Below are 56282 nucleotides of genomic sequence, written 5' to 3' on the forward strand. Positions count from 1 at the left end.
AACTGCTCGGTGATGATGGTCGCTGCCTCGCGCGGGACGGCGGCGAACACATGCTCTACGTTGCTGCGAACCGTTTCCGGTTCGGCAAAGAGGCCGTAGCTGAGGACAACCGCCCGAGCAACGGGACGATCGCCGCGAACGCGTAGAAAGCGATCCCTGCGGCGATCAGCCCGATATTGTCTTTGCCCGTCTCCTCCCAGGTTCGCCGCAGCACCGCCAGCCACCCTTCTTTGGGAATCGCGAACGGCGACCGCGCTCCTGCGCCCGCCCGATCGTTGCCGATCGTCATGCCGCATCTGCTGACATGCGGGGATGCAGGCGCTGCAGCGTCTCGGCCGAGCGATGGAGTGCGGCAAGCTCTCCATCATCGAGGTCAAGCTGGATGATCCGCTCGATCCCGTTCTTTCCCACAACACATGGCGTGCCGAGGCACACCCCGGTCAACCCGTATTCCCCGCCGAGAACGGTAGAGACCGCGAGCACCGCATGCTCGTTGCGCAACACGGCCTCGCAGATCCGCTGGACGCACAGGCCAATCGCATATTCGGTATGGCCTTTGCGCCGGACCACCTCGGGTGCGGCGCGACGAACGCCGTCGAGCATCCGCGCATAATCCTGCGGTTCTTGGGGAGCGCATCGGTTTAGCGGCACGCCGGCGATGCGGGCGCCGCTCCAGACGGCGACTTCAGAATCGCCATGCTCGCCGATGATGTAGGCATCGACCCCGCGCGTTCGATATCGAAGGCCTCGGCGAGCATCCCGCGCAGGCGGGCGGTATCGACCAGCGTCCCCGTTCCGATTACCCGCCCGGCGGAAGCCCGGATTCCTCGAGAGCGACCTGGACCAGAAGGTCCACGGGGTTCGATGCCATGACGAGCACCCCGTCGAACCCTTCATCCCTCAGCTTGCCAACAATCTCGCGGACTATCGGGGCATTGGCATCGAGAAGGTCGAGCCGCGATGTGTCGCTGCCCCCTGTCGCCTGCCCGGCCGCGATGACGACGATCGAGCTCGCAGCGGCGTCCGCATAGCTGCCGTTGATCACGTTGATCGGGGATTTCATCGGGACTGCGACGGCGTGCTCGAGATCCATCACCTCGCCCTCCGTTTTCTCGCGGTCGCGGCCGACCAGCACGATTTCACGGATGAAGCTGCTCTGGATCAAGGCGTAGGCGCTGGCCATGCCGACGCGTCCGCAGCCGACGATGCAGACCCGGTTTCGTGCGTTGCGGAGGCGAATGATCTTTCATGCATATGTTCTTTCGGTCGACCGGAACAAGCGCGACGTAACAGGTGAGAGTGTCAATGCAGCGGGCGCGGCGGTGGACCATGAGCTGCTTCAGGCCAAAGACGAGCACACCTGCGGCAAGGACGAAGCCTGCATCGACGGCCAACCGGGTCCCGCTGGCCGCCGCCAGATCAAGACGCCCCCATCGCAAGTGATATCCCTGCTACGGATGCCGCCTCGATCAGTCGCATGGCAACCAGTGCACCGGCGATAACGCTCCTTCGGTAGGAGGCCTGGATGAGCACCCCGGCGAACGCGCCGGCCAATGCGATTGTCAAGAGCTCGGGCGAGGGATGGATCGTGTGTTTGAGGACGTCGCCGTCGAGAAACGCCGACGCCTCGACACCGGCTACTCTGGACAGGACCAGCCAGGTCGCTCCAGCGGCCGCCGCCAGAACGGCATAGCCGACGATCGTCGCCAGCGCACCGGCGCGGATCACCTCGCCCCTCTTCAGGACGACGCCCAGTGGCAACTTCGCCAGCGGCTCGAATCCAGGGGCAATGATCGCAGACGCGACATATGCAACCGCCGCGATCGCGGGTTCGGTAAACGCTCCAGCCGCGCCGATAATGCCGCCCAGCGCCATCAGCAGCAGGAAATTGGCGGTAAGGCGGCCTTGATGCCGCAGCCCGGTTTCGAGTTCCTCCCACACCGCCTCATCGACGTCGGCGTCGATCCGCTTCTGATGTTCGGGATCGCTGATGCTGGCCACTTCCGCGGTCAGATGGTGTATGGGAAGGCTTGTAAGGCACTCGCCGCCGCGGACATAACCTGATCGGTTGCACGATTGAGTGCATGGACGGTGACGACGTCTCCCCTGGGCTTGACGGATCGCTGCGGTGCAATGTCAGGCCGACCACGTCCTCGATCGTGTCGAGCGCGGCTATCAATTGGTCGGAACGGTCCGAGGGAACGGTAATGTCGATTACACGATGCACGATTATTCCTTGTGCGGATCAAGGGTATGCGCGGCTTGCGGTCGCAGAGCGCACGCTTTCGTTCGTAGGCTGCGGCAAGTCGTCGGTGGGCAATCGCCGCTTCGACGCCGTCGCTTACCTCAGCGGCCTGCCTCTCGGCCTGTGCACGCTCGACGTAATAGCCCAGCTCTTCCTCGACAGTTGCAGGCTCAAGACCCTCCGGGTTTTCCATAATCGTGCAGCCATCGATCCGTAGGTAAGTGGTGCGAAAAGAAGGGGCCCGGGCACGCAACCGCACCAAGGCCCCGCCCAAAGTGCTACGCGCGACCTCTGCGGGCCTTTGGGACAGCCGCGGGCATGTCAGCCCACGAACCCTACTTGCCGCGAATGGCGTCGGCCCTGTCTTCGGCTACATCGGCCTTCTGCTCGGCATCGCGTCGAACCTGCCTGGCCTGCTCTTCAAGAGCGTCGGCCTTCTCGTCGGCCGTACTGGCGCAAGGCGTCCGCACGGTCCTCTGCAGCATCGGCACGCGCCTCGATCGCCGCATTGGCGCTTTCGGCGGCACGATCCTGTGCCTCGCCGGCCGTCTCGGCGGACCGCTCGCCAGCGTGTCCTCGCTCGACACGACGCCCGCGTTGGCGTCCGCCTGTTCGCCGGCGTTCTCCCGCGGCCCATCACAGCCCGCGAGCAGCAGGCTCGCAACCAATACCAGGCTACCGAGCCGCCGCGTCATGCCTGCGTATCCACGTCACGAGTAGCCCCTAGCGATGTCGGGGTGACCGTCGGGGTCTCAGCCGATGCCGGTTTGTTGGCCTCCTCTTCGGCCTTGCCAAGCAGTCGCTGCACGACCTGGCCCGCCTGCTCACGCCGCCAAGGCCGAACGCGAGGGCAAATGCCACCGCTATAGCGCCGAGGATCAGACCAAAAGCAGGTTGATGATGTCATCGGCAAGACCCATGAACCGCAATCCAATCGCCGTTCCCAGGACGATGATGGCGACCTTGGTAAGCGACGCGGTGAACTCTGCTCCGGCACCCCCGGTCGCTTTGATCGTAGTCGAGATCAGGCGTGCGATCGCGACGGCCGCGGCGATGATAATCGCGCCGAATACACCTGGCCGAAGAGTGTCAGCACTTCGGCCATGATCCGCGAACCATAGGCAAAGTTGAGCTGGCGGAATGCCTCCATCAGACCGAAAATGACGATCGCGATGAAGACACCTGACCCGATCAGCTTCGACGGCGTTAGCGACGCGGCCGTCGTCGCAGGCGAAGGTCGATCGGTCCCGGAAATCGGATCAGCGGCTCCCGACTGCGGGAACAGGCCGAGGGACTCAATTGCCTTGTCGACGCCGGTCGAGCCCAGGAACGAGGTAATGAGCTGCGAGGCAAATTTGCCGATGTAGTAAGCAAGCGTGATAATAATGCCTGCCGCGATCACATGCGGGATCGCATCAAGGATGATCCGCAGCATGGCAGTCGCTGGCTGCGAAATCGCCGCGATGTTGAGCGTGTCCAGGGCGGCAATCGCCACGGGGATGATGATCAGAGCGAAGACGACGCTACCCACCGCCCGCGGCAGCGCGCTGGGGTCGGTCGGGGGCGTGCTGCCCACGTGCGCCGACAAGCGCTCCACATGGCTCGCGGTGATTACCGCCTCGACGGCCTTCTTCGCTACGCTGGCGAGAATGTAACCGAGGAAGAGGATCAGGCCGGCACCGATAATCCGGGGGACCGCATTGCCGAAGCCGTTCAGCATGTCCGCCAGAGGGCCTGTCGCGCTGGCAAGGCCGAGCGGTTGTGCAGCGAGAAAGAACGCGACCAGTAGCACGACCCAGAAAGCCGCATCGCCGACCTGTGCGCCGATGGTAGACTTGTCGCGCGGCGGATGGTTGGGCTGATTTGCCCGCCGGGCGAGCGGTGTCTTGTTGAGGAGGTTTGCCACTCCCCACTTGACCGCGCGAGCAACCAGCCATCCGATCAGGAGGATAACCAGGGCGCCGATGATGCGAGGCCCCCACTCCTGCGCATAAAGCCAGGCCTGGTTGGTGAAATCGCGGGTCCCGTTGATGACGGTTCCTCCCGCATATTGGACATCGTTCATATCAACCTCCCTGAACCCCGACCGCTTCGCTCAACGCACCGCACGACGCAGCCGCCTTCGTCACTTCCAAGGGTATCTTCACGTCATCGATACGGGTGCCAGCCCGAATAAGATCGCTCCCGTTAGCCTTTGACCCCGCGTCTGCTGCACGCTCTGCGCGACACGGCCTAGCTGCCGGAGCTGGCCAGCGACAGGTTAGACTGCAGTCGATCACCCATGCATCGCGCCGGCCCTTCGCTCAGTCCGTAGCGGCCCAGTCCCTGGGCGATCCGCGCGGACGGGCTGGCACACGACGCGGTCAACGCCGAGGCGACAACGAGCAGCGCCATTCCGGCTAGCCTGCTTCGCCTCGTCTCAATCATGCATCGACACCCTGCTATGTATTCAACCGGTCTTAACGGCTGTTCAGCATCCGTGTTCCCACCGGATGCGTTTCTTTTGCCGCGATTGATCGAGGTGTAGAGCCGAGCGTTGAGCCTCGACATATGAAGGAGTTTTGCATTGCCTGACGACCGGGAAGATCGCGAGAACGGCGCCGCTCAGTCCAGCAGCAATCACCTTCTTGATCGGGTGCCGCCCGACGAGCGCGCTCGTATGGACAGCTGCCTTGAACCCGTCCTTCTTGTCGCAGGACAAGTGCTGTACGAGCCGGGCCAACCGCTGACCCACGTCTTTTTGCCTTTGACCGGCATGATATCGCTGGTCGCGGTCATGAGCGATGGTCGGACCGCAGAAGGGATGACGATCGGCCGCGAGGGCGCCGCTGCCCTCAGTGCAAGCGGCTATGTGGACGATGCTTTCAATCGCTACGTGGTGCAGCTGCCCGGCAGCGGTTACCGGGTCAAAGCCGAGGACTTCGAAGACCTGGTCGATGAAAGCGTCGAATTCTGTTCCGCGGTCACGCGCTGGCGCGAGGTCATGATCCGGATGTCGTTGCAATCGGTCGCCTGCAACGCGCTCCATACCGTTCGGCACGGCTTGCGCGTTGGATCCTGACCACTCACGATCGGACGAAACCGACAGACTGCCGCTAAAGCAGGAGTTTTGGCCGAAATGCTGGGGTGAAGCGTAACGCCGTCAATATCGTGGCTCGAGAGTTTCTTGCGATCGGCGCGATAGAATACAAGCGCGGAAAGATTTCGGTCATCAATCCCGAATTGCTCAGGGAAGAGTCCTGCGAATGCTATACGCTCATCCGTGGCGAGATATCGAAGCTGTTCACGCAGCCTCCGAGTAGTGAATGCGAGGGCTGACGTCCCGGTGACGGATCGGCGATATGCGGACGAAGGCGCTTGGGGTACGTCTTTCTAAAAATGCGTTTCACGTCGACAGTTGCTTCGCCGTCTCGCCGTCGATCGTCCGCAGAGCATTATGAATGGCGGTTGCTGCCTTAGCACCGTGCCCGGTTGCAACGCTGATCTGGTCGAGGCCGGCAACGACATCACCGGCAGCGTAACAACCCGTGATGTTGGTCAGCTGATCGTCGTCTACAGCGATGCACCGACAGTCACTTAACGCAACGCCGACCGCGACCGCCAGTTCGGTGTTGATGTCAGAACCGAGCGCCGGATAGACGGTATCCACTACGATGGTGCCGGCACCTTTTTCGAGAGTGATCGAAACTCGTCGCCCGAGCCGAAATCGATCGAAGCAGTGGGGCAGCAACAAGTGTGACCCCGGCCTTATCCAGCGCGCCGCGATCGTTGTCGTCAAGTTCGGCGGTCTCGTTCGCCACCAACGTGATGTCCTCGGAATATGTCCTAAGGAACAGTGCTTCGGCCACTCCATGCTTGTGGATCGGCGTGGAAAAGGGACCCCGGTAGCGGGGTGATCGGCGTCGAAAAGGGACCCCTCATCCCGGTGGTCTAGGCTGTTCGCTTGGCGTGTGTCAGGCGGCGAGATCGGGATGCTGGTATTGGAGACGGTGTTGAGGATCCGGCGCGAGCACGCGTCGGGGAAGGCCATCAAGGCGATAGCGCGGGACTTGCACCTGTCGCGCAAGGTGGTGCGCAAGGCGATCCGGGCGCCGGAGGCGGACATGGCTACCGGCGGGAGGTGCAGCCGCTGCCGAAGCTGGGGCCGTTTCAGGCGCGACTGGATGCGTTGCTGGAGGAAGACGAGGCACGACCGCGGCGCGAGAAGCTGCGCCTCACGCGCATCCACGACCTGCTGCTACGCGAGGGGTTCGACGGCTCGTACGACGCGGTGCGGCGTTATGCGGCTCGCTGGCGGCAGGCGCGGCGTCGCGATGTGATGGATGCGCCGGCGTTCATCCCGCTGCTGTTCCGGCCGGGCGAGGCGTATCAGTTCGACTGGAGCCATGAGGACGTCGAGATCTCGGGCAAGCCGATGCGTGTAAAGGTCGCGCATGTGCGGCTGTGCGCATCACGGGTGATGTATGTGCGCGCCTATCCCCGCGAGACACAGGAGATGCTGTTCGACGCGCATGCGCGGGCATTCGCCTTCTTCGGAGGCGTGCCGACGCGCGGCATCTACGACAACATGAAGACGGCGGTGACGAGCGTGTTCACGGGCAAGGAGCGGGTCTTCAACCGGCGCTTCCTGGTCATGGCCAACCATTACATGGTCGAGCCGACCGCCTGCTCACCGGCGTCGGGCTGGGAGAAGGGTCAGGTCGAGAACCAGGTGCAGACCGCGCGCGGCCGCTTCTTCCAGCCACGCCTGCGATTTACCAGCCTCGAGGAGCTGAACGGTTGGCTGGAGGCCGAGTGTCGGCGCTGGGCCGACATGCACCGGCATCCCGAGCGGAAGGAACTGACGGTCGCCCAGGCATGGGCAGCCGAACGGGCGGTGCTCCAGCCTGTTGTCGCGCCCTTCGACGGCTTCCACGAGAGCGAGCACGCGGTAAGCGGCACTTGCCTCATCAGCTTCGACCGCAACCGCTACTCCGTTTCTGCCCGGACGGTTCGGCGCGTTGTGCAGGTCCGTGCCTATGCCGACCGCATCCTCGTGCGCTGCGACGGTGAAGTCGTCGCCGACCATCCCCGGTTCTTTGGCCGGGACCGGACCATCTACGACCCGTGGCATTATCTGCCGGTGTTGGCGACCAAGCCGGGCGCCCTGCGCAACGGCGCACCGTTCCAGGGCTGGGAGTTGCCGCCTGCGCTGTCACGGCTGCGGCGCAAGCTCGGCGCCGGCGACGACGCCGACCGGCGGTTCGTGCGGGTGCTGGCGACAGTGCTCGATGACGGGCTCGAGGCGGTGGAAGCGGCCGTGCGCGAAGCATTGCTGGCCGGCACCGCCAGCGACGACGTCATCGTCAACATCCTGGCCCGCAGGCGAGAACCGCCACGACCGCTAACCATTGTCACCCCCGAGGACCTGGCGCTGCGCCATCCGCCCCGCGCCGACTGCAACCGCTATGACAGCCTGCGAGGTCTCCATGCAGCGGCATGAGATGATGACGGCCATGACCGAGTTGGGGCTGAAGGGCATGGCTGGCGCCTTCGACGAGGCGGTCACCACCGGTCTCCAGCGCAAGCGCACGACCATGGAGGTCCTGACCGACCTGCTGCGTGCCGAGGCGACGCACCGCCATGCAGCGTCGGTCCGTTACCGGATGTCGGCCGCCAGGTTGCCCGCGGTGAAGGACCTCGACGCCTTCGTCTTCGATGACACCCCCATCAACGAGGGACTGGTGCGCTCGCTATACAGCGGCTCGTTTCTTCCGGGCCGGCGCAACGTCGTGCTTGTCGGTGGGACGGGCACAGGCAAGACGCACCTCGCCACCGCCATCACCACCAATGTGGTACGGGCCGGCGCCCGGGGGCGCTACTTCAACACGGTGGACCTGGTGAACCGGCTTGAGGAGGAAACGCGTCTTGGCAAGGCCGGCACGCTGGCAGCCCAGCTCTCCCGGCTCGATCTGGTGGTGCTCGACGAGCTTGGCTACCTGCCGTTCGCCCGCTCGGGCGGCCAACTGCTCTTCCACCTCGTCAGCAAGCTCTACGAGCAGACCTCGGTCATCGTCACGACGAACCTCGCCTTTGGCGAGTGGCCGACCGTCTTTGGCGACCCCAAGATGACCACCGCGCTGCTCGACCGCATTACCCACCATTGCGACATCGTCGAAACGGGCAATGACAGCTGGCGCTTCAAGCACCGCAGTTGACGCCCAGGACCACCGGCAGAGAACGCTTCGCGCTGGTTGCGCCTCCGGTCGGGCTACGCCCGCCCTACGCCGCAACCAGCGCGAACAAAGCGCCCGTCATACCCGTCACGCTGCTCGACGAAGGGGGTCCCTTTTGCACGCCGATAGGGGGTCCTTTTTGGACGCCGATTGACACTCCATGCTCGTCGCCACCGATGACGGCGATACGTGATCCGGTCGCCTCGAACCCGTCGCAGATGGGGCAGTATCGCAACTTCCCGCTTACCAAAGCCTGTCGGTGCGTTTCCGGGTCGATCTCGGGGCTGCGATTGACCACGCCGGTGGCGAGCAACACCGTGCGCGCCTCCAACACGCGATCAGCCGTCGACACACGAAACGTGTCGCCATCCCGCTGCAGGGCTGTTGCTTGTTCGTAGTATATCGCCGCGCCATAGCGTTCGGCCTGCTCCCGCATGCGATCAAGCAACTCGTCGCCGCCGATGCCGTCGGGGAAACCCGGGTGGTTACGCGATCTGGGGATCCAACTTGCCCGGCTTTTGCGCTCGTCGACGACCACCACCTGACGATGGAAACGGGCAAGATAAATGGCTGCGGTCAATCCTGCCGGTCCGCCGCCGATAATCACGCAATCCGTCAGCATGGCTCGTCCTTGTCGATACGAACCGCTCCCTCAGCTTCTTACGGAGCGATTACCCTCGATATCACCGGCGCAAAGCGCCGCTGCCAGGCTCGATGGGATCGGCGCCCGCGACCAAGTGCCATCCTTTCCGGATCGCATACTGCACGCCCCAGCCAAGCGCGTAGGTCGCAACCAACGGTGCGATGCCGCGGATTGCTGTTTCGGCGATGGTGCCGATGATCGCTCCCTTGATCCCGCTATCGCCGTCACCGCGATCAATGGCGGCGCCGATCAGCGCGCCGAGTAGATTAGCCATTGTCTGTCCTTACTGATGTTCGCCCGGCCACGAGGCCGGGCGCACCGTTGGAGAATGGTTACGCAAGCGTCCGGACAGACGGCTCCCGGTCCCAGTAGCGCTTCTTCGCCGCCTCGACGAACATGGCGAGGTCGGTCACGCCGTCGTCGAGTTCGACACCTGCCTTGTCGAGCAACGGCTTGGCTTCATCGTTGAACCCGATGGCCTTGAGGTGACCGAAGGCGTCCATGACCCACTGCACGGCCGCGCCTTCTTTTACCAATTTGGCACAGGCCTCCTTCGACAGGGTGACGGCGCAGGCATCGACTGTGACCGAAGGCTGACCGAACAACTGTGCGTCCGCAGCGATCGCGGTCCCATCGGACAGCGGCACCTTGCCGACCTTGGGCGCGATCGTCAGCGGCGTGCCGCCGGCGGCCTTCACGGCGTCCTTCACCGAATTCAGATCATCGGCATCGGTGCCGTCGGCAATCAGGATACCGACCGTGCGGCCCTCCAGCGTGTGCTTTTCCAATGGCCCGCGGATGATGCGGAGTGCCGGCGACGGATCCATGTCGAGCACCGGCGCGGCGGTCGGTGACGCCTTCGGCAGGTCCATCGCAAGGCCGTCAGCAACGCGCTGCGCCAGGTCCTCATCGACGTTACGCAGGTTGGCCATCACCGCGATGCGGATATGCTCCAGGCTGACCTTCGACAGCTCGAACACCAGGGCGGACGCGATATGCGCCTGCTCGGCCGGGTCCATCGACCGGAAGAAGAGGCGCGCCTGGCTGTAGTGGTCGGCGAAGCTCTCCGGGCGGATGCGCAGCTTCTCGCCCTGCTCCTCCGAAGGGAAGGTCTTATAACCCTTGTTGGGGTCCTCGCGCGCACCGGCTTCCTCGCCGGCCTTGGCAAGGCTGTTCGGCTCGTAATTGGCGCGTCCCTTGGGGATCGCCATCTGCATGTGGCCGTCGCGCTGCTGGTTCAGGAACGGGCAGCCCGCCGCCTCGGCTCGGCCCTTGGCCGAGTTGATCGGGAGCTGGTGGAAATTGACCGAGCCCAGTCGCGACAACTGGGTGTCGGTATAGCTGAACAGCCGGCCCTGCAGCAGCGGGTCGTTGGAGAAGCCGATGCCGGGGACGACATGGCTCGGCACGAACGCCGCCTGTTCGGTCTCGGCGAAAAAATTGTCGGGATAGCGGTCGAGCACCATTTTGCCGACGATGCGGACCGGTAGCACCTCCTCGGGGATGATCTTGGTCGCGTCGAGCACGTCATAGGGCTGGCTGTTCGCGAAATCCTCGTCGAACAGCTGTACGCCCAACTCCCAGGTCGGGAAGTCGCCGCGGTCGATGCTCTCGAACAGGTTGCGGCGCTGGAAGTCGGGATCGGCGCCGGCAATCTTCACCGTCTCGTCCCAGATCGTCGAGGCGAGGCCAGCCTTCGGCTTCCAGTGGAATTTGACGAAGGTGCTCTTCCCTTCCTTGTTGATGAAGCGGAAGGTGTGGACGCCGAACCCTTCCATGTTGGCGAAGGTGCGAGGCAGCGTGCGGTCCGACATCGCCCACATGATCATGTGGGTGGACTCGGGCATCAGGCTGATGAAATCCCAGAAGGTATCGTGCGCGGTCGCCGCCTGCGGATATCCGCGATCGGCCTCCATCTTGGCGGCGTGCACGAGATCGGGGAACTTGATCGCGTCCTGAATGAAGAACACCGGGATGTTGTTGCCGACCAGGTCCCAGTTGCCCTCACGGGTATAGAATTTGACCGCGAAACCACGCACGTCACGGGGCGTGTCGATTGAACCGGCACCGCCCGCGACGGTCGAGAAGCGGGTGAACACCTCGGTCCGCTGTCCCTTCTTCTGGAACAGGTCGGCGCAGGTGATGTCGGCGAGGCTTTCTGTACACTCGAAATAGCCGTGCGCGGCAGACCCGCGCGCATGAACGATACGCTCGGGGATGCGCTCATGGTCGAAGTGGTTGATCTTTTCGCGAAAAATCTCGTCTTCGAGAAGAACGGGACCACGCGCACCGGCCTTTAGCTGGTTCTGGTTATCGGCGATCGGCGTGCCGTGATTGGTCGTCAGCACCCGATGATCTTCGTCAGTGGTCTGATGGGTTTCGCCGCCTGCGTAGCCTTGCTGCTGCGATTTGCGTTCTGATGCCATGCTCTAAGCCCCTTTGTCGTCACGCAGCCAGGCGTGCGCGGTGCGATGCCAATATGATTGCTCAACAGGCAAAGGGGGCGCCCATCAAAGGCACCCCCTTCTCTGCTACGATCCGGTTGTCCGCGCCGGGTTAGATCTTGTCGCCGAGCGCACCCTTTATGCTGCCCTTGAGCTTCTGCCCCTTACCCGTCGCCTGCTGCGCGGCGCCATCTGCCGCCATGTCGGGATTGTCGGTGCGAGTGCCGACTTCCTGCTTGGCATCACCGACCATGTCGTTGATCGCGCCCTTCACCTTGTCCACGAACTCGCCCATCAGATGCCTCCTATGTTGACCGAACCTAAACGACCCGAATGACCATTGGCTCCCGTTATGCCCGGAAAAATGCATAAGGCTGGAACGGTTGGCGGTTGAACCTGTTCGGACGTTGACAGGGGAATGCCGATGCACCGTTTGCTGATCGCCGAAGATATTCCGGCCATCGCCGCTTATATCGAGAACATCGCACACGACGTCGGCATCGACGCGATCAAGCTGGTCGATAGTATCGAAAGTGCCCGGGCGGCGATCACCTTCGCACCAGATGTTGCGGTCATCGATCTCAACCTCGCCGACGGCTTCACCGGTCCTCTCATCGCCGACGAGCTGCACCGACGGTGCGACACGCGAGTTGTCTATCTTACCGCCAATCCGGACCTTCTGCCGGAAGCGCATCACATCAGCCACAAGGTCCTGCGAAAGCCGCTGATCGCACGGGAATTGCATGATGCCTTGCTCGGCACGTTCCCTGAGGTGGTCGCATGACGGAAGATCGAGAGATCATCAGACTTTCTGGCGATCAACCCGAAACAGGCAGCGCCCGCATCGCGGCGGCCAACGCGCAGGGTGTCGAAGGCTTGCTCGGTCTGGCGGTCGCGGTGGTCGTCGTCGCCGGACTGTTCTTCGCCAAGGATGTACTGATCCCGATCACACTCGCGATTCTGTTGTCCTTCGTACTGTCGCCGATCGTGAGCCTCCTCCGGCGGCTTAGATTGCCCAAGGCTCTCGCGGTGCTCACGACGGTCATTGCCGCCTTGGGAATGATCGGCGGACTCGGAACTTTGGTCGGGTTCCAGGCGGCGTCGCTCTCGGCTGACGCCCCGAAATATGCTCAGACGATCGAAGCGAAGATTGATGGCGTGAAGGTCTATGCCGCCGAGAAAATGGCATTCCTGACAAAAACGCCTGCCCGCGCCACCCCCGCCGCTCCAACCCTGACTCCGGGCACCAGGGCCGCCGTTCCGGTCAGGGTTCTGGAAAACGAGCCATCGGTACTGGATACGGCCCTCGGCGTCCTGAAGCCCGTGCTGGCGCCGTTCGAGACGTTCGTCATCGTCCTGGTCGTCGCAATCTTCATTCTGATGCAGAAGGAGGATCTGCGCGACCGGCTGATCCGATTGTTCGGGTCGTCCGATCTCCATCGCACGACGGTTGCGATGGACGATGCGGCCAGTCGTCTTGGCCGCTATTTTCTTTCCCAGCTCGCCGTGAACGCGAGCTTCGGCATCGTCGTGGGTCTCGGCCTGTGGTGGATCGGCCTGCCGGTTCCGGCGCTATGGGGGATCCTTGCCGGCATTCTGCGCTTCGTCCCCTATATCGGCTCATTGCTGGCCGCAGCGCTCCCGCTGGCCCTGGCAGCAGGCATCGATCCAGGTTGGTCGATGGTGATCATGGTCGCCGCTTTGTTCGTCATCAGCGAGCCGATCATCGGCTACGGGATCGAACCGCTGCTATACGGGCATTCCACCGGCCTTTCGCCGCTGTCGGTAATCGTTGCGGCGGTGTTCTGGACCTGGATCTGGGGGCCGGTCGGACTTGTCCTGTCGATGCCGCTGACCCTGTGTCTCGTCGTACTTGGACGACACGTGCCGAGTCTCGAATTCATCGACGTCCTCTTGGGAGACAGGCCGGCGCTGACCCCCGTGGAGAGCTTCTATCAGCGTATGGTCGCTGGCGATCCTGACGAGGCTATCGAACAGGCTGAAACGCTCCTGAAGGAGCGATCGCTGACCGCCTATTACGATGAGGTCGCCCTTGGCGGCCTCAAACTGGCGGCCGAGGATGCCCGACGCGGTCTCGTCGACCATCAAGCGGCCACCCGGATCGTCGCTGCGATGATCGATGTGGTGCACGAGCTGGATGGACAGGACGAGACATCGGCGAGCAACATCGTCATCGATCGCGACAAGCCACTCAACCCCGTCGCATCCTCGACGATCGCACGCATTCCCGAGACAGCGCCGGTCGTCCTTCCGAACGCGCCCGAGACGTGGCGTGCGGACGGCACGATCAGCTGTATCGCCGGCAGGGGCATTCTCGACGATGCGGTGACGGCGATGCTCGAGCAGCTCCTTCAGAAGCGTCAATTCGGCGTGCGGCGTGTCCGCAATGCGGCCGTGGCGCGCGACGCGGTGGCTAAGCTCGACCTGTCAGGCTCGCGCCTCATCTGCCTCTCGTACCTCGAGATCGGCGGCAATCCGACCCATCTAAGATTGTTGATCCGGCGCCTCCGGCGCGCCGCGCCTGCCGCACGCATACTCGTCGGGCTCTGGCCCGAGGGGGAAAAAGCCCTGACCGACCGCGAGATCCAGCTTCTGATCGGAGCGGACGATTATGTCGCGAGCTTCGGGCAGGCGGTCGAGCAATGTCTGCGCATCGCTCACGATCAAGCCGGAGAGGAGGCTCGTGCCACCGCCTGAGGTGGCTAGCGTAGAGCGATAACGTCGGATTGAAGCGCCGTGGCGTACAGGGCTTCCGTCTCGCGCTGAACACGCTCGCGCAGGCGGGGAAGGATCGTTTCGGCTTCGGCACGAAACTGCGCAAGGTCGGCAACAATGGCCTCGCCGTTCCACTCGCCCAGAAACGTCCTCCAGTCGGCCTTCAGGATTTCCAGGGCAGGAAGGCAGTCTTCGAATGCTTGCTGCCACGGGGACGCCAGCGCCTTGCTCCGGAGATCTTCCAGTATGGTTGCTTCGATCGAAAGGTGCTCGCTGACCAGCGACGACAGTCCGAGCGCGACGAGCGGAATGATCCGGAAGCCGATGCCTTCGATGGCGAGGACATGGAGGCCGACGAACTGGCGTGAACGGATGCGGGGGGCGGTGATAATCGCCCCCCTTCCCCTCGACCGACCCGCCCAGCAGCAGCCCCATCGCCGGCGCGACAGCCATGCCCCGCATGGCCGTCGCGCCCGCTGCCCTTTCAGGCCCGCGGGCGCCGCCCGCCCAAAAGGGACGGGCGGCGCCGAGGCGACTTCACGACAACGTGAACGGGTGCGCGCCGGAATTACCGACAGCGCGTGCGAGGATCGGCTACACTGTCCTCGATCGGCAGCGGAAGGATGTAGCAGCTCCCCCGCAATCTCGCCGGTCGAAGGAGGTGACGCACATTGACGATTTATGAGACAGCAATGGTCGTGATCGCGGGCTTTTCGCTCGTGGTCGCGATCGTAAAGTTGGGCCGCGACAAGTAGCCTGACGGGGGGCGGGGGCCTAGCAGGGCTCTCGTCCCTTTTCCTTTCAGGATGGCCGGAAAAGTTTGAGCCCGCCGAGTAGCAGCTCGACGGGCTCAGGTAGGTTCCGCAATCGACAATCACGAAACAGCAGGACCTATATACGCCTCCCCGGCTTAACATCCAATACCCAGCCCGCGCGCCATCCTGAAAATCGCGCTGCGGATCTAGCTCACTAGAACCGCCGCGGGTGGACGTGCACCACCTGCGAAGGTGGGCCGATGCTTCTCTTGATGAAGGCCGCTTGCCTGGAACGGCTGATGGAGCTGAACACGCTTGGTGCGGCTGATAGTCTGACCCGCTTCCTGGAGGCGCAGCTCGTCATCAACGCTGCCCATCTCGACAGCATCTACGATGCGATCGGCCGCGCTACCACGGCGCAGGTCCGGCGCAACTTCGAGGCGATCTATGCCGCCGGCGTCGACGAATATTATCCCGGCGTGACCGGCGAGCTGATCGAGCAACTACATGTGGCGCTCGGCCCCCAGCTCCCCAGCATCGCCGCTCGTTCCGCAGGGGATTCCTACTGCTATCGCGCAGGATGGCCGGATATTACCGCCGTGCATGGGGGAGCCGTTCTGTTCCGCGAGATCAAGACCACCGACAAGCTGCACCGCTCCCAGCTTGAGACGATCGGTAACGTGCTGCTGCCCGAAGGGCTCACCGTCGACGTCCTGCAAATCGCCGCGCCTAAGGCGCGATAGCATCGACAGCCGGCGCGGGCTCGCGGACGAGCTGCGCCAGCCAAGGGAACGCCAAGGGCGCCGCCCTTTCGTTCCCGAACGACAATCGACCGCCCGTGTAATCCGCCAAGCGCAGCACCCGGCGCCGAGGCACCGGCCGCGCTAGGCGGCTCGCCCGCGCCAGCGGTAGATTCTCGCTCCCCCTCCCCATCCCGTCCTCGCCGGACAGGCAGGGCCGTGAGGCCGAGCGGCCTTGCGGCCCATGCCAGAAGGAAGGATCAGCAATGTATAGCCCCGAACACCTCGACACCATCCGTTGCCTCAACGACACGGCCCGGAGCCAGCCCGGCACCGCCTCCATCGCCAACGTCACACTTGGGTTTCAGTCTCTTCCCGACGCGGATCGCTTCGCGGCGCTGGCGGCAATCGTCAGCTTCTCGCGGTTCGACGGCGACAATCATCCTTATGGGGAACACGATTTCGGTGCGGTCTATCAGCTCGGGACGGGAGCGTGGACGCAGGAACGGCCGAGCGACCATAAGGCCATTGCCGAGACGGTTTTCTGGAAGGTGGATTGCTACGACAACACGCTTACCTATGACAGCGAAGCGCCGTGGGATGAGCAGCAGACCAAGCGCGTGCTAACGATCATGCTGGCAGGCGAGTATTGATCCCGTCCCCTCCGACCCGCGTTCGGCGAGCGCGGATCAGGACGCGCTGACCGGCTCTAGCCACACGTGATTTGTTGAGGAATCGCCTTGGAAGGCGTAGGGTTTAGAGCAGAAAGGATGACGCGATGGCCCAGATCGAACTTGAGACGCTGCGCGAGCGCATCCGCCAGATGGACTTCGAGCGCGGCAATACCGAACAAATCGCTCTTTGGCGCGAGGACGTGGCGGAGTCCCGCGCCAACCTCGCCATCGAGGACATGACGCCGACCATCGACGAGGACGCGATGTTCGCGATGATGCTGGATGAGGGCGTTCCGCCCTCGCTCATGCCCTCGATCATCCTCAGTCTCTATCAGCCCGGAACACGCCAGATCGCTGCCTGACCTTGGCAAGCGATCCTTACACGTATCCCGGCACCGAGACGCTTCGGAACCGGCTTGGAATCACTGGCGACAAGACGCTCACCGAGGCCGAGCGGAGACTGACGCAGGCGCGCGGCGCGGAGGCCGCGCGCCTGCCCTTTCCAGCGACGGCCGACGGCTATCGGGCGCTTCACAAGCACCTGTTCCAAGACCTCTACGATTGGGCGGGCCAGGACCGCACCGTCAACATCGCCAAGGGTGGATCGAGCTTCGCAGCCGTCCCCTACCTCGCGCGCGAACTCGACAAGCGGTTTGCCGAGGTAGGAGCGCAGAGCGGCTTCCGGGGGCTTCCCCGAGAAGAGTTTTTCGATCGGCTCGGCAACCACATCAACGAAATCAACGCCATTCATCCCTTCCGTGAAGGGAACGGGCGCACCATGCGCCACCATGCCGCCCAGTTCGCCCGCGAAGCCGGCCATCCGATCCGCATCGCCGCGATCGACAAGGACCGATGGATGGAGGCTTCCCGCCACGGTTTTCTGACCGGCGATCATCGCGGCATGGCCGCGGTCCTCTCCGCAGCGGCGATCAAGCGCGACCTCGCGCCGGAGGCGCGGATCGGCCCCGCCGGGATCGCCATGCTCCCCAAGCGCGCCCCGCCCGAGGGGCAACGCTATCGCGTGACGCTGACCAAGGCGCGCGAGGAATTGGAACGCTATCTGCCGGCCGCCCGCCAACAGGCGGCCGACCGGCTGCGCGGTTTGATAAAGGAGGGTGCCCCCTCCCCCGCCATCGCCAACGCGCGCACCGAACTCGCCTATGTCCGCCACGTCAAGGGGCCGATCTACCAATCGCACCTTCTCACCTATCTAGGCGTCCGTCAGGTCGATGCCGTCGTAACGCCCCAGCAGACGCCGTTGGAGCGCGTGCGAGAGATCGGCGCGGCGCTCGGCGTCCAGATCAACAACCAGCAGCCGGCGCCGCTCCAGCGCGCCGTGCGGTCGCTGGAGCGGCCGATCCTGCCTCCCGGTCACTCGCCGGGGCAGGAGCGCCTTGCCGAACTGTTCTTGAAGAGCACGCCGGAGAAGAACCAAGCCGATCCCCGCCTCGCGCCCGCCCAGGCGATCGTTGACGCCGCTATCAAGACGGCCCGCGATCGGGGAGAGAGCGCGCGCATGATCGCGGCTATCGGCGAGTCGACGCGCCAGCTCGTCGCGGATCGGATCAAGGCGGGCGGTATGTTGGACGGCGAGATCGGGCATACGGCGCCGGCGTCCGCGCCCGCGTCACGCGACAAGGATCGGAGCCGTTGATGCATCGAAGCGTAAGAGGCAGATCTTGGGATACCCAGTCTGCCCACTGCCTCTTTGCACCATTTATATCTCACGGAGAAAAAGTTGAGAGACGAGACTGACGAGATGTTCTTCGCGCGCCGAGCGCAGGAAGAATTGGATAGGGCTGCTGCGGCAACGGATGCTGCTGTCAAGGCGATCCATCTCGACCTCGCCTCGCGCTATTCGGCAGAGCGCGAGCGGGCCGCACGTGGTGAGCGCTATGAGCCAAAATTTGCAGGGAACACCTAGCCAACTAATTCAACCTGTCGAGCGGTCGACGCTACAACCGTCTATCGAATTCGTCGAGCAGCTTGACCGAGAACGAGCAGAACATCGTTCATCTTCGCGCTCTTGTGGTCCCGCTCCAGCGTGGTCCGCCAAGGACCGTATTACCTAAGCCCGTTCTCAGATCGACGGCTTACGGACGCGAGAGCGACTCATCCTCTTCCGCGCTGATCGCATCCTGCACCGGCGCCGGAAAATGCCGGTAGAGCGTGGGGACCGAGACCCCGATCACCGGCGCCACTTCGCGGACCGTCATTCCCCCCGCGAGCAGCTTGCGGGCCGCCGTGATCCGCTTGGGCGTCATCACCGTCTTTCGGCCGCCTACCCTGCCCTGGCGCTTCGCTACCATCAGGGCGGCCGTCGTGCGCTCGCGGATGAGATCGCGTTCCATTTCCGCCAGCGCGGCGAGGATGCGGAAGACGAACTTGCCCGCGGCCCCCGATGTGTCGATCCCGTCGGTTATCGAGCGCAGGCCGATGTTGCGGGCTTCCAGCTCCGTCGCGAGATCGATTAGGCCCTTGGAGGTCCGGCCAAGCCGATCCAGCTTCCAGATCACCAGCACGTCGCCGGCGCGGGCGTGCGACAGAGCTTCAGCCAGGCCGGCGCGGTTGGCCTTGGCTCCGCTCGCCTTGTCGGTGAAGGACCGCTCGCAGCCCGCCTCGCGCAGTGCGTCGAGCTGGGGCGTCAAATCCTGTTCGGGCGTCGATACCCGCGCGTAACCGATCAGCATGAACCGTTCTCAAAACTCAACTTCCGCGCCTATCACGAGCCCACCCAATCGAGAAAGTGTTTTGATACGTGCTGTGCGCCTGCTACACGTTGTGGCTTTCAGCGGTAAATGTCACGAATGTCAGCACTAGGTGACGCCGATGACGAGGGTGCTGCGGGCGGCTTCCACGACATCCTCGCTGATGGTTGCGAGGCCGTTGATCTTCAGCACGCGCTCGATCTGCACGAACAGGCGGTGCAGTAGCCGGAAATTGCCACCTGTGATCCGAACGATGGCCGCGACCGCTTGCGCGTCGGTGAAATCGGCGTCGTCGAGGGCAAGGCCGAGGTCGCGCCAGCGGCGGGTCAGCACGAAGGTCAGCTCCGCATCCTGCAACGGCCGATATTGGTGGGCGAAGCCGACCCGGCTGAAGAGCTGGGGATAGCGCGCCATGCGCTTTTCGATACCGGGCATCCCGATCAGGATGAGCCCGATCCCCTGCCGATCGAACACGTCACGCATGTATTCCAGCGCCGTCGTCGACAGGCGCTCGGCTTCATCGACGATCACCATTTCGACGTAGCGGGTATGACGACTGACATAACGGACCTGTCCGACTTTCTGAGGCCGGACGTGTTCGTCGATGCAATGGTCCACTCGGTCGAGCAGCCGGGGCAGATCCTGCCGCAGTTCGCGCAACGTGCTGCCGACCGAAGGTGTGTAGAAAACCGCACGTGCCTGAGCGAGGTGGGCATAGATTTCCAGGTCGGATGGATCGCGTGGTCCCCAAACGGTGAGCAGGGGCGCAGCCTTGTGCCATCGGGCATACCGGCAGGCCGAGAGCGTTTTGCCGACGCCCGCTGGGCCATGACACAGGCCGATGTAGCGATGCTTCCGAACGGCGTCGGCGAACTCGATGAAGCGGCGGTGCTCTTGGGTCGAGATGAAGCTGGTCGCGCGCGTACTGCCGGCGGTCATCAGTCGCCCTCATAATAGGTGCGTAGCTTCGGCCGGCTTGGTGGCGGCGCCGGAGTCGCTGCGGAGACCGGCGCCAATTCAGGCAATCGCGCCGGTTTCGCGATCGGAGCCGGAGTGCGCAGGATCGCTGGAAGATAGTCTATAACGCTCGATTGCTTCTCCCTGATCTCCTGCCGCAGGCGACGCCGATGCGCGATCCGCGCCGCCTGGATGTCCTTTAGGGTGACACTGTTCGCGGCATGATCCGCATCGATCGCCCGGCACAGGAACACGTTGCGATGGAACACGCGGACTTCGCCCATGTCGCGGGGGTCGTAGCGGATCGTCACCGGCTCGCCGACGTAGGCTGCCAGCGTCGGATCGAAGTAGCGCAATCCCTCGAAGCGGATGCCGTCGCGGTGAACGGTGCGGGGCTTGGCGACCATGACCAGCAGCATGTCCAGTTCGGCAAGCGTCTCCGGCATCCGGGGCAACCAGCCATCGCCCCGCCATGCGGCTATCGGTGCCGCCCCGATCGAACGGTGGGGACGCGCATTATAGGTCGAGATGATCCAGGCGCCGATCGCCGCGTCCAGTTCGGCCAGTGAAAGGGCCGGTGGGGATACCGTCTTGCCGGCGCGCAGGTTGCCGGGGAGTTCGGCCAGCAGTTCGGTGTTGATGGTCCGGAACAGCCGCTCGATCTTGCCACGCCCCTGCGGACGGGCGACGGCTGAGTAGATCAGCCTGATACGCAGATCGGCCGCGGCCTGTTCGAGGTGGAGGCTGGTGAAGTCCGATCCGTGATCGACGTGCAGCACATCGGGAATGCCGCACACCGGCCATGCCGGATCGGCCTTGCGCCAGATGGCCTGGCGCAGCGCGAGCGACGTATTGAGCGCGGATGGCGCGCCGAGAAACACCATGTAGCCTGCGATCACGCGGGAATGATCGTCCACCACCGTCGTCAGCCACGGCCGTGTCGGCCTGCCACGAGCATCGAGGATGAGGATGTCGAGTTCGGTGTGGTCGGCCTGCCAGATCGCGTTCGGGCGATCGGCGCGATGACGATGGACCATCTCGTATTTGTCGCGGAAAGCGGCAGCGCCCTCATGCGCGAGCGTCAGCATCGCAGGATCGATCCGGCGCACGATATCGCGAACGCTGCCGTAGGACGGCGTGTGCCATCCATATTCGCTAGCGACATGCACAACGCGACGATGGATGGTTGCGATCGAGGCCGGCGGCTTCGTCAGCGCCATGCCCTGGATCAGTTGGACCAGACCCTCCGGGAACGTCCGTGTGCCAGCTTCCGGACGAAGCGGCCGCGCGAGGCCCATTGGACCGTTGGCGGTATAGCGAGCGAGCCATCGCTGGACGGTGCGCAGCGAAACACCGGCATCGGCCGCGACTTTGGCCAGCGACGCGCCACCATGCAGATGGGCGCGAAGTGCCGCCATTCGCCGCGCCACCTCCGCGCCTCCTGTCTCCGATCTTCGACCATCCGCCATGGTGATCGCCCCCTGTCCGATAGAGGATCGTTCAGCGGACTCGGCCGGTCGATCTCCAACAGCACGGAAAGCGGCCGAAAGCCGAGTCTCACATAGATGGTACCATATGTTTTGCGGTGATGGGGCCTTATACGTTACACTCCGGCTATGACGCACACGCTGATCGGCTATGCCCGCTGCTCGACCGACAAACAGGACCTTGCCGCCCAGCATGACGCGCTGCTCAAGCTCGGGGTGGCGGCCGATCGCATCTACACCGACAAGGGGCTCACCGGCACGAACCGGGATCGCCCCGGCCTCGACCAAGCACTAGCCGCAGTACGAAGCGGCGACACGCTGGTAGTGCCCAAGCTTGACCGGCTCGCGCGATCAGTTCCGGACGCGCGCGCGATCGGGGACGGCCTTGCTGCCCGTGGGGTGAAGCTACAGCTTGGTGCCAGCGTCCACGATCCGGCTGACCCGATGGGTAAGCTGTTCTTCAACATCCTTGCCACCTTTGCCGAGTTCGAGGCGGACCTCATCAAGCTCCGCACCCGCGAGGGCATGGCGGTCGCCCGCGCTAAGGGGAAGCTGCGTGGGAAGAAGCCCAAGCTGTCCGATCGGCAGCAGAAGGAGCTTCGTCGCATGTACGATACCGACGACTACTCGATCAGCGACCTCGCCGAGCTGTTCTCGATTTCCCGGCCGACCGTTTATCGAACGCTCGGCAGGCATGCTGCCACAGCGGCGGCAGCGGCATGAATCTCACCGAACAACAAGATGCGAGTAGTGCTCGCCGCTTCGACTTCATCCTTCGCCAAGGGCTGTGGCTGGTTTCACTTCTAGCATCCATCACGCTGCCCGTTGTTTACTTTTCACGTCCGTTTGCGCCGGTTACACCCGGCCTCACCAGTATTCTCGGTTGGGGTAGCCTCTTAGGCGTGATAGCTGGCTTGGGGTCTGCGGCTTTTTATGTTCCTCTGATGCGGCGTCAGTCTACCATTGGCCGCATCGGTTATTGGCTTACCTCGGCCATGATGGGTGCTTTCGCCGGTTGGGCAGCACTGGGTCTGCTGAATGACCGTGGTGGCACCCCTCTCGGAGATGTCGAACTGCCGATCGCCCGCGTCGAGCAGGCAGGTGATCAGTTCAGCATTTATACTATGCTACCTTCCTCACCCTCAAATATTATGCGGATATCATCGACCGAAATCATTGGCCTTCCTGTTGCCGGCCAATGCCTGTTCGGCAGATTGCGACGTGGTCTGTTCGCGGCTTCCTGGCTGTCGCGCCTTTCGGTTACGTCATGTTCGGCAAAGCGAGGTGAAGCAGGAACGAACGTGCTGATGCCGATAAATCGATGGATGGACTGGCGCTGGCACAAACCACGATCCTTCAGGCTGGACGGATCTCACCAAGCCTATGATGAGGCCCTTCCTCAGAGCGCAACGTGCCGGACCGAGCGGGAAAGCTGGCTTTATCAGTGCTTCCCCAAAGGAGCAGGCCGCAGGAGGCGACAATCAGTGATGTCACTTCGTGACATTTACCGCTGAAAGCTACAACTTTGGCGACACGACCCCAGTCCCATAACCCCGTCGCCAGGTGTCCATTTCGAGAAAGCGCAATCGGGAACAGGTTTTGGGAAATGGTGCCGCCCGAGAGGTGAAGTGCCCTCCCTCACCTTCTGTGATCCTGGCTGGGGTTCGCAATCGGGAACGGCACGGGGGCCTCCCGCTCGCCGCATTAGATGGTCAGGGCGGGTTGCTTGGTGGCCGATACCGCGCTGCCTGAAGACGCTGCCATGATGAGCAGAATAGCGAACCATTGAAGTGGCGTCAGCACCTCCCCCAGAACGACAAAGCCGGCCAGCGCCGCAACAGCTGGTGCAGCGCTGAGCAGAATGCCGAAGACGTGGGACGGCAACCGGCGCATCGCCTCCATTTCCAGCGAGTAGGGCAAGGCGCTCGACAGGATCGCCACGGCGAAACCGACAGCTAGGACCAACGGTGCCAGTAAGGCAGAGCCTGCCGTTGCCGCGCCAATCGGCACGGAAATGGCGGCTGCGACTATCATTCCCCAAGCGACCGCATCCCCACCGAGTGCGCCGGAAACGCGCTTCCCATAAACAATGTAGAGCGCCCAGCAGGTCGCCGCGCCGCCTGCAAAAACCAATCCAATCGGATCGAGCGCCGCGCCCGAGCGAAGCGGCAACAGCAGCACAAGGCCGATCACCGCCGCGACGAACCAGACAATGTCTCGCCGCGATCGTGACCCGCAGAGCACCACCATCAGCGGTCCAAGCACCTCGATTCCGGTCGCGATGCCAATGGGGAGGCGAGCGAAGGCCTGATAGATCAGCAGGTTCATCGACCCGAGCATCGCCCCATAGGCAATGAGCGCCGACAGCATGGCGCGAGAGGGCCGCCTCCGCCACGGTCGCCGCAGTGCAAAAAGCAGCAACGCCGCCAGAGCGATGCGCAGGCCTGTGGTGCCGTAAGCGCCGACCAGCGGGAACAGGTGCTTGGCAAAGGCAGCGCCAACATTCTGCGCGACCAAGGACACCAAGACGGCGCTTGCGCCGATCATTGGGGCAGACGGACGATTGGAGGTGGCGGGTGCTGCATCAATCATCTTGTGGGTTATAGTCTCATTTGGGTGAGGCGAGCGCTTAACTTCGGCTTACCGCACGAGACATCCACTCACGGGGGGCTTGATGAGCGAGACAAATTATCGGACTAATCCACTCGACCGCTTCGATCGGGCGATCCTCGACATCCTTCGGCGTGACAATCGCACGCCTCAAAGAACGATTGCCGAGCGGGTGAACCTCTCGCCGGCCGCAGTGCAGCGGCGCATCGCCGCAATGGAAGCTAATGGCACGATCATCGCTAACGTGGCGATTGTTTCGCCGACGCTTGAAGGACCTCGGATCGCCATCGTGGTCGAAGTTCATCTCGTAAATGATCGCTCCGAGCTGGTCGAACCAATCAAGGCGCTGTTCCGCCAGACCGTCGAAGTACAGCAATGCTATTACGTCACTGGCAATGGCGGGTTCGTCCTGATTGTCAGCGTGCCGGACATGGCGAGCTATGAAGTGCTCGCACGTTCCTTATTCGCCGACAACGATGCGGTATCGACCTACCGGACGCTTGTCGTCCTTGATGCGGTAAAGGCACCTGCCGCTCCATGAACCGCGACCGGCCTAAGCTGAGCCTGAGCTTTCCCAATTAGCCATCCCATGCGAGACGGGATCGCTACGCGTTGGGGTGTCATTCCGCCCCCAACCGGACCCAGCCACCAGCGGCGCATTTTTCAACAGCCCCGGTCGTTTTTCTGATTACTTTGTAGCGTGCCACAAGCCTGATGGACGCCTTTCCCGGAACGGCCTCCTCACAGGTCATTTTGGTTGCGGCAACTCGTCGGCAAGTTTTGGGGCTGCCGCTATATACTCATGCGTGGGCGGGCCTTAATAGCGCGCCGCTTCCTCGCCTATCGAGAAAGCGGCGCCAGTCTCCGCCTGTTTAATCTTTCAACGACGGCTCAATTTGGAGCGTCAGCAGTAGCAGGTAACACCGACCGTCACGTTGTTCGGTGCCCAAGCCGTCAGCGGGGTGAAATACATGTTAGTGACAGGGCCGGGCGTCGGATTTCCCCCGTCACGTCCGTGAACCTGTCCGAGCGCAATCGACCCGGTGAAGACCGGGCCACCACTATCGCCTTCAAGGCTCTGCCGCGGATAGGTCGAGTTACTGTTCATTCTATAGAAGGCACCGTAACTATCCGTATAGGTGTATGGGTCGGTGTAACCGCATGTCTGACCTGTCGATCGGCCATACTTGCAAATATACTGCCCTTGCGCGACACCTTGCGCTCCAGTGACGGTAACGACCCCAGCACCGTTATAGAACTTCGGAACAACCAGATAGTTGTTTCCGCCGGAGAATGTGTGCCACTGGCTATCCACGCCGTTTGACACCCATTCTTGGCGAAATGCGAGTGAAACCCCGGTGGTTTCATCCCTGCCATTATTCTCGCAGTGGCCTGCGGTCGTCACGCCATAGAGCGAGCCGTTGGTTTGTTTGACGTTAAAGCCTCGCGTACATTCATTGATGTCGCCGTTAGAGAACGTGCCGCGATAGTTCTGGCCGCCCGGAACCTCCGTTGCCGTGAGAGCAATGCCGTCGAATTGCTCTATCTGCGTTCCAGGCGCCGCACGAAATCGCCCGCCAACAATCGCCGCGAGGGCGGAAGTGGGATCTTTCACCAATAATTTGATTTGCCCCGTTCGCGCATTGGTGGCGATCGTAGCGTTTGAGCCGAGCGATGAGAGATATCCCCGCGCCTGCGCCCCTATCTCAGACTCTGATACTGGTGCAGTGCGAACATCGAGAACGCTGGCGAGTTCACCTTTGCCGGCGAACTGACGTGCGGCGTTACCGATCGCTTCGAGGTCCGCAGCTACACCATAGATAGCAACACGGAAGTCGGATCCCGTAGTCGCTTCGGCCCCAGCGAAGCCTTTGGGAAAACGTGCCGAGAGCGCGGGCGCCAGACGCCCCAACTCTCCCATGATCCGCAAACGTCGCGACGCCTCTGCAACAGTAAGGCCCTCCGTCTTCGAGAGCTGTTTGGCAGTCGCATCGTCAGGATCGTTGAACGGTTCGTCAAACGTTGCAAGTCGAATGGTTTTCGTGTTCGATACGGCATGCGCTGCCGAAATCGCGACCGAGGCGAGGACGCAGGCTGCGCCAAGCCGAAAAGCACGCTTCTTCATCACCCTTCTCCTTCAACATAGCTACTGGTTACGTACGGACCTCCACATGCTTGGAGCTGCTGATATGCCTCTGGATCGCCTTGCAGGAACTCGATCGACCCATCACCGCCGCGGATCGTAACCTGCATTCCACTTTTGAAGAGGCGGCCATCGGGTGCCTTCACTGCCTTCGCGGTGCTGTCCCACACATGACCATGAGGCCAGATCAGCGTCCGCTTTGATCCAGAAACCATAAGGTAGGTACAGTTGCCGCGGTACGACAGCCGGCCATTTAAATGTTCCGGGATCACGATATCGGTAGGTGGAGATGCCGCTACGTACGGCGCTACAGCTGAGCATGCAGAAAGTTGAATGCAGCCGGTAAATACAAACAATCCCTTGAGAGCCACGGATCGTATGATAAAGCGAAACGGCATCTCTTATCGCTCCACCTGAGCGATATCACGCGAGACGACTCTGCTAAACGATACCCTCACCGGGTCGTTTGAAATAATGCTGTATGTTGGACTTTTGTCTGGCGTCAAGCCGCTTGCGCGCAAAGCTTTGTTGACTGGTTCGCCAGCGATCCGATTTAACACTTGCGGCAAGTTTGAGCTGCTAAGGCCCGAAAGCTCACCCTTGATTTCGCATCCGGCTGATCGACAATCTACGGAAATTTGCGTGGGAGCGCCAGCCGAGGCAAATACTTCTCTGATCTTGCCTTCGGTACCCGGTGCCCATGCGAGATCGCGGCTTTGGCTGTGAAGGGAACGCCGGACCCGTTCCGGATCGCCTGAAATATCGAATGCGCTACTCTTCTCCTCTGTGGTATCGGCCACGCGTGAGGAGATAGCGCTGGGGGTCAGGGAAGGCAATGCAGAGGAGCCGGTGACCACCTGGACCTCGCCGCGCTTATCGCTATAGGATCCAGATTGACGAAGAACCAGGGAACTGACAACGCCAAGCGCCGCCAAGGCAATAGCCAAAACGCCTAGTAGCCGAGGTGACTTGCGCCTTTCCATCACCGCAGGCTCCGATTAGCTTTGATATTAATTCCAGGCTTTAACATGCGATGTGTACAGCACGTTTGCTTCAAATTGATGTCACAGCAGTTGAAGATCGCTGAAAAAGGCCTTGGTGGAGGTTGACCCGATTTGGTTTACACCAAGCTCGCCGAGCTCCGAAAGCTGCTGCATGGTGGCCTCGACCCGGTGCGGACCCGTGAACTCACCGACGAGATGAGGGCGGCAGGGTTGCCGCTGTGATGGCGCCAAACCGGCATCCTGCGTCAGCGTATCAGCATTGTGCGTCCGTCTCACCGATCGTGCGCTGCGTCTCACGCAATGTGCGTCGAGCAACGCCATCCGTCTCAACTAATCTGCGCCGAAAACTCCCCTCTATTGCGCGTTTGGTCGAGCATCATTGCAGGCCGCTATAGATAGCGTTCTGCCAGCGTGCCTCCGAGGGAAAGGGCGTCATCCCATAGCCGGCTGGCATTGCCGGAAGAGACGGCAGGAGTATCGGTATAGCTGAAATGGTCGCGAATGGGCACGCGTCGGAGTTCACGCAGAACGTCTTCCCGGTCGCATCCGGCGAAGCAGGTCACTAGAATTCCGCGATTGCCCTGGCGGATCGACAGGCTTGGGGTGCTGTCGGAATGCGCCGGGCAAAGGCACATGGCGGTTCTGCCGTGCCATGTGCCGCCAAGTGCGCCAACAAGATCGATGAGTTGCTGCGAAGGTCGTTCGGCTGTGAGGGCCATGATCGGCTCCTTTCACAACCTCGGCCCCCCTCCCCTTCTCCACGAACACCGTTTTAGTGGTTATCGGAGAAGCAAGACGGAACAGATCGCGCGATGGGTCGTGCGAGACGCGACTCTTTTCATGTCTCGAAAGCAGTTGTTGGAGCGAATAGTCCCGGCTCGAGCCGAATCGCCGTGGACTGAGAGGTTCCATCTCTGACGCTGTGCCCGCCAATCATCTTTGAGATGATTCGCGTTGCTGTGAATGCCCGTTGTCTGAGCTTCAAAGTCGGACAAGACTTGAGGATAAGTCCTCAAGCGGCGCGTGCTGGCGAGTGACTCATCTTGATTTTCGTCCGGGTTTATAGGCGAAATGATACACACGCGGATGGTCCGGGACTCGGGGGCAATAAGAGGGCTTGTCCCTGCGCACGCCGGGTCAGGTCACCCTATTTGACTAACCACCCTGCATTTGGCATATCTGTCCGGGATTAGGGGCCATTATGCGGTGCTTTTCACGAACCGTGGCCGGTTTGGGTTCAAAAAGGGGACATGCCCATGCTGTCGGGTCAGATTCTCGATGCGATGATTACCTCGTGCGAGAATGCCAAGACCGTGCTGCGACAGGCGGCCATTGATCCATCCGATCGCAAAACGCTGAACATTTCAATGGGGGCGACAGTCGCCGCTGAATTGCTCGGCCGAACGCCGGAAGCGCTTTCCAAGGCTGAGGCGCGCGGACGCTTGCCCGCCCCCAAGACGGCCACCAACGGACGCCGATTCTACACGGTCGAAGATTTGATCGCCATTCGCGAGAAGCTCGGCATCAAGATGGGTAAATTGCCCTCCGAGCGCGCGGTCGTCATCGCCGTGCAGAACTTCAAGGGCGGCGTCAGCAAATCGACGACGGGCAAGCATCTTGCAGATTACCTTGCGCTGCGGGGATATCGCGTTCTTGTTGTCGATTGCGATCCCCAGGCGTCGATGAGTGTTATGTTCGACGTCAATCTAGAGGCATTGGTGGACGAGACGCACACGCTCTCGAACTTCCTCTCCCCCAGAATCGACGAAGCCGATTCGCTGCGAAAGACGATCCAAAAGACCGCGTGGCCGAATATCGATATCTGCCCCGCCAACCTGGGCCTCCAGGACACCGAGTGGGAACTGACAGCAACCATCGAGGAGGGCCCTACCGCCATTGCCGGCGCGTTCCGCATGCTGAGAATTGGCCTGGAAGAGGTCCGGCACGACTATGACGTCGTTATCCTCGATCCTCCCCCTGCCATGGGCTTTTTGGGCGTGAACACGTTGACGGCCGCGGACGGCTTGCTGATCCCCGTGCCGGCTCGGCAACTCGATTATCTTTCGACAATCCACTTCATGCAGACCTGTCGCGAAGCGATGGACCTCGTCTCGAAGTTCGACACTTCGATCGACTACGGGTTCATTCGCGTCGTCTGCACCATGTTCCAGCCCAACAGGACCAACGAGGCTCAAATGCTTCAGGTCATGGAGAAGACCTACGCTGGCCAGATGCTGTCGACGCCGATACTCCTGTCGGAAGAGATCAAGAATGCCGGGTTGTCGATGTCGTCGATCTACGAAATCAACAAACCATATGGGTCGCACCAGACGTACACGCGGTGCCGTGACAACCTCAACATGGTGTTTCGCGAGATCGAAAAGGATATTTGCAAGCAGTGGCCGTCGCGTATGGCGCAGGTCGGCACCGACAGACTGACGGAGGCGGCATGAGCAGCGCAGGGGGCCGGCGTCGCAGCCTACTGGCGAATGCCATCGAAAGCATCGGCACGACCCCTGCCCCCACGTCCGTGGCCGAAGTCGCGGATGCCGAGGCGCTGGTCGATCGCGATAAGCCGGTCGACGAACCTTCGACGCCCTCATTCCTGGAGCGGCGTGGTATTGCGTTCGATGAAATCGCCCGCACGGTCAAACGTCCGACTATCCGTCTGAAGCCCTCGGAATGCTCCATCTGGCCGGGCAATGCTCGCGATCATGCGGCGCTGAGCCACGAACGCTGTGCCTCGCTCATTGATTCCATCCGCGAGGAGGGGACGAACCGCGAGCCGGTTGTGGTGCGGCGGACGCCGAACGCCGAGACCCCCTACGAGTTGATCGTCGGCACCCGCCGGCATTTCTCGGTTTCCTGGCTGAATGCCAACAACCATAGCGAAATCGAGCTCGTAGCGCGTATCGAGACGCTCGATGACGAGGCCGCTTTCCGGCTCGCCGATTTGGAAAATCGAGAGCGCGAGGACGTCACCGATTTGGAGCGTGCGCGCAATTACAGGCACGCTGTCGACGCATATTACAACGGGGTTCGCACGCAGATGGCCGATCGCTTGGCCATCGCCAAGCAGAACCTCCACAACCTCCTCCAGCTCGCGGAGTTGCCGGACGAGGTCGTGGCAGCGTTCGCCGAGCCCGGAGACCTCAAGGTCCGACACGGCATGCGGCTCTCGCCCCTGCTGAAGAACGAACAGCACCGCGACGCGATCATCGCCGCAGCTATAGCCCTCGGTGCCGAGCAACAGGCGCTGAAGGACGCTGGAAGCGACAAGATTGAGGGTATCAAGGTCTGTGAGCGCCTGGCCGCAGCCGCAGTGGCTCCCGCGGCGTCGAAGAAGCCTGTACCCCGTGCCAAGCCGGCCCTCACCGCCGCCTCGGGTCGCGAGATCGGACAGGTTCTTGCTGATACACGGGCCAAGGGAATTACGATCAACATCAACCCCAAGGGCACAGCGTCGGTCGACGAGATCCTCGAAGCGCTCCGCCCTGCCCTTGAGAGTGCGAAGTTCAGTCGAAATTGAGTAAAATCTAGTTTAACGCTTTATTTTCAATTAGTTGGCTCCCGGTAAAATGCGTTTTACCGATGCCACGGGACACGAGATGCAACAGGATCACCGCGAAGACGGTCAAGTAGACCTCTTTCTCCCTCAGCTGACTGCGCTTCCTCTTCGGGATCAGCGCGAAACGATGGAGCGGCCCTTTTTCTCGCTGTCGAAGCGCAAGCGACTCAAGCCGATCGACTATGTCAGTCCGGATCGTAAGATCACCGTCCATGTCTCCGCTAATTCGGAATATGGTCTGGCGACTATCTACGACCTCGACATACTGATTTACTGCGCGTCAGTTTTGATCGAGCACAAGCGGCGAGGTGCCAACGACATCCCGCAGACGCTCCACGTCGTCCCATACGACATGCTGAAGACTCTGAAGCGCGAGGTTGGTGGACGCGCTTACGATCTTCTGGGCAATGCCCTCGACAGGCTCCAATCGACCACGGTGAAGACGAACATCCGCTCAGGAGATGCCGTCGAGACCACCTTCTCCTGGATCGACAGTCACAGCCAGCTTAAGGATCGGTCCGGAAACGTGCGGGGAATGAGAATTACCCTCGCGAAATGGTTCTACGACGGGGTGTTGATGGACGGCGGCGTGCTCGCCATCGATCCGGCTTATTTCTCGCTCACAGGCGGGCGCGAACGCTGGCTCTATCGGGTCGCGCGCAAACATGCGGGTGGGGCCGGAAGCGACGGTTTCGCCATCTCGATGCCAACGCTCTTCGAGAAATCCGGCGCGGAAGGCGATTATCGGCGCTTCAAGTTCGAGATGACCAAGATCGCTCGGGAGAACGATCTGCCAGGCTACTCCCTGGACATCGAACAGCGTGACGATGCCGAACCGCTGCTGCGCATGACCAGGCGCGATCGCGAGCCGTCCGAGGAGGGCAAGCCCTCCCCTGCCCTCGCCCAAGCCTCGCCTGCGGCCGTCAAGGAAAAGGCGCCCGAGGAACCGGCTATCTCCTTCCCCTCGAGCGGGCATATCTCGCATTCGGCATTCGGTGCGATCGCCCGCGCCAACCTGCCCAGCCCCCAACGCGACCACGGTCTCGTTGGAGACGATTTCCGGAACTTCCTCCGGCAGCGCGAGATAGCGTTCGACGCGAAGAACATCACACAGATATTCGCGACCTTTTGCGCGAAGCAGCGTCCGGTCAACTGATCGACGCCGTAGGCGCAATCCGCCAAAACGGTCTTTCAGGAACAGGGTCGAGAATGGCTCGCGCGCGCACGTCAACTTATCCGTGTGGACCGTTCCCGAAGTAGCGAGCCGGGCCCCGGACCCGTCTGTATGGCGCCCCATCAAATGTGCGTGGGCTGCGAAGATCCAACCACGCGCGATCCTTTGCCAGCCTTCTTCTCGGATGAGCTTTGCCGGGCACAGCTGCGCCAGCGGGAGGATCGCCCGTTCCACCTCTCCAGGCAGCCGTCACGGTACTTAGAGAACGGCGCTTATAGGGTGGGATTTGTGATCAGATTGCCCGGATCTGATAGCTGAATCACTGACCGGCTGACGCCGGTAGGATCAAGCGGTGGGGCTGAAGCCGTCCTTGTGGGTATGTCGGTCGAGGTAACGCATGATGATGTCATCGGTGATGTTGCCGGATGTGGTCGAGAAGTAGCCGCGCTGCCAGAAGCGTTGGCCCCAATATCGTTTGCGGATGTGCTCGAATTCCTGTTGGATCTTGCGGGATGAGCGCCCCTTGGCCCGGCGCACGAAGTCGCTGACCGAGACGTGCGGCGGGATTTCGACGAACATGTGTACGTGGTCCTTCGACAGCGCGCCGTTGATGATCTTCACGCCCATCTCGGCACAGACCTGACGGATGATCTCGCGCACCCGTAGCCGAACATCGCCGATCAGCACCTTGTACCGATACTTCGGCGCCCAAACGAGATGGTAGCGATGATGGAATGTGGTGTGACAACCGGACCGATACGCCATAGCCTGTAACCTCGGGAAAAGCGGAAGCTTCACGCCTTCGGCGGCTTCCGCTTTTCCCGAGGTTACAGGCTAGCACGCGAGTCTGTGGCTGAAGCCAGTATCCGACTGAAGTCGGAGGGGTTCCTCCTTGCTAGAGGACTCTAAAGGTCAAACTGTCGACGCTCCAAAGAGGCTGGGGAGGGGAGGGGGAGTCATCCTCGCTGCTTCGATGCCGTTCCTGAAATACCGTGAATGCTTCGACTGCAAACGCCTCCGGGAGCGCTAGACATCCACAATCGGCGCCCATCGCCTGGCCAAGCCCCGTTCTCAATGTACCGTCGAGATCACTGGCCGGCTCCCGAGAAACCTCGAAACTTCGCGGTCCAGGCAGCCGAGCGGGATGCGCTCAAGGCAACAAAACGTCGAGATCATCGCCGTTTTAGGTCAGTTCCGCAGGGTCCCGTTCCTAAAAGACCGTCAATGATTCGCCCAAGGACTCGGGAGGGCCGCGGAAATGCCGCTCGACTCCTCCGAACACAGGGCGGCCTCGCCTGACGCCTATAGTTCGACAACGAGCGCTGCCGGGTGTAACATGCCTGAAAGGCACGGAAAACAGCCACTTTGCGGACGAGTAAAACGCGTTTTACTCCCTTGGAGACGTCCTGTGGCCCGCGCCGTGCCCACGGTATTTCAGGAACGGGGCACGGTACATGAGGAACCGAATCACGGTTCAATGGGAACGCCCCGCAGGGTATTTCAGGAACGGCCAAACGGTATAATGGGAACGGCGCTGAACTCCCGACTCGCGCTGAATCGGCGAGTCGCGAAAGATCCATCCACAGCTTAACTTTTTATCCTATTCTCTAAAGAGATTAACACGCCTGCGGCGCTCCCTTCTTTTGAAGAATTGATTGGAAAGAAGGGGAAGGGACGATCGCCGCGCACTAAGCACGTCGTCCACCCAAAAAGCTCCGTCGCGTGCGTCGCCTCACACACCCGACCGCAGATCGACGTCGATTATCGCGGCGCCTAGACTCCTTGCAAGCCAGCCATCGCGGAGCACCTCACTACGCTCAGGTCGCCGAGGGCACCGTGACAGGAGCCATTTTCCAAGACCCGAACGAAGTCCGACCTGCACTGAGCGCCGCCAGCAGCCCGCACAGCGTGTTTCCGCTCTCGGCTATCCCCACGGCAAGCAAAGCGCCCAGAAGGCCGCTGTGGGGCCTTCCTGCCAAGCCTGATCACGAGAAGCATGCCGTTGTGGGTCAGAGAACCCGTGGACTGGACATTGCAGCTACCGCCTTCAACTATCGATAGACGATAGCCGCCGACTGCAGAGCTCGTGTTTCACCACTGGGACAAGGGGAACGAGACCGCGCTCGCCGGCAAATCAGTTCTTGCTGCATCCAGCGCTATGAATTGCGAACAGGGGAGGGGAGGCAGCTACCCCTTTGGTGAAAGGTTTGCCGGCGCACCTCGGTAGAGAGGCCCCGGCCAGCCGACGACATTCCAATCGTTCGACAGAAGGATGCTCCGGTTGATAGACCGGTTCATCAGACCGGGCGGCAAGCGAAAGATCCTCCTGCGGACTGTCGTTCACAAACTCTCGGCGCGATGCTGGAGAAGCTTGTCGATGTTCTCCATCTCGCGATCGAAGGCATCGAAGACCTCCGACAGCTCGCGGCTCGCTGGCGGGGGAGGGACCACGTTGCGCGGCCGTCCACGCTTGGGCGCTGCAAAGCCAAACTCGATGGCAAGGTCCGTGCTCAGGAACACGCGCCAGGTCCGCCGCTGGGTGATCTCCACGAGCAAGCCGCAGTCGACGGCACGGCCCAGCAGTTTGCTCGCGCCGGCAACGCTCATGCTGAGCAGCTCCGCCAGCGACTGAGGCGAGAGCAGTGGCCGGTGATGGAGGAGGGCCGCGAGCCCCGGGAGGTGGCCAGGTCGATATTCCGCGACGATCGCATGCTGGGCCGCGCGATGGAGCTTTTCCAGCTCGTGCAACCGTGCGAGGTTTGCGGTGGCGCTTGCCTCAAGGCTGCGCATGGCCGCATACCAGTCCTCGTCTCCGACAGTTCGCTTCAGCCTAAACGCCTTCACGCCGCCCACGAGGCAGGGCAGGGGAGTGGTCACCATCCCCTTGTCGCGCAGAGCGAAGGGCAGCGAGAGCCAGGGCAGGGCGGTGCTGTCGAGACGCGCATGCTGGCGGACCCGATCGAGCGCGCGGATCAGCGGCGAATGGTCCGCGGCTATCTCGATCTCGCCGATCGCGGTCGGGAGCGCGTCGCGCCAGGCGAGGGGGTCGGGATCGCGCAGCGCCGCTTCCCAGGCGGGAAAGCGATCGAACAGGTCGAGGTTGGTCGACCGCAGCGGCCGGCCGGGGATTTGCAGCCCGCAGCCCCAGGAAAATACGTCAATTTCGTCGATCTCGGCCGATTGCAGTTGCAGGGCCCGGGTGTAGCCACTCCAGGCGGCGCGGCGTGCCCAGGCCGATGCCACCGAACTAACGCAAAACCGGGCATCGAGACGCGTAATGGCGGCCGTGCAGGAGGCGATCGCGGAGACCATCTTCGCGCTGTAGGCGGGGCCGTAGCGGCTGTTCGAGAGAGGCGCGTCCACGCCGTCTTTTAACCCAGAGCTGCTCTCAGTCAAATTGGCTCGTATGCGTAGTCGTGATAATGGGAGATTATCACGACCCTATTATTATGAGAAGGACCGGGCTATGTCTCGCCGTCATGGCGAAAACGGCCCTCACCCGCAGGCAAAGCACGCCGCCCGCCGGCGCCGACGACGTCGTGGGCGAGGTCCGCGCGCTGGCTATCGACAAGGCGGCGGTCGATCCGCAGGTCATCGCGGCCGCGGCGCGGGCCTGGTCGCCGAACACGATCCGCGCGTTCCTTTCCGACATGAAGCTCTGGGATGCTTGGTGCCGGCGCACCCGAGTGCGGGCAGGGGAGGCGACCGCCGAGACCGTCGCGGCCTATGTCCGCGCGCTGTCGGGTCAGGATCATGATGAGGCGACGCGGGCGACGCCGCAGAGGGCGGCCGCGACGATCGCGCGCTATCTCGTCAATATCGGCTGGGCCTATCGCATGGCGGGGCTGGACGATCCGACCGCAGCCCCGCTCGTGCAGCTCGAGCACAAGGCGGCGCGCAAGCTTCTCGGCACCCGCCAGACGCAGGCGCGGGGTATCCGCTACAAGGGCGATGTCAGCGATCTCGACGCGCCGGCGAGCGGCGTGAGCCTCGCGGTCCTCCTCAAGGCCACGCGCCGCGATCTCCTGGGCGCGCGCGATCGCGCGCTACTGCAGGTCAACTATGATACCGGCTGCCGGCGCTCCGAACTCGCGGCGATGCGTATCGAGCATATCGACGGGCCCGACGTCGACGGGGCAGGGGTGGTCGAGATCGGCCGCAGCAAGACCGATCAGGAAGGGCAGGGGGCTCTCGCCTATCTCTCGCCCGCGACCATGCGCGCGATCGCTGAATGGTGCGACAAGGCCGGGATTGCGCGCGGGGCCCTGTTCCGGCGCGTCGAAACCTGGTTCGATGGCTCGATCCGCGGTGTGGGAGAGGAGGCGCTCAACCCCGGCACGATCACGCTCATCTACAAGCGGTTGATCCGCCAGGCATTCGACAAGAAACTGCTGGGGGCGATGAGCGAGGCCGAGCTCGAGCGCTGGGTCGCGGCCGTGTCGAGCCATTCGATCCGGGTTGGCGTGGCGCAAGACAATTTTGCGGCAGGAGAGAGCCTGCCCGCCATCATGCAGGCCTATCGCTGGCGCGATCCCAAGACGGTCATGCGCTATGGCGCGAAGCTGGCGGCCAAGAGCGGAGCGAGTGCGCGTCTCGCGAAGCGTTTCGGCGGTGAATGACAGGTTTTAGCTGTCCGCGTTTGGACAGTCGCAAACCGATGACCTGGCGCGGTTGGGCAGTGAGCGACACCGACATGCCTCAACGACCGAAGAAGCGAGCTCGCCGTCGGGCCGGCCCTAGCGCGCACCGATGGGGGCGAAGCCGCCGACCGGCGGGAACGCCTGTGCGCACTGCGACGTTCTTCTCGTCAGCGCGAGCATGCGTGACTGAACCTCTCCGGCTCGAAACCAAATCCCAAAGTGGAGGGCGGCATGGCCCGCATGTCGAGCGATTTCTTCGTCCAGCGCCTCAAGGATTGGGGCGTGAGCCGAATCTACGGCTATTCTGGCGATGGCATCAATGGCGTGCTGGGGGCGCTCCAGCGCGCCGAGAAGGAAGGCTCGGGCATCGAGTTCATCCAGGTCCGCCACGAGGAGATGGCGGCCTTCATGGCGACGGCGCATGCGAAATTCACCGGTGAGCTCGGCGTCTGCCTGTCGACCGGCGGTCCGGGCGCGACCCACCTGATCACCGGGCTCTATGACGCCAAGCTCGACCATGTCCCGGTCCTCGCGATCGCGGGCCAGGCCGAGAGCACCGTGCGCGGTGCAAGCTATCAGCAGGAGCTCAATCTCGACCGACTGTTTGCCGACGTCGCCGCCTATGTGCAGGAGGCGAGCGCGCCGGCGCAGGTCCGCCATGTGACCGATCGCGCGATCCGGATCGCGGTCGCGGGCAACGCGGTCTCAACCATCGTGCTGCCCAAGGACATACAGGATACGAAATATGAGGAGCCGGGCCAGGCGCACGGCTTCACCCGCTCGGGCACCGGCTATGCACATCCGATCGTCGTCCCGCAGCCCGCCGATCTCGCGCGCGCGGCGGAGGTACTGAATGCAGGCGCCAAGGTCGCTATCCTGATTGGGGCGAGAGCCCGCGGCGCGTCGGCCGTGGTGACCGAGGTCGCCGACCTGCTTGGCGCCGGCGTCGCCAAAGCGTTGCTCGGCAAGGATGTCCTGCCTGACGATCTGCCGTTCGTGACCGGGGCGATCGGCTTGCTCGGGACCAAGCCATCGTCCGACCTCATGCGCGAGTGCGACACGCTTCTGCTGATCGGCACGGGCTTTCCCTGGGCCGAGTTCCTGCCGAAAGACGGGCAGGCGAGGGCCGTGCAGGTCGACATCGACGCATCGATGCTGGGGCTGCGCTACCCCGTCGAGGTCAACCTGCATGGAGATGCGGCCGAAACGCTGAAAGCGCTGATCCCGCTGCTCCAGCGCAAGGATGATCGCAGTTGGCGCGAAGGCATCGAGAAGGCGACTGCGCAGTGGTGGCAGACGCTCGAGGAACGCGCCATGGCGGAAGCAAAGCCCGTCAATCCCCAGCGCGTGGTCTGGGAAATGTCGCCGCGTCTGCCCGCCGACGCGATCGTCACCTCGGATTCGGGCTCATGCGCCAACTGGTACGCGCGCGACTATCGCGTGAAGGTCGGGCAGCGTGCCTCTCTCTCGGGCGGTTTAGCCTCTATGGGCGCTGCGGTTCCCTATGCGATCGCGGCCAAGTTTGCTTATCCTGATCGGCCCGTCGTGGCGCTGGTCGGCGACGGCGCAATGCAGATGAACAATCTGGCCGAACTCATCACCGTCCAGAAATATTGGAAGCAGTGGCGCGATCCGCGCTTCATCGTCTGCGTCTTCAACAACGGCGATCTCAACGAGGTCACGTGGGAACAGCGGGTGATGGAAGGCAATCCGCGTTTCCCGACGACGCAGGATATTCCGGACGTCCCCTACGCGCGCTTCGCGGAATTGCTGGGGCTTGGCGGCATCTACGTCGATGATCCATCCGCGCTTGGGCCGGCGTGGGAAGTTGCGCTCTCCGCCGATCGCCCGACGCTCATCGAGGTGAAGACCGATCCCGAGGTCGTGCCGTTTCCACCGCAACTGACGCTCGAGCAGGCCAAGGGTCTGATGAGTTCGATGGTGATGGGAGACAAGGGCCTGGGCACGATGATCGCCGACACGGCGCGCCAGCTCCTGGTAACTAATGCGCGATTCAGCGGTTAATGGACCGTCAGCATCTTGCTGCTAGGTGGTCGGCATGCCCCAAGCGACACTTCAGGCCTGGCTTTCACTCTATGTGAGAACGGCAGAGGAATATTCGGCCACGCTAGCGGCGGGATAGTCCCGCTGCGGGCGGCGTAAAAGTCGTCCACCTTGAAGCCTTTCTGCCGAGTCAGGGAGGTGTGGGGATCTACAGCGTGGAACTTTATCTTCAGGTCCGTTTGGCTTGCGCGGATGGCATGAGCCAACGGGCGGCGGCGAAGCGTTTCAATGTGTCGCGCGATACGGTGCGCAAGATGCTGTCGTTTTCATCGCCGCCGGGTTATCGGCGACAGTCTGCGCCGCGGCGCCCAAAGCTGGACGGGTTTGTGGCGATCATCGATGGATGGCTTGAGGGGGACCGCGGTGTCCCGCGCAAGCAGCGCCATACGGCGAAGCGGGTATTCGACCGTTTGCGCACCGAACATGGTTTTACCGGCGGCTATACGATCATCAAGGATTACATCCGGGAGCGCGAGCAGCGCAGCCGGGAGATGTTCGTGCCGCTGGCGCACCCGGCGGGAGATGCACAGGCCGATTTCGGGGAAGCTCTGGTGGAGATCGGCGGGGTGGAGCAAAAAGCCTACTTCTTTGCGCTCGATTTGCCGCACAGTGACGCCTGCTATGTGCGGGCCTATCCGGCGGCGGTGGCGGAGGCTTGGGTTGACGGACACGTTCATGCCTTCGCGTTCTTCGGCGCGGTGCCGCGTTCGATCGTTTACGACAACGATCGCTGCCTTGTGGCGAAAATCCTGCCAGACGGCACGCGCAAGCGTGCCACGCTGTTCAGCGCTTTCCTGTCGCATTATGTGATCCGCGACCGCTATGCCCGCCCGGGCAAGGGGAACGAGAAAGGCAATGTGGAAGGGCTGGTAGGTTACTGCCGCCGCAATTTCATGGTGCCGATCCCGAAGTTCCCGACCTGGGAGGCCTTCAACCTGTGGCTGGAGGAGCAATGCCGCAAGCGCCAGCAGGACAAGGTGCGCGGGGAGAGCGAGACTATCGGTGAGCGCTTGCAGCGCGATCTGGCGGTCATGCAGCCTCTGCCCGCTACACCCTTCGAGGCCTGCGATCAGACGAGCGGGCGGGTCTCCTCGCAATCTCTGGTGCGCTACAGGACCAACGATTATTCGGTTCCGGTAGTCTGGGGCCATCAGGAGGTCTGGATCAGGGCCTATGTCGATGAAGTGGTGATCGGATGCCGCAGCGAAGTTATCGCCCGTCATCCTCGTTGCTATGCCCGCGAGGAGGTTATCTTCGCCCCGCTCCACTATCTCCCGCTGATCGAGCAGAAGATCAACGCATTCGACCAGGCCGCCCCTTTGCAGGGCTGGGATTTGCCCGAAGCGTTCGGGACGCTGCAGCGGTTGATGGAAGGGCGCATGCACAAACATGGCAGGCGCGAATATGTACAGGTGCTGCGCCTGCTGGAAACGTTCACCATCGCCGATCTCCAGGCGGCGGTGGAACAGGCCATCGACCTTGGCGCCATCGGCTTCGATGCCGTCAAGCACCTCGTCCTGTGCCAGGTCGAACGCGTACCGCCGAGGCTTGACCTGGACGTCTATCCCTTCCTGCCACGCACGACGGTCGAGAAGACCGTTGCCAGAGTCTATATGAGCCTGCTGTCCGACAGGCAGGAGGCCGCATGAGCGATCAAGCACCGGAAATCCTTCTCGCTCACCATCTCAAGGCGCTCAAGCTGCCTACGTGCCTGCGAGAGCATCACAAGCTCGCCCGGCAATGTGCCGCTGAAGGCGTCGATCATATCCGCTTCCTCGCCCGTCTCGTCGAGATGGAGATGATCGACAGGGAGCGTCGTATGGTCGAGCGGCGCATCAAGGCCGCGCGCTTCCCCGCCGTCAAAAGCCTCGACAGCTTCGACTTCGCCGTCATCCCCAGGCTCAACAAGATGCAGGTGCTCGAGATGGCGCGCTGCGAGTGGATCGAGCGGCGTGAGAACGCCATCGCTCTGGGGCCATCGGGCACCGGGAAGACGCACATAGCTTTGGGGCTCGGACTGGCAGCATGCCAGAAAGGACTGTCGGTGGGCTTCACCACTGCGGCGGCGCTGGTCAGCGAGATGATGGAGGCGCGCGACGAGCGGCGTCTCCTGCGCTTCCAGAAGCAGATGGCCGGATACAAGCTGCTCATCATTGACGAACTGGGCTTCGTACCGCTCTCCAAGACCGGTGCCGAACTGCTGTTCGAGCTGATCTCCCAGCGTTACGAACGCGGCTCCACCTTGATCACCAGCAACCTGCCCTTCGACGAATGGACCGAAACCTTCGGATCCGAGCGTCTCACAGGTGCGCTCCTTGATCGCCTGACCCATCACGTCAGCATCCTCGAGATGAACGGCGAAAGCTATCGCCTCGCTCACAGCCGGGCCCGCAAGGCCAAAACCAGACCCTAAAAATCAAGCCAATGCCGGGGGGAGTGGCCCTCGGGCTACGCCCTCACGCCACTCCCCCCGGCGTGTAACTCGATGGCCTGGTTTTACGCCGCCCCATGGCCGACTTTTGCTCCGCCGTTGACAACGTCTGAGGAAGGGGAAGGCGGACCGGCTGTTGTGAACCGGGAGGATCATCCGACCCGGTGACAACCGGAGTTAACCCAATGCGCAGCATCCTCGCCTTCTACGAAATCGACCGTGAGTGGGGTGGCCCCGAGGAGGGGGGCTGGTGGTACGATACCGGCACCTTCGTCCGCGTGATCGCCCTCCATTACCATGACAAGGCCGCGGTCGCGGCGATGCGCCGCGCCAATCGCCTGCTCGACCGCCTGCAGCGGCATCGCCCGCCGGTGGATTCGGCCGCCTACACCGGCGGACGCTTCCGCGCCTTCAGCTTCTCCGGCCTCCCGCCCGCGCGGTTTCCCGCGCGTCGCCCGCAATATTCCTGATCCCAGCGAGAAAGGACCAGCGCATGTACCGCGTCCATTATTTCGACACCAGCGAAGCCGCGCATGACGCCTGTCTCGATGACGGTCCCTGCATCGAGGAAGGCGACGTTCTCGCCATCCTGTCGGAGGGCGTCATCGGTCTCGCCTCGACCGATCCGATCGCCGTCACCCTCGACCCCGGCGCACTGCGCATCGTCCGCCCGATGGCGATGGACGTGCTGCTAGCAGAACTCGTCCACGGCGCCTCCCAGATCCGCCGCGCGGTCGCGACCGCCCTCCTGCACCATTTGCCCGTGCAGCCCCATTTCCTCGCCTTCGTCGCGCCGGCGCTGCCCTATCCCTATCCGCAGACCGTCGTCGCGCTCTCGTTCGACGACATCATGCTGACGATCGACGCGATCGACCACCGCATCAAGACGCTCGAAAACCGGTTGGGCTCACTCGAATCCGACAGCGCGCACGCCTTCTTCCTGCAACGCTCGATCGATCACCTGTCGAGCGCCAGGAAGCGCCTCATGCGACATCCGCGACCGCCTCGCTGAACGACACGGCATCGCCCCGCGACGATGCCGGCACCGGCTGCGCCGGAAGGAGAGAGGGACCGGATCGGCATCCTGGACATGGGGTCCGGGCATTTTGCCGAAAGGTCACGATCATGTGCATCGATCCCAACGCCGAGCCCGTCGCCTTCGCGCTCGACACCAAACTCTGCCACCTCCTGCCGACGCTGACCGAGCCGCACCGCGAAGCCATCGCCCAGGATCTCGCGCGCACCGCCATCTTCATGGCGACCGCAATGGCGGCCGACATGGCGCAGGACGCGGTGAACGGCCTCGTGCCGATCCCGAAGATGCCGACGCTCGGCAAGCCGCCCGCACCCGCGCTCGTGCCACAGGCCCAAACGCCGCGCGATACCGTGCTGCTGACCTCCGCGGTCGCGCCCGTCGTCACGATCAAGGCGAAGACCACCGACGTCACCGTCGCCGGCTTCGACCAGCGTCAAGGCTACACGTTCGGGATCGACAACAAGTCCGACCGGCTGATCGACATCCGCCACGCCGGCAAATGCTGGTGCATCGATCCGACCGACGAGGCGACCGACGTCGTCAGCCGCGCGATCGGCGCGCTCGCCGCGGCGCACGCCGATATCGGCACCGCGCTCACCGACCAGCTCGCCCACTGAGCACCGACATCGTCCGCCTGCCGCACGATCCACCGTCCGCGTGAAGACGCGGTCGGTGAGGGGCGCTCATCGCGCCCTGCCCGGCCGAAGGGCCGGGGAGGGGAGGAGGATTGAAGATCGGTGTCGAGGACATGGGGTCCAGCACGACATCACAGGAGACACGTCATGAACATCGGTCAGATCAAGCAGAACGACGCGGGCATTTTCATGGGCCGCATTTCCACCCTCGCCGTCGCGATGACGATCGCGCTCAAGCCGGTCCAGTCGTCCAACCCGCGCGCGCCGCGCTACGAGATCCACGCGCTCACCCCGGGCCGGACGTGGGTGCAGGTCGGGGCGTTCTTCGAACTCACCTCGAACAACACCGGCGAGGCGTTCCTGAACGGCCGCATCGACGATCCGTCGCTCGCCGCGCCGCTGCAGGTCTCGGCCTTCCGCCAGGACGACGGCTCGTACAACGTCGTGTGGCAGCGCGCCCAGAAGCGCCGCGATGTCGGTGCCGCGCTCGGCGTCAAGGCGGATGACGATCTGTCGCCGCCGTTCGGCGCCGATGGCGGCCCGGTCGGCAACGGCCCCGATCACGATGCGGGCGCCACCGACAACGGCCTGGGCGAAACCACCGCCCCGGTCGAGGAGCCGGTCGGCAAGGGCCGCGGTCGCCGCCAGCGCGTCGCCGAGGACGCCTGATCCACCCCCGGTGCCGTGCACTCCCTCACGGCACCGCATGGCGCACGGGCGCGCCCCCTTTCGCTCCCGCACGCCGAAACTCGGGGCGACGCCGGCATACGGCGTCGCCTTTCTTTTTGCCTTATGGGCTTCAGTCTCAATTCAACACCGTATCGGAACGACAGTGTAACAATAGTTTCGCTTTATCGCCCTATAAGCACAGGTTATCGCAGTTCGAACCTGGGCCACGCTCAAGGGAAGGGGGTGCTGAATGGATAGCCGGGCGAATGGTGATGACACCGCTCGCGGGACCGGCTCGTCCACTTCATCCCGAGGTCCCGACATGGCCGACCGCGTTTCCGTCTCCATTACGATCGGAGGGAAACTTCCCGCCGATCGACTGCCCGAACTGTACAAACTCGCCGATTTCTACGGCCTCTCGACCGAATGGGGGGGAGAACCGCTTGAATCCGTTACATCCGGCGAACCCCTGCGCCTCCATGCTCACGAGGTCCAGGACGGCAATATCGAGGATATCGAGGACTTCTGCTGCACCAACGACCTTCCGTTCAGGACGTGGTCGGGAGGCTCGCCCGGGTCGTTCTCGCCCGAAGTTCGGGTCTGGCCAGGTCATGGTCCGCGCGCGATATTCTCGGCCGACGACAACGAAAGCGTCGTGCTGACGCTTCAGGAATACAATGCTCTAGGTGACCTCGCCGCGATCGGTGAGCACTTCCGGTTGGGTGGCTTCAAACCGCCTGCGCTCTCCATCGTCCCGGGAAAGCCAGAGACCGATAGCTAACAGCGCCATCGGCGCATCCTCCTGACCTAGCCCGATCCGCGTCCCGCACGCACCACCGTCCGCGTGAAGAACGCGGTCGGTGAGGGGCGCTCATCGCGCCCTGCCCGGCCGAAGGGCCGGGGAGGGGAGGAGGATTGAAGATCGGTGTCGAGGACATGGGGTCCAGCACGACATCAGGAGACACGTCATGAACATCGGTCAGATCAAGCAGAACGACGCGGGCATCTTCATGGGCCGCATTTCCACCCTCGCGGTCGCGATGACGATCGCGCTGAAGCCGGTCCAGTCGTCCAATCCGCGCGCCCCGCGCTACGAGATCCATGCGCTCACCCCGGGCCGGACGTGGGTGCAGGTCGGCGCGTTCTTTGAACTCACCTCCAACAACACCGGCGAGGCGTTCCTCAACGGCCGCATCGACGATCCGTCGCTCGCCGCGCCGCTCCAGGTCTCGGCCTTCCGCCAGGACGACGGCTCGTACAACGTCGTGTGGCAGCGCGCCCAGAAGCGCCGCGACGTCGGTGCCGCGCTCGGGGTCAAGGCGGACGATGGCGAACCCGCGCTGCCCTTCACCGCCGATGGCCGTGACGTGGCGACCTCGGGCGCAGGCGATGACACCGGAGACGGGCTGGGTGCCAGCACCGCGCCGGTCGACGAGAGGGTCTGACCGGCATCGGGCGGCGCTGACGCGTCGCCCGTATCGCCACCTCGACGGGGATCGCTTCATCGCCGAAGCGGTCCCTGTTGCCGTTAGTGCCTGTTGCAGCCGCGCGGTCCGTGGTGTACGGATTGTCTTCCGTTTTACGGAAGATACGGATTCCCATGTAACAGAAAGATGGCCGTTACAACATTGGCAGGACCAGATGAGGGTCCCATCCTGGACGGACGCAGGGCTTAATCGATCCCCGGCCGCGTAACGAAAGATGAGGGAAACCATGACCCCTACAATCGAAAAGGCCAGATCGACCGACGTGTCGAAGCGGTTCGGCTTCTATTACGACGAGGCGATGACGCATCCGATCGCGATCGAGCGCAACGGCGCTGCCCGCGTGGTCATGCTACCCGCCTCCGAGTTCGAACGCTTGTCCCGCCTCGATCACCTCGCGCTCTCGCCGCAGGAGTTGAGCGATGAAGCCATCCACGCCATCAGGACCGCGACGCCCAGCGCCGGGTCCGTCCAGAACGATCAGTACGTCGATTGAACCGCAAGCCGGTGACCTGATCTGGTATTTCTACCTCTGGCGGCATGAACATAACCGGGGCGACGAGGACGGCTCGAAACTCCGCCCCTGCATGGTGGTTGGCAGCTATCGCTCAGCCGGAAGGCTCCGTGTCCTGATGGTGCCACTGACGACGCGCGATTATTCACCGGCTGCATCCGTCCCTCTGCCGCCGCGATTCATTGAGGCCTTCGGCCTCGATGACCGATCACGCATCGTGTGGGACGACGTGAACGATTTCGCATGGGTCGGACCCGACGTTCGCGCCGGTAACGACGGTAGCACCATCATCGCCGAGGTGCCGAGCCGCATCGTACAACGTGTCGCGGCGCTGATCGTCGAGCATCGGATCACCCCCACCCGGCGAACCGAGTAGGCGATCGATCCTCGCCAACCCGAAGGGCGGCGCCCGCAGACACAGCCCGGTTCGCTGGCCGAGTGGAAAGATCATCACGATCGGCGATGATCCCGCAGCCGGGCGGCGCGTAAAGCCGTCGCTGTTCTGCCAGCGGGTATCGGCAGGCGTTTGCCCCCTATGGCGATGAGGACGCCCCTGTCCGATGCGGTCGCCGGCGATCGCCCTGGCGAGGATCGGCCGTCGGGCGACCTTGCGGCATCCGGTCTCCTTGCCGGTGCGTCGTCGCCCGGGCGCGGCCGTCCTTGTCGAGCTTCGGAGCGGCACCACGTCGGTCAGCGAGCGACGCTGGCGGCACGCCTGCCTTCGCGCCGGGTCGTTCGGGGGTACGGGTCAGGCGACCGACATGAGCGGTTCACGAGGTTTGTCCATGGCAATGCCTGCGGGAACCTTGGGCTGATCGACGGCCCATCCGCCGTTTCGTGTCACCTGCGCCGCGCCCCGGGGCCTCGCAACCCCTTTGGCAGGGCCGTGTTGCCGCGCTTCGCGCGGCTGCCCGCACCACCCCTGCAAAAGGGGTTCCCCTCCGGTCGACCAGGCCCGCCGCCTGCGCGCCGGCCCAGCTCGCCCTCCGGTGCGACGCCCCGAACCGCGACGCCCTTCAGGTGACACCGGCGGACGGACCGCCGACCAACCCAAGGAGGCAATGCCATGAACAACGTGAACCTCGTCGGCCGCCTGACCCGCACCCCCGAACTGCGCGAAGTCAATCGCGCCACCAGCGTCGCGACCATCTTCGTGGCGACCGATCGCCCGAAGCTCAACAAGGACGGCCACACCTACAAAGGCGACGACGGCTTCACCGTCAAGGAGACCGAATACCACAAGGTCACCTGCTTCAACGGCCTCGCCAAGGCGATCGCCGGCAACCGCAAGAAGGGCGACCTCATCGCCATCGAGGGACGCCTGCACTACACCCGCTGGCAGGACAGCGACGGCAACGACCGCTACGGCTGCGAGATCATCGCCGATCGCGCCGAGTTCTACTGACCGGCCAGCGAACCGGGCGGCGCCTGCGGGCGTCGCCCTTCGCGCATGCTTCATCATCGCCCGCGCAGGACGCCTCGCCCACGGTGCTTCGCACCGCGGCCTTGCGCCAGCGCGCGCTCACCTGAAAGGTCCGGCACCATGACCGTCCAGCGCGACATGTTCGACGGCGACCCGTTCGCGCCCGAGCCGATACCTGCGGCACCGGACCCGGTCGCTCGGGTCGACGAGCCGGCACCCGCCGGCGGCGACCACGACGGCAATGCCGTCGCGCTCGCCCCGCTGGCGGTGCCGTGCGGCTTCCGCAACCGTCGCAATGAACCCTGCCGGCGTCTCGCCGAGCTACCCATCCTGATGAACGGCCAGCCCTTCGTCCATCGTGGTCACCAGCTGCTCCAGTGTCCGCGTTCCTGCTGGCTAGACGATGACAGCGCGGTCGAGCCGGACATTGCTGACCGGATCGGTGAAGATATCCGGTTCGCAACCGAACCGGATATCCAGACCGACCCGCACGGCGAGGACCCCGATGCCAACCGCGATCCAGACGACCCGGGAATCCAGGAGATGCCGGATTACGATGCCGGGGATGACGGTGGCGAGTATGAATGGGACTGATCCTGCTGATCCTGCTGTGCTGGCTGTGGGACGGCCGTAGAGGGGCAGGGCGGGGCGTCCCGCCTTGTGGGCGGGACCGGGCTCTATTCGGCCCTGGCGGGCCTCACGGAGCCCCCTGGCGGGGTCTCCGCCCTGCGGGTGCCGATCCCTATGCCGGCGCCGGGCGTCCTGCGCGCGGGCGGCGGCAGCTGGCTCGCCCTCCCGGGCTCACTGGCGCTGCCTTTGCGGCGCTGCGCCTGGCGGCGCATCACCGCCGCCCGTGCTCGGTCCGACCCGGCGTGCCCACCACAACATAATATTTTCTCTCTCTGTGATGAGGAAGTCTGGCATGCGGGGTTGGCGGGCCGTCAAGGACGCGCGGTCCCCCCAATTTTCACGCACCCTTCCGCCTCCGCTTCGCTCCGCCTCCAGGGCACGAGAAAATCGGCTCCCCCGCGCGCGAGCGTTAACCGGGGTCCGCGACCCTGCGGGCCGCGGCTTCCCGGTTAACGTCCCTGACCGCCCTGACCGCCGCATGCCGGATGAGATTCCTCACCGAGAGAAGGTGAGATTTTCAACTCATGGAGGCTATCATGACCAAGTACAGCAACTTCAACGACATGGGCCGCGCGATCAACGAGCGCCGCGCCGACGAGGACACCACCGAGACCTATCAGGGGGCGTTCATCGAGGCGAGCGAGATGGCCAAGCTTTCCATCGTCAGCGAAGCCGAAAAGCTGGACATGCCCGACCCGGAGCAGGCCGCGCACGCCGTCGAGCAGATGCTGGCGACGATGTTCGACGTGTTCCGCGACACCCGCATGGAAGAATTCGCCGCCGATCTCGCATGGGGTTTCGTCAACAGCTTCCACATGGTGGCCAAGCGCATCGAGGGGCGGGAGGATGACGCCGCCAAGAAGCTGGGCGACCTGGTGCGCAGCTACGACCCCTCGGAGATCTACGCGGTGGAGCTCGAAGAGACCCAGCTGCTCTGCCAGACCCTCGAGAATTGCGCCGAGGCGATGCGCTGCATGCGGGACCACGCCGGGAACGTGTATCGCGTCGAGACCGGACGGCCCTTCTCGACCGTCCGCGGCAGCAGGGTGTCGTCCAAGCTGACCGCCTCGATGATCGACGGTGCCGACTATCTGGCGGCACGCGCGGCAAAGCGTCGGGACGAGCACAACCCGAGCGGCCCGATTGTCGCCTTCTCGGGCGGCATGGAATGGCACGACCACGAGCAGCTCTTCGAACGCCTCGACCAGATCAAGCGTCGCATCCCGTCGATGGTCCTGATGACCACCGCCATGAACAAGGGTGCCGACGCCATCGCAGCGTCGTGGGCGGCCTCGCGCGAGGTCAAGCTGGTGCGCATGTTCCTCGACAAGCGCCACGGCAACCGGGGCGGGTTCCTGCGCAACGACCGCATCGCCTCGCTGCGTCCCGTCGAAGCGATCGTCTGCGAAGGATCGGGCGTCCAGATCGACTTCGCGCGCAAGCTGCGAACCGCCGGCGTACCGCTCCACGTCTTCCGCAAGGACGGACAGGCGCCGGTGCAGCCCAGCCAGCGCGGCCGTCGCGCCTGACGCACTCACGGAAGGGCTCCGGGAAACCGGAGTCCTTCCCCTTTTTTACGTCGCCCTGGGCGGCGCTCCGAGGCATCGAGCCCCATCGCGCCGCGTGGGACTGACCTTGCGGTCGATCACGCCACGTTGCCCGCTCGGCACGGCTCGCTCGCGGCAGGGCAATGCCGTCGCATTGCCACTGCCAGCTACGCCTCGCCGGTGCCGGGGTCGATACCGACACCCGTCGCATCGCCTCGCTCGCTTTGCGGTCATCGCTGAATGCGATGACCAGCGCGCTACGCCTCGGCCGATACGACTGGCGATCGTCGTTGAACACCAATCGGCACGCCTCGCTTGCTTCACGGCGATCCCTTCGGATCGCCGGTTCGCTACGCATCGCCGTGCCGATCGCGTTGGCTTATCGACCGCGCCGTCTCGCTCGCATCGCGGCCACGCCTGCGCGTGTCACGCTCGCTACGCATCGACCGGCGCGGTTCAACCGGCGTCACGCTTGCGGCATCAGCACGGCTCGCTGGCGGGCGCGGCGATGCCGTCGCATCGCCTGCACTGCCGCTGCGCATCGCGCCGTGCCGATCGCACCCATTGATCGGCCACGCCGTCTCGCTCGCATCGCGGCCACGCCTGCGCATGTCGCGCTCGCTACGCATCGACCGGCGCGTCTCACCCGGCATGTCGCTTGCCGCATCGGCACGGCTCGCTGGCGGGCGCGGCGATGCCGTCGCATCGCCTGCGCTGCCGCTGCGCATCGCACCGTGCCGATGCCATCGGGCAGGAGCTGACCGGCACGGCTCGCTCGCTTCACGGCGATCCCTTCGGATCGCCGGTTCGCTACGCATCGCGGTGGCGATCGCGCTAGCTTATCGACCGCGCCCGTCTCGCTCGCATCGCGGCCACGCCTCCGCGTGTCGCGCTCGCTACGCATCGACCGGCGCGGTCCGACCGAAGCCCGGCTCGCTCGCGGTGCCGCAATGCCTGCGCATTGCGAGCACCAGCTACGCATCGCTCGGGCACCCGGTCCTGCGGACCGACCCCGTGGCAGGATGATCGACCATGCCGATCCTGACGGATCGGAAGGGGGAGGGGAACCGGAGATGATGGTTCCAATGGGAGACAGACCATGTCGATCACCTTCTTCCTCAGCGTCGATCGGGAAGCCGATGCCGCACCCGCCGTCATCACCGCCCGCCAGCTTGCCGCGTTCCGCGCCTTCGCCCGCGAGCGCGGCCACCTGCTCGAATACGAGGACGATGACCCCCTCGTGTCCTGCTCGTTCGAAGCCCGCGTGTGCCCCTGGTCACTTGCGTCGATCTGCGCGATCTTCGATCATGATGTGGGTGTCATCGCCGTGGTCGAGGAAGCCCAGTTCCGTGGCCTCAACGTGCGTTTCTGGCGCGATGACGCGACCCGCACGATTACCATGCGCGTCGCCAGCACCCCGGACGGCGCAGCGGAGATCAATCTCGCGAACGGCAACGCCTTCCACGTCCTCGATGCGCTACGACTTTCGGACGATAATTGCGGGAGCATGCCCATCGGGCAACTACGCGAGACACTCGGCCAGCCCTATGTTCGCCGCGACCTTGGTCGCCTCGATGGTCGTTACCTCGAACGCTTCGACACACTCGCTGCTCAGGCCGACACGAGTGACGGGATACGCATGGTCTGGGGATAGCCTCCCTCCAGTCGCCATCGCGTCGGGGGGCATCGGGCTTCGCCTCGATGCTCCCCATTCTTTTGCCTGAATGGACCGAAGCGTCGCCAGCTCAGCTCAAGCATTGAAAAGGGGAGCGCCTAACGGCAGCTCCCCTTCTATTTGCATGATGGGCTTGAGCCCGCTTTCGCGCTGACCCGCTTACGCGGTCAGGCGCTTCACGGTCTCGGCGATCCCGATTTTCTTGATCGCTCCAATGATCGCGCTGAACTGGGCAGGATCGGCCTTCATCAACCCCGACCGTTCCACCTCCTTCAGCAGCTCCGAACGCTCACGATCGGCCAGTTGCTTGCGGCGTTCGTTGAGCCGCTGTTCGTCCGCCTCAAGCTGTGCCCGTTCCTGCTCGATACTCCGTGCCATATGACCTGCCTTTTCTGATCGTGGATCGGCCTCCATTTCCCACGATGCCAGCACCGCTCCACCGGCACAATAGCGACACTCATAATCGCTCGCTGGTCCGGCTTTACCGGACCAGCATGAGGCGACGGACACTGACCTTCGGCCAGGTCCGTCGTGGGGCGGGATTGCTCCGCCCAATACCCTTCGGTCCAGTCCGGTGGTCGCCTGCCTGCGGCGCTTACTCTCCCGGAACCCAGTCCAATGATCGGACATCCAGCCATGATGCCACCACCACCGCGACAGTCCCTAAGGATTTGCACACCGTACGCGGCACGCCGCAGGTTAAGTGTCTGTAATTTCCGGTGTTTGCAGGGGCAAACATGTTTGCCCCTGCAAACGCCTTGGTGGTTCTCCCCTAAGCGCTTGAGAACGCGCGAAAATCCCTGTTTGCAGAGTGAATGCGTTTTCACTCTATACCTCGGGACCAGGCTGTAGTATTTTCCACTCTCCGAAAACCCCACCAGCCACTTTCAAGTGGGTGGTGAATGTCTAACTCGACGATAGCCTTCAGACTTTCGTCTGAAGAGATTGCGGCACTTGATCGTGTAGCCGCGAAACGGTCGTGCTCCCGGTCTGAGGCCGCGCGCACTGCGCTTATGTTCGGTATCCGTTTCGCTGAGGCCGAGCATACTTTCAACATCACCCGTGCGGTCCTCGTTCTCGAGTACATGCAGGCGGCGATCGACGTGATTATCACACGCGATCACGGCGACGTCGTACCCCAGCTTCGCGAAGCCGCGAAGGAGCGCCTGGCGACGTTCCATGCGTAGCGGCGACATCCGGTTCAACGGTCAGGCGGCGACCGTAAAGCACCATTCCGCGCGGGGGCGAATCACCCGCAACTCGGGCAATTTCACCCGCGGTTCGCAGCTTCTCGCCAGTCAGTACAAGATGACCTGGGCGGGCCTCCAGGTGCCCATCTGGATATGGCTGGGGACGTTCATCGTCCTGTTCAATATCTTCGTCTGGCTGGGCCTCGCCGAGCATGAGTTCCAGCTCGACCTGATGAAGCTCTATTCCGCCATCTGGACGTGGGTCGGCGGGGACAAATTCCACCTCATCAACCTGACCTTGCGAAACGGCATCGTGACCAAGGTTCCGATCGGCTACGTCCCCTACGAACCCCATGTCGTTCATGCCTGGGCGAAGACGGTCAAGATCTTCCTGACGACACTCGTCATGTCGGCCTTCATCGCAGCACCGATCATCATGTGGTTCATCATGTGGGCAAACAAGCGCGGCAGCGACATGCTCCAGGAACGCCACAACCGCGGCGCCCTGTTGGTCGAGCGTGACGTGCTCGTCAAAACTGTCAGCGGCCACAACCGGCGCAAGTTCCGCACCGAGTGCGCCGAACACGATCCGCCGTACGTCCCCGAACTCGTCGCCAAGGCTCCGATCCTCGATCGGATCGACCGGGGCATCCACGTTCCATACACGATCGCCGGCATCCCCTATCCGTGGCGGCTCGAACAGAGCCATACCATGCTCATCGGCACCACCGGCACCGGCAAGACGACCCAGCTGCGCAGCCACGTCTCGCAGCTTCGCGCGCGCGGTCATCGCGCGGTCATCTTTGACCTGACCGGCGTGTTCGTGGAGACGTTCTACAACCCAGAAACCGACGTCATTCTCAACCCTATGGACGAGCGTTGCGCGCCGTGGACGCTGTTCGACGAATGCCGCAACTATGCCGACTTCGTTTCGGCCGCATCGGCCCTCATTCCCTCGCATCCCGACGACAAGGAACCGTTCTGGCAGAACGCCGCGCGGATGCTCTTCATCGAGATGTGCCTGAAGCTTCAAGAGATGGGTGAGGCGAACAACGCCGCGATCGCGCACCACCTGATGCAGGCCGATCTGAAGTCGATCAACGCCAAGCTCGATGACACCATCGCCGCCCCGCTGACGACCGAGAAAGCCGCCCGCATGGCGGAATCGATCCGCTCGGTTCTGAACGTCAACGGACAGGCGCTACGCTTCATGCCGGACCCTGTCCCGGGCGGCCCGCCCGCCTTCTCGATCCGCGACTGGATCGCGACCGACAATCGCGACGGCTCGATCATGTTCATCACCGGCTCGTACAACGACCTCGAGATGACCCGCGGTCTGTTCACGCTGTGGATCGATCTGGCCGTCAACAACCTCATGCGCCTGCCCAAGACCCGTGACCTGCGGACCTGGTATCTGTTTGACGAAGTCCATGCGCTTCACGCGCTTCCTGGTATCGAGCATGGCCTCCAGTCGGCCCGCAACTTCGGCGGTGCGTTCGTCCTTGGGATCCACTCGTTCGACAAGCTGGTCGCGACCTATGGCTTGCAGAACGCGACCGCGCTCACCGGACTTGCGCGCACCAAGCTGATCCTCGCCACCGCCGATCGAACCACAGCCGAAAAGTGCTCCGAGTTCATCGGCAGCCGCGAGGTCCGCCAGATGGATGAGGCCTACAGCTACGGCTACAACAACACCCGCGACGCCTCGACCCTCACGCCTCGCACGGCGATCGAGCCGCTGGTCATCCCCGACGACATCAACAACCTGCCGTCGCTCCACGGCTTCGTGAAGTTTCCCGATGGATTTCCTGCTGCGCGGATCGAACTCAAATACCGCTCCTATGCCGAGGTCGCGCCGGGGGCGGTGCCCCGCAAGAACTTCAAGCCTACCGAATACGTCTCGCCGGAAGACCGGCGTCGTCAGAACACCCGGAACAATGGCGCGGATGAGGGGGGTGAGGGTGGCCGCGAGCATACCCCCACACGGCCTGTGGGGGGCGTGGAGGCGAAGGAAAGGCAAGAGCCGGACCTGACCGCCTCGCAGCCCGAGAAGGCGCGTAGCGAGGCTGAAAAGGCGGCTGCGGCGATGGAGGTCACCGGGTCGCTGCCGGTGGTGATCGATCAGATAACCGGCAAGGGCGTCGCCAGCAGCCCGACCGGCGTCGATGCCGTCCGCGCGTCGGATGCCGCAACGAGGGTCGGGGGCGAACCTTCCAAGCCTGTGACGGGAGGTTCATCCAGTCTGGATGCCCAACTCGGCGGCATGGGCATGTCCCCGATCGAGAACCGTGCGGGTCCGCAGAGCGGGGTGGATCCGACGCGCGGCGAGGCGTCACGCCATGCCCCGGAAAGCCGGTCCGATCGCGGTGATGCCGATCGCCACGAGGACCAGGCGACCCGCGAATTGCGCGATGGGTTTGCGACGCAGCGCGACCCCGATCACCACCATCGTCATCACGGCCCGGATCATTCGCCGGAGATCGATGACGACATGGACATGGGGATGTAGCCGATGCTGTCGGTCGCTTCCGTCAAGTCCGCCTCCGGCGCGGCGCAGTATTTCGCCAAGGACGATTACTACACCGCCGAGCATTCGTCCGAGGCGACCGCCTGGGGCGGGGTGGGCGCGGCCGACCTTGGCCTCAAGGGCGAGGTGACCAAGGAAGACTTCGAGAAGATCCTCAACGGCGAGATGCCCGATGGCGAAAAGGTCGGGCAGGTCGAGGGTCGCAGGCTCGGTGTCGACCTGACCTTCTCGATGCCGAAGTCCGCCAGCGTAATGGCCTATGTCGCTGGCGACACCCGTGTCCTCACCGCGCATATGAACGCCGTAAAGGCGACGATGGGATGGGTCGAGAAGACCTTCGCCGAAGGCCGCACCTACGATCAGTCCAGGTCAGGGGATGCGGTGCGAACCGGCAACCTCGTCTATGCGCTGTTCCAGCACGACACGAGTCGCGCGCTCGATCCACAGGGCCACATCCATGTCCTGATCGCCAACATGACCAAGATGGCGAACGGGGCATGGCAGGCGCTCCACAACCAGCAGCTGTGGAAGAACAACACGACCATCGGCGCGGCCTACCACGCGCAGTTTCGCGCCGAGCTGGCGAAGATCGGCTACGAGACCAGCGTCACCGGCAAGCACGGCCAGTTCGAGATCGCCGGCGTGCCCAAGCAGGTGATCGACACCTTCAGCCAGCGGCGCGCCGATATCCTGGCGAAAGCCGGCGAACTCGGTGTCACCTCCGCCGAGGCGTTGCGCAAGGTGACCAACAATACCCGCGACGCCAAGCTGAACGTCGAGGATCGCGATGCCCTGCGTCAGGAGTGGCGCGACCGGGCGGCCGCGCTCGGGTTCGACGGCAAGGCGCTGGTCGATGCCGCGCGCGAGCGTGCTGGCGCCAGCGGCCTCGATGCCCAGCCACGACCGATGGAGCGCCTCGGTGACGTCCTGGCCAATCTCCGCGAAAGCCTGGGCGAGTTATTCCGACCCGCCGATCCGCTCGTCGCCAGCGGCCTCGACCGGCTGCGCATCGCGCCGGTGGATCTGCGCGCCCAGCACGCCGTCGCCTCCGCGATCCGCATCCATGCCCAACGCGAAGCCGCGTTCGCGGTGCCGGACATCACCAGGACCGCGCTCGACCTCGGGCTGAAGGGTGTCACCGCCGCGCATGTCGACGCGCGCGTCTCCGAGCTCATCCGCAACGAGAAGCTGATTCCGGGCAAGGATGACCGGATCGACAGCGTCGTCACCCATGTCACGACGCCCGAGGCGCTCGCGACGGAGCGCGGCATCCTTGCAGAGATCGAGCGCGGCAAGGGGGAGGGGCGGGTGATCGTCTCCGCCGACACCGTTATCGAGCGGATCAACGCCGCATCGGGCGACAAGGAACTCAATGCAGGGCAGATGGCGGCCGCGACGATGGCGCTCACTTCCGCCGATCGCATCGTCGCGGTCCAGGGCGTCTCGGGCGCCGGCAAGTCGACCATGCTGGCGAGCGTCGCGCGCAATGTCGAGCAGGAAGGCGGCAAGGTGGTCGGTCTCGCGCTCATGAAGGCGACCGCCGATCGTCTCGGCGCCGAAGCCGGCATCGAGAGCCGCACCGTGTCCTCGTTCGTCCACAGCTATGCCCGCCACGCGCTCGCTGGGAAGGGCGCGGGCTATGACGGCGCGCGAGACGCGCTCGCCGGCACCACGCTCATCCTCGACGAAGCCTCGATGGTCGGCTCGGAGCAGA

General features: G+C 63.4%; 57 protein-coding genes and 2 pseudogenes (1 of these 59 running past the window's edge). 37 read left to right on the forward strand and 22 right to left on the reverse strand.

The genetic code is table 11. The features are described 5' to 3' along the window. Positions 1–285 precede the first annotated feature (285 nt). The 3 genes from JW805_18530 to JW805_18540 all read right to left on the reverse strand — a co-directional run bounded on the left by JW805_18530 (position 286) and on the right by JW805_18540 (position 2001). Entirely contained in the window at positions 286–897 is a 612-nt protein-coding gene (locus JW805_18530; protein MBN2974002.1) for a hypothetical protein, read from the reverse strand. After that, positions 800–1183, reverse strand: coding sequence for a hypothetical protein (locus JW805_18535; protein ID MBN2974003.1), 384 nt, complete (start codon positions 1181–1183; stop codon positions 800–802). Before JW805_18535 ends, JW805_18530 begins: the two co-directional genes overlap by 98 nt. A 236-nt stretch (positions 1184–1419) precedes the next feature. Then, positions 1420–2001: a DUF389 domain-containing protein gene (locus JW805_18540; GenBank protein MBN2974004.1), complete on the reverse strand. Its 582-nt coding sequence runs from the start codon at positions 1999–2001 to the stop codon at positions 1420–1422. Positions 2002–2084: 83 nt separating this feature from the next. Here JW805_18540 and JW805_18545 point away from each other — a divergent pair, with 83 nt between their 5' ends. Continuing rightward, entirely contained in the window at positions 2085–2462 is a 378-nt protein-coding gene (locus tag JW805_18545) for a hypothetical protein (GenBank protein MBN2974005.1), read from the forward strand. Between the two features lie 118 nt (positions 2463–2580). Here the strand turns inward: JW805_18545 and JW805_18550 are convergent, their stop codons facing one another. The 3 genes from JW805_18550 to JW805_18560 all read right to left on the reverse strand — a co-directional run bounded on the left by JW805_18550 (position 2581) and on the right by JW805_18560 (position 4639). Next, positions 2581–2940: a hypothetical protein gene (locus tag JW805_18550; GenBank protein ID MBN2974006.1), complete on the reverse strand. Its 360-nt coding sequence runs from the start codon at positions 2938–2940 to the stop codon at positions 2581–2583. A gap of 329 nt (positions 2941–3269) precedes the next feature. Beyond that, entirely contained in the window at positions 3270–4310 is a 1041-nt protein-coding gene (locus tag JW805_18555) for a mechanosensitive ion channel (GenBank protein MBN2974007.1), read from the reverse strand. A 167-nt stretch (positions 4311–4477) separates the two neighbouring features. Beyond that, entirely contained in the window at positions 4478–4639 is a 162-nt protein-coding gene (locus tag JW805_18560) for a hypothetical protein (protein ID MBN2974008.1), read from the reverse strand. A 172-nt stretch (positions 4640–4811) separates the two neighbouring features. Between JW805_18560 and JW805_18565 the strand changes: the two genes are divergently transcribed. After that, positions 4812–5306, forward strand: a complete 495-nt coding sequence (locus JW805_18565; GenBank protein ID MBN2974009.1) for a Crp/Fnr family transcriptional regulator — start codon at positions 4812–4814, stop codon at positions 5304–5306. 324 nt (positions 5307–5630) lie between these two features. Here JW805_18565 and JW805_18570 read toward each other — a convergent pair whose 3' ends face one another. Then, positions 5631–6023 carry an NAD(P)/FAD-dependent oxidoreductase gene (locus tag JW805_18570; protein MBN2974010.1) on the reverse strand — a complete coding sequence of 131 codons (393 nt, stop codon included), beginning with the start codon at positions 6021–6023 and terminating at the stop codon, positions 5631–5633. 193 nt (positions 6024–6216) lie between these two features. On the opposite strand from JW805_18570, the pseudogene istA (JW805_18575) reads away from it, so the two are divergent. Together istA (JW805_18575) and istB (JW805_18580) are read left to right on the forward strand one after the other, a co-directional pair. Beyond that, positions 6217–7727: pseudogene (gene istA / locus JW805_18575) on the forward strand (IS21 family transposase). After that, the gene (istB, locus tag JW805_18580) at positions 7714–8442 is read left to right on the forward strand and encodes an IS21-like element helper ATPase IstB (protein ID MBN2974011.1); all 729 of its coding nucleotides are present in this window, start codon (positions 7714–7716) and stop codon (positions 8440–8442) included. The pseudogene istA (JW805_18575) and the gene istB (JW805_18580) overlap by 14 nt, the downstream one beginning before the upstream one ends. Before the next feature lie 64 nt (positions 8443–8506). Here the strand turns inward: istB (JW805_18580) and JW805_18585 are convergent, their stop codons facing one another. The 4 genes from JW805_18585 to JW805_18600 all read right to left on the reverse strand — a co-directional run bounded on the left by JW805_18585 (position 8507) and on the right by JW805_18600 (position 11842). Continuing rightward, positions 8507–9082, reverse strand: coding sequence for an NAD(P)/FAD-dependent oxidoreductase (locus JW805_18585; protein ID MBN2974012.1), 576 nt, complete (start codon positions 9080–9082; stop codon positions 8507–8509). A gap of 61 nt (positions 9083–9143) precedes the next feature. After that, on the reverse strand, positions 9144–9377 hold the full coding sequence (locus JW805_18590; GenBank protein MBN2974013.1) for a hypothetical protein: 234 nt from the start codon (positions 9375–9377) through the stop codon (positions 9144–9146). A 58-nt stretch (positions 9378–9435) separates the two neighbouring features. Further along, positions 9436–11529, reverse strand: coding sequence for a catalase (locus JW805_18595; protein ID MBN2974014.1), 2094 nt, complete (start codon positions 11527–11529; stop codon positions 9436–9438). Between the two features lie 130 nt (positions 11530–11659). Continuing rightward, positions 11660–11842, reverse strand: coding sequence for a CsbD family protein (locus JW805_18600; GenBank protein MBN2974015.1), 183 nt, complete (start codon positions 11840–11842; stop codon positions 11660–11662). Between the two features lie 138 nt (positions 11843–11980). Between JW805_18600 and JW805_18605 the strand changes: the two genes are divergently transcribed. From JW805_18605 to JW805_18640, 8 genes are all read left to right on the forward strand, one after another. Further along, a complete protein-coding gene (locus JW805_18605) occupies positions 11981–12331 on the forward strand; it encodes a response regulator (GenBank protein MBN2974016.1) in 351 nt (116 codons plus the stop codon). Continuing rightward, positions 12328–14265, forward strand: a complete 1938-nt coding sequence (locus JW805_18610) for an AI-2E family transporter (GenBank protein ID MBN2974017.1) — start codon at positions 12328–12330, stop codon at positions 14263–14265. The genes JW805_18605 and JW805_18610 overlap by 4 nt, the downstream gene beginning before the upstream one ends. Before the next feature lie 29 nt (positions 14266–14294). Then, positions 14295–14651, forward strand: coding sequence for a hypothetical protein (locus tag JW805_18615; protein ID MBN2974018.1), 357 nt, complete (start codon positions 14295–14297; stop codon positions 14649–14651). A 647-nt stretch (positions 14652–15298) separates the two neighbouring features. Then, positions 15299–15781 carry a hypothetical protein gene (locus tag JW805_18620; GenBank protein ID MBN2974019.1) on the forward strand — a complete coding sequence of 161 codons (483 nt, stop codon included), beginning with the start codon at positions 15299–15301 and terminating at the stop codon, positions 15779–15781. A 263-nt stretch (positions 15782–16044) separates the two neighbouring features. Then, positions 16045–16431: a DUF3768 domain-containing protein gene (locus tag JW805_18625; GenBank protein ID MBN2974020.1), complete on the forward strand. Its 387-nt coding sequence runs from the start codon at positions 16045–16047 to the stop codon at positions 16429–16431. Positions 16432–16556: 125 nt separating this feature from the next. Continuing rightward, positions 16557–16814: a hypothetical protein gene (locus JW805_18630; protein MBN2974021.1), complete on the forward strand. Its 258-nt coding sequence runs from the start codon at positions 16557–16559 to the stop codon at positions 16812–16814. 2 nt (positions 16815–16816) lie between these two features. Further along, positions 16817–18106, forward strand: a complete 1290-nt coding sequence (locus JW805_18635; GenBank protein ID MBN2974022.1) for a Fic family protein — start codon at positions 16817–16819, stop codon at positions 18104–18106. Between the two features lie 105 nt (positions 18107–18211). Further along, on the forward strand, positions 18212–18376 hold the full coding sequence (locus JW805_18640; protein MBN2974023.1) for a hypothetical protein: 165 nt from the start codon (positions 18212–18214) through the stop codon (positions 18374–18376). Positions 18377–18545: 169 nt separating this feature from the next. Here the strand turns inward: JW805_18640 and JW805_18645 are convergent, their stop codons facing one another. The 3 genes and pseudogenes from JW805_18645 to JW805_18655 all read right to left on the reverse strand — a co-directional run bounded on the left by JW805_18645 (position 18546) and on the right by JW805_18655 (position 21586). After that, positions 18546–19142, reverse strand: coding sequence for a recombinase family protein (locus JW805_18645; GenBank protein ID MBN2974024.1), 597 nt, complete (start codon positions 19140–19142; stop codon positions 18546–18548). Between the two features lie 126 nt (positions 19143–19268). After that, positions 19269–20099, reverse strand: a complete 831-nt coding sequence (locus tag JW805_18650; protein MBN2974025.1) for an AAA family ATPase — start codon at positions 20097–20099, stop codon at positions 19269–19271. Positions 20100–20233: 134 nt separating this feature from the next. Then, positions 20234–21586: pseudogene (locus JW805_18655) on the reverse strand (DDE-type integrase/transposase/recombinase). 147 nt (positions 21587–21733) lie between these two features. Between JW805_18655 and JW805_18660 the strand changes: the two are divergent. Together JW805_18660 and JW805_18665 are read left to right on the forward strand one after the other, a co-directional pair. Beyond that, the gene (locus JW805_18660) at positions 21734–22327 is read left to right on the forward strand and encodes a recombinase family protein (GenBank protein ID MBN2974026.1); all 594 of its coding nucleotides are present in this window, start codon (positions 21734–21736) and stop codon (positions 22325–22327) included. Then, complete coding sequence (locus tag JW805_18665) at positions 22324–23118, forward strand: hypothetical protein (protein ID MBN2974027.1); 795 nt, start codon at positions 22324–22326, stop codon at positions 23116–23118. Before JW805_18660 ends, JW805_18665 begins: the two co-directional genes overlap by 4 nt. A gap of 190 nt (positions 23119–23308) precedes the next feature. Here JW805_18665 and JW805_18670 read toward each other — a convergent pair whose 3' ends face one another. Then, the gene (locus JW805_18670; protein MBN2974028.1) at positions 23309–24196 is read right to left on the reverse strand and encodes an EamA family transporter; all 888 of its coding nucleotides are present in this window, start codon (positions 24194–24196) and stop codon (positions 23309–23311) included. Between the two features lie 82 nt (positions 24197–24278). On the opposite strand from JW805_18670, the gene JW805_18675 reads away from it, so the two are divergent. Beyond that, positions 24279–24755 carry an Lrp/AsnC family transcriptional regulator gene (locus JW805_18675; protein MBN2974029.1) on the forward strand — a complete coding sequence of 159 codons (477 nt, stop codon included), beginning with the start codon at positions 24279–24281 and terminating at the stop codon, positions 24753–24755. Between the two features lie 363 nt (positions 24756–25118). Here the strand turns inward: JW805_18675 and JW805_18680 are convergent, their stop codons facing one another. From JW805_18680 to JW805_18690, 3 genes are all read right to left on the reverse strand, one after another. Beyond that, entirely contained in the window at positions 25119–26339 is a 1221-nt protein-coding gene (locus JW805_18680; GenBank protein MBN2974030.1) for a hypothetical protein, read from the reverse strand. Positions 26340–27421: 1082 nt separating this feature from the next. Further along, a complete protein-coding gene (locus JW805_18685; GenBank protein MBN2974031.1) occupies positions 27422–27682 on the reverse strand; it encodes a hypothetical protein in 261 nt (86 codons plus the stop codon). 68 nt (positions 27683–27750) lie between these two features. Further along, complete coding sequence (locus JW805_18690; protein ID MBN2974032.1) at positions 27751–28080, reverse strand: hypothetical protein; 330 nt, start codon at positions 28078–28080, stop codon at positions 27751–27753. 531 nt (positions 28081–28611) lie between these two features. Between JW805_18690 and JW805_18695 the strand changes: the two genes are divergently transcribed. From JW805_18695 to JW805_18705, 3 genes are read left to right on the forward strand one after another with little or no spacing between them, the layout of a single operon-like run. After that, positions 28612–29814, forward strand: a complete 1203-nt coding sequence (locus JW805_18695; GenBank protein MBN2974033.1) for an AAA family ATPase — start codon at positions 28612–28614, stop codon at positions 29812–29814. After that, entirely contained in the window at positions 29811–30890 is a 1080-nt protein-coding gene (locus tag JW805_18700; GenBank protein ID MBN2974034.1) for a ParB/RepB/Spo0J family partition protein, read from the forward strand. Before JW805_18695 ends, JW805_18700 begins: the two co-directional genes overlap by 4 nt. Before the next feature lie 49 nt (positions 30891–30939). Beyond that, positions 30940–32085, forward strand: coding sequence for a replication initiator protein A (locus JW805_18705; GenBank protein ID MBN2974035.1), 1146 nt, complete (start codon positions 30940–30942; stop codon positions 32083–32085). Between the two features lie 363 nt (positions 32086–32448). Here the strand turns inward: JW805_18705 and tnpA are convergent, their stop codons facing one another. Beyond that, positions 32449–32868 (reverse strand): IS200/IS605 family transposase, encoded by a 420-nt coding sequence (gene tnpA, locus JW805_18710; GenBank protein MBN2974036.1) that lies wholly within the window; start codon positions 32866–32868, stop codon positions 32449–32451. A gap of 1575 nt (positions 32869–34443) precedes the next feature. Further along, complete coding sequence (locus JW805_18715; GenBank protein MBN2974037.1) at positions 34444–35466, reverse strand: hypothetical protein; 1023 nt, start codon at positions 35464–35466, stop codon at positions 34444–34446. 116 nt (positions 35467–35582) lie between these two features. On the opposite strand from JW805_18715, the gene JW805_18720 reads away from it, so the two are divergent. From JW805_18720 to JW805_18790, 15 genes are all read left to right on the forward strand, one after another. Beyond that, entirely contained in the window at positions 35583–36722 is a 1140-nt protein-coding gene (locus JW805_18720; GenBank protein ID MBN2974038.1) for a tyrosine-type recombinase/integrase, read from the forward strand. A gap of 252 nt (positions 36723–36974) precedes the next feature. Beyond that, positions 36975–38768, forward strand: coding sequence for a thiamine pyrophosphate-requiring protein (locus JW805_18725; protein ID MBN2974039.1), 1794 nt, complete (start codon positions 36975–36977; stop codon positions 38766–38768). Between the two features lie 194 nt (positions 38769–38962). After that, positions 38963–40456, forward strand: a complete 1494-nt coding sequence (gene istA / locus JW805_18730; GenBank protein ID MBN2974040.1) for an IS21 family transposase — start codon at positions 38963–38965, stop codon at positions 40454–40456. Then, a complete protein-coding gene (gene istB / locus JW805_18735) occupies positions 40453–41220 on the forward strand; it encodes an IS21-like element ISSsp5 family helper ATPase IstB (GenBank protein ID MBN2974041.1) in 768 nt (255 codons plus the stop codon). The genes istA (JW805_18730) and istB (JW805_18735) overlap by 4 nt, the downstream gene beginning before the upstream one ends. Before the next feature lie 203 nt (positions 41221–41423). Then, complete coding sequence (locus JW805_18740) at positions 41424–41708, forward strand: hypothetical protein (protein MBN2974042.1); 285 nt, start codon at positions 41424–41426, stop codon at positions 41706–41708. 23 nt (positions 41709–41731) lie between these two features. Next, on the forward strand, positions 41732–42250 hold the full coding sequence (locus JW805_18745; GenBank protein ID MBN2974043.1) for a hypothetical protein: 519 nt from the start codon (positions 41732–41734) through the stop codon (positions 42248–42250). Between the two features lie 113 nt (positions 42251–42363). Then, positions 42364–42891, forward strand: coding sequence for a hypothetical protein (locus JW805_18750; GenBank protein MBN2974044.1), 528 nt, complete (start codon positions 42364–42366; stop codon positions 42889–42891). A gap of 165 nt (positions 42892–43056) precedes the next feature. Continuing rightward, positions 43057–43578 carry a DUF736 domain-containing protein gene (locus JW805_18755; GenBank protein MBN2974045.1) on the forward strand — a complete coding sequence of 174 codons (522 nt, stop codon included), beginning with the start codon at positions 43057–43059 and terminating at the stop codon, positions 43576–43578. A 322-nt stretch (positions 43579–43900) separates the two neighbouring features. Further along, positions 43901–44359 (forward strand): hypothetical protein, encoded by a 459-nt coding sequence (locus JW805_18760; GenBank protein MBN2974046.1) that lies wholly within the window; start codon positions 43901–43903, stop codon positions 44357–44359. A 187-nt stretch (positions 44360–44546) separates the two neighbouring features. Next, entirely contained in the window at positions 44547–45023 is a 477-nt protein-coding gene (locus JW805_18765) for a DUF736 domain-containing protein (protein MBN2974047.1), read from the forward strand. A gap of 268 nt (positions 45024–45291) precedes the next feature. After that, complete coding sequence (locus tag JW805_18770; protein MBN2974048.1) at positions 45292–45558, forward strand: type II toxin-antitoxin system Phd/YefM family antitoxin; 267 nt, start codon at positions 45292–45294, stop codon at positions 45556–45558. Between the two features lie 136 nt (positions 45559–45694). Next, positions 45695–45952, forward strand: coding sequence for a hypothetical protein (locus tag JW805_18775; protein ID MBN2974049.1), 258 nt, complete (start codon positions 45695–45697; stop codon positions 45950–45952). 690 nt (positions 45953–46642) lie between these two features. Continuing rightward, entirely contained in the window at positions 46643–46981 is a 339-nt protein-coding gene (locus tag JW805_18780; GenBank protein MBN2974050.1) for a single-stranded DNA-binding protein, read from the forward strand. Between the two features lie 138 nt (positions 46982–47119). Continuing rightward, positions 47120–47593: a hypothetical protein gene (locus JW805_18785; GenBank protein ID MBN2974051.1), complete on the forward strand. Its 474-nt coding sequence runs from the start codon at positions 47120–47122 to the stop codon at positions 47591–47593. Positions 47594–48165: 572 nt separating this feature from the next. Continuing rightward, positions 48166–49158, forward strand: coding sequence for a DUF2493 domain-containing protein (locus JW805_18790; protein ID MBN2974052.1), 993 nt, complete (start codon positions 48166–48168; stop codon positions 49156–49158). Positions 49159–49526: 368 nt separating this feature from the next. On the opposite strand, the gene JW805_18795 is transcribed toward JW805_18790, so the two are convergent. Further along, positions 49527–49904 carry a hypothetical protein gene (locus tag JW805_18795; GenBank protein MBN2974053.1) on the reverse strand — a complete coding sequence of 126 codons (378 nt, stop codon included), beginning with the start codon at positions 49902–49904 and terminating at the stop codon, positions 49527–49529. 371 nt (positions 49905–50275) lie between these two features. Between JW805_18795 and JW805_18800 the strand changes: the two genes are divergently transcribed. Beyond that, a complete protein-coding gene (locus tag JW805_18800; protein ID MBN2974054.1) occupies positions 50276–50830 on the forward strand; it encodes a hypothetical protein in 555 nt (184 codons plus the stop codon). Between the two features lie 180 nt (positions 50831–51010). Here the strand turns inward: JW805_18800 and JW805_18805 are convergent, their stop codons facing one another. Next, complete coding sequence (locus tag JW805_18805) at positions 51011–51229, reverse strand: hypothetical protein (protein MBN2974055.1); 219 nt, start codon at positions 51227–51229, stop codon at positions 51011–51013. 635 nt (positions 51230–51864) lie between these two features. Between JW805_18805 and JW805_18810 the strand changes: the two genes are divergently transcribed. The 3 genes in view from JW805_18810 to JW805_18820 are tightly spaced (at most 3 nt apart) and all read left to right on the forward strand, a layout consistent with a single transcriptional unit that may run on beyond the window. Beyond that, the gene (locus tag JW805_18810) at positions 51865–52038 is read left to right on the forward strand and encodes a hypothetical protein (GenBank protein MBN2974056.1); all 174 of its coding nucleotides are present in this window, start codon (positions 51865–51867) and stop codon (positions 52036–52038) included. Then, positions 52031–54550, forward strand: coding sequence for a type IV secretion system DNA-binding domain-containing protein (locus tag JW805_18815; protein ID MBN2974057.1), 2520 nt, complete (start codon positions 52031–52033; stop codon positions 54548–54550). Before JW805_18810 ends, JW805_18815 begins: the two co-directional genes overlap by 8 nt. Positions 54551–54553: 3 nt before the next feature. Next, on the forward strand, positions 54554–56282 hold the 5' portion of the coding sequence (locus JW805_18820; protein ID MBN2974058.1) for a conjugative relaxase. 1346 nt of this gene lie beyond the right edge of the window; only the first 1729 of its 3075 coding nucleotides appear in the window; it begins with the start codon at positions 54554–54556; the stop codon falls past the right edge of the window.

This window comes from Roseomonas aeriglobus (assembly GCA_016937575.1).
Taxonomy (GTDB): domain Bacteria; phylum Pseudomonadota; class Alphaproteobacteria; order Sphingomonadales; family Sphingomonadaceae; genus Sphingomonas; species Sphingomonas aerigloba.

Excerpts from the sequence above, each read along its gene's own strand:
- JW805_18530 (MBN2974002.1), bottom strand. The coding sequence starts at position 897 with ATGAAGGGTTCGACGGGGTGCTCGTCATGGCATCGAACCCCGTGGACC.
- JW805_18535 (MBN2974003.1), bottom strand. The coding sequence starts at position 1,183 with ATGGCCAGCGCCTACGCCTTGATCCAGAGCAGCTTCATCCGTGAAATC.
- JW805_18545 (MBN2974005.1), top strand. The coding sequence starts at position 2,085 with ATGGACGGTGACGACGTCTCCCCTGGGCTTGACGGATCGCTGCGGTGC.
- JW805_18550 (MBN2974006.1), bottom strand. The coding sequence starts at position 2,940 with ATGACGCGGCGGCTCGGTAGCCTGGTATTGGTTGCGAGCCTGCTGCTC.
- JW805_18555 (MBN2974007.1), bottom strand. The coding sequence starts at position 4,310 with ATGAACGATGTCCAATATGCGGGAGGAACCGTCATCAACGGGACCCGC.
- JW805_18560 (MBN2974008.1), bottom strand. The coding sequence starts at position 4,639 with ATGGCGCTGCTCGTTGTCGCCTCGGCGTTGACCGCGTCGTGTGCCAGC.
- istB (MBN2974011.1), top strand. The coding sequence starts at position 7,714 with ATGCAGCGGCATGAGATGATGACGGCCATGACCGAGTTGGGGCTGAAG.
- JW805_18585 (MBN2974012.1), bottom strand. The coding sequence starts at position 9,082 with ATGCTGACGGATTGCGTGATTATCGGCGGCGGACCGGCAGGATTGACC.
- JW805_18590 (MBN2974013.1), bottom strand. The coding sequence starts at position 9,377 with ATGGCTAATCTACTCGGCGCGCTGATCGGCGCCGCCATTGATCGCGGT.
- JW805_18595 (MBN2974014.1), bottom strand. The coding sequence starts at position 11,529 with ATGGCATCAGAACGCAAATCGCAGCAGCAAGGCTACGCAGGCGGCGAA.
- JW805_18600 (MBN2974015.1), bottom strand. The coding sequence starts at position 11,842 with ATGGGCGAGTTCGTGGACAAGGTGAAGGGCGCGATCAACGACATGGTC.
- JW805_18610 (MBN2974017.1), top strand. The coding sequence starts at position 12,328 with ATGACGGAAGATCGAGAGATCATCAGACTTTCTGGCGATCAACCCGAA.
- JW805_18620 (MBN2974019.1), top strand. The coding sequence starts at position 15,299 with ATGCTTCTCTTGATGAAGGCCGCTTGCCTGGAACGGCTGATGGAGCTG.
- JW805_18625 (MBN2974020.1), top strand. The coding sequence starts at position 16,045 with ATGTATAGCCCCGAACACCTCGACACCATCCGTTGCCTCAACGACACG.
- JW805_18630 (MBN2974021.1), top strand. The coding sequence starts at position 16,557 with ATGGCCCAGATCGAACTTGAGACGCTGCGCGAGCGCATCCGCCAGATG.
- JW805_18640 (MBN2974023.1), top strand. The coding sequence starts at position 18,212 with ATGTTCTTCGCGCGCCGAGCGCAGGAAGAATTGGATAGGGCTGCTGCG.
- JW805_18645 (MBN2974024.1), bottom strand. The coding sequence starts at position 19,142 with ATGCTGATCGGTTACGCGCGGGTATCGACGCCCGAACAGGATTTGACG.
- JW805_18650 (MBN2974025.1), bottom strand. The coding sequence starts at position 20,099 with ATGACCGCCGGCAGTACGCGCGCGACCAGCTTCATCTCGACCCAAGAG.
- JW805_18660 (MBN2974026.1), top strand. The coding sequence starts at position 21,734 with ATGACGCACACGCTGATCGGCTATGCCCGCTGCTCGACCGACAAACAG.
- JW805_18665 (MBN2974027.1), top strand. The coding sequence starts at position 22,324 with ATGAATCTCACCGAACAACAAGATGCGAGTAGTGCTCGCCGCTTCGAC.
- JW805_18670 (MBN2974028.1), bottom strand. The coding sequence starts at position 24,196 with ATGATTGATGCAGCACCCGCCACCTCCAATCGTCCGTCTGCCCCAATG.
- JW805_18675 (MBN2974029.1), top strand. The coding sequence starts at position 24,279 with ATGAGCGAGACAAATTATCGGACTAATCCACTCGACCGCTTCGATCGG.
- JW805_18680 (MBN2974030.1), bottom strand. The coding sequence starts at position 26,339 with ATGAAGAAGCGTGCTTTTCGGCTTGGCGCAGCCTGCGTCCTCGCCTCG.
- JW805_18685 (MBN2974031.1), bottom strand. The coding sequence starts at position 27,682 with ATGGCGTTGCTCGACGCACATTGCGTGAGACGCAGCGCACGATCGGTG.
- JW805_18690 (MBN2974032.1), bottom strand. The coding sequence starts at position 28,080 with ATGGCCCTCACAGCCGAACGACCTTCGCAGCAACTCATCGATCTTGTT.
- JW805_18695 (MBN2974033.1), top strand. The coding sequence starts at position 28,612 with ATGCCCATGCTGTCGGGTCAGATTCTCGATGCGATGATTACCTCGTGC.
- JW805_18700 (MBN2974034.1), top strand. The coding sequence starts at position 29,811 with ATGAGCAGCGCAGGGGGCCGGCGTCGCAGCCTACTGGCGAATGCCATC.
- JW805_18705 (MBN2974035.1), top strand. The coding sequence starts at position 30,940 with ATGCGTTTTACCGATGCCACGGGACACGAGATGCAACAGGATCACCGC.
- tnpA (MBN2974036.1), bottom strand. The coding sequence starts at position 32,868 with ATGGCGTATCGGTCCGGTTGTCACACCACATTCCATCATCGCTACCAT.
- JW805_18720 (MBN2974038.1), top strand. The coding sequence starts at position 35,583 with ATGGCGAAAACGGCCCTCACCCGCAGGCAAAGCACGCCGCCCGCCGGC.
- JW805_18725 (MBN2974039.1), top strand. The coding sequence starts at position 36,975 with ATGGCCCGCATGTCGAGCGATTTCTTCGTCCAGCGCCTCAAGGATTGG.
- istB (MBN2974041.1), top strand. The coding sequence starts at position 40,453 with ATGAGCGATCAAGCACCGGAAATCCTTCTCGCTCACCATCTCAAGGCG.
- JW805_18740 (MBN2974042.1), top strand. The coding sequence starts at position 41,424 with ATGCGCAGCATCCTCGCCTTCTACGAAATCGACCGTGAGTGGGGTGGC.
- JW805_18745 (MBN2974043.1), top strand. The coding sequence starts at position 41,732 with ATGTACCGCGTCCATTATTTCGACACCAGCGAAGCCGCGCATGACGCC.
- JW805_18750 (MBN2974044.1), top strand. The coding sequence starts at position 42,364 with ATGTGCATCGATCCCAACGCCGAGCCCGTCGCCTTCGCGCTCGACACC.
- JW805_18755 (MBN2974045.1), top strand. The coding sequence starts at position 43,057 with ATGAACATCGGTCAGATCAAGCAGAACGACGCGGGCATTTTCATGGGC.
- JW805_18760 (MBN2974046.1), top strand. The coding sequence starts at position 43,901 with ATGGCCGACCGCGTTTCCGTCTCCATTACGATCGGAGGGAAACTTCCC.
- JW805_18765 (MBN2974047.1), top strand. The coding sequence starts at position 44,547 with ATGAACATCGGTCAGATCAAGCAGAACGACGCGGGCATCTTCATGGGC.
- JW805_18770 (MBN2974048.1), top strand. The coding sequence starts at position 45,292 with ATGACCCCTACAATCGAAAAGGCCAGATCGACCGACGTGTCGAAGCGG.
- JW805_18775 (MBN2974049.1), top strand. The coding sequence starts at position 45,695 with ATGGTGCCACTGACGACGCGCGATTATTCACCGGCTGCATCCGTCCCT.
- JW805_18780 (MBN2974050.1), top strand. The coding sequence starts at position 46,643 with ATGAACAACGTGAACCTCGTCGGCCGCCTGACCCGCACCCCCGAACTG.
- JW805_18785 (MBN2974051.1), top strand. The coding sequence starts at position 47,120 with ATGACCGTCCAGCGCGACATGTTCGACGGCGACCCGTTCGCGCCCGAG.
- JW805_18790 (MBN2974052.1), top strand. The coding sequence starts at position 48,166 with ATGACCAAGTACAGCAACTTCAACGACATGGGCCGCGCGATCAACGAG.
- JW805_18795 (MBN2974053.1), bottom strand. The coding sequence starts at position 49,904 with ATGCGCAGCGGCAGCGCAGGCGATGCGACGGCATCGCCGCGCCCGCCA.
- JW805_18800 (MBN2974054.1), top strand. The coding sequence starts at position 50,276 with ATGTCGATCACCTTCTTCCTCAGCGTCGATCGGGAAGCCGATGCCGCA.
- JW805_18805 (MBN2974055.1), bottom strand. The coding sequence starts at position 51,229 with ATGGCACGGAGTATCGAGCAGGAACGGGCACAGCTTGAGGCGGACGAA.
- JW805_18810 (MBN2974056.1), top strand. The coding sequence starts at position 51,865 with ATGTTCGGTATCCGTTTCGCTGAGGCCGAGCATACTTTCAACATCACC.
- JW805_18815 (MBN2974057.1), top strand. The coding sequence starts at position 52,031 with ATGCGTAGCGGCGACATCCGGTTCAACGGTCAGGCGGCGACCGTAAAG.